The sequence below is a fragment of the Pseudomonas sp. NPDC078416 genome, from assembly GCF_050268485.1.
GTDB lineage: Bacteria > Pseudomonadota > Gammaproteobacteria > Pseudomonadales > Pseudomonadaceae > Aquipseudomonas.
In genome coordinates this window covers 1-55775 of record NZ_JBNNGV010000026.1, presented here as the reverse complement: position 1 = coordinate 55775, position 55775 = coordinate 1, and the positions used below count along the sequence as shown (strand labels likewise).

The 55775-nt window shown below is 60.5% G+C and carries 50 protein-coding genes and 1 pseudogene (1 of these 51 running past the window's edge); 26 read left to right on the top strand and 25 right to left on the bottom strand.

Annotation, left to right across the window (positions count from 1 at the left end; genetic code table 11):
- Positions 1 to 240, bottom strand: partial view of a methyltransferase gene (locus tag ACQKEN_RS19925; protein ID WP_427688142.1) — the beginning only. It extends 759 nt beyond the left edge of the window; 240 of the gene's 999 nt are visible here — the first part of the coding sequence; the start codon lies at positions 238 to 240; its stop codon lies off the left edge, out of view.
- Positions 241 to 337: 97 nt separating this feature from the next.
- Positions 338 to 1303, bottom strand: a complete 966-nt coding sequence (locus ACQKEN_RS19920) for a 2-hydroxyacid dehydrogenase (protein WP_427688140.1) — start codon at positions 1301 to 1303, stop codon at positions 338 to 340.
- Between the two features lie 88 nt (positions 1304 to 1391).
- Between ACQKEN_RS19920 and ACQKEN_RS19915 the strand changes: the two genes are divergently transcribed.
- The 6 genes from ACQKEN_RS19915 to ACQKEN_RS19890 all read left to right on the top strand — a co-directional run bounded on the left by ACQKEN_RS19915 (position 1392) and on the right by ACQKEN_RS19890 (position 11854).
- On the top strand, positions 1392 to 2021 hold the full coding sequence (locus ACQKEN_RS19915; RefSeq protein WP_133771940.1) for a LysE family translocator: 630 nt from the start codon (positions 1392 to 1394) through the stop codon (positions 2019 to 2021).
- Positions 2022 to 2907: 886 nt separating this feature from the next.
- Positions 2908 to 4584: a fatty acid--CoA ligase gene (locus ACQKEN_RS19910; RefSeq protein ID WP_427688137.1), complete on the top strand. Its 1677-nt coding sequence runs from the start codon at positions 2908 to 2910 to the stop codon at positions 4582 to 4584.
- A 365-nt stretch (positions 4585 to 4949) separates the two neighbouring features.
- The gene (locus ACQKEN_RS19905) at positions 4950 to 6872 is read left to right on the top strand and encodes a DUF1302 domain-containing protein (protein ID WP_427688135.1); all 1923 of its coding nucleotides are present in this window, start codon (positions 4950 to 4952) and stop codon (positions 6870 to 6872) included.
- A gap of 14 nt (positions 6873 to 6886) precedes the next feature.
- Complete coding sequence (locus ACQKEN_RS19900) at positions 6887 to 8251, top strand: DUF1329 domain-containing protein (RefSeq protein WP_192174913.1); 1365 nt, start codon at positions 6887 to 6889, stop codon at positions 8249 to 8251.
- A 378-nt stretch (positions 8252 to 8629) separates the two neighbouring features.
- Complete coding sequence (locus ACQKEN_RS19895; RefSeq protein WP_427688133.1) at positions 8630 to 11392, top strand: LuxR C-terminal-related transcriptional regulator; 2763 nt, start codon at positions 8630 to 8632, stop codon at positions 11390 to 11392.
- 171 nt (positions 11393 to 11563) lie between these two features.
- The gene (locus ACQKEN_RS19890) at positions 11564 to 11854 is read left to right on the top strand and encodes a helix-turn-helix domain-containing protein (protein ID WP_427688131.1); all 291 of its coding nucleotides are present in this window, start codon (positions 11564 to 11566) and stop codon (positions 11852 to 11854) included.
- 33 nt (positions 11855 to 11887) lie between these two features.
- Here ACQKEN_RS19890 and ACQKEN_RS19885 read toward each other — a convergent pair whose 3' ends face one another.
- Positions 11888 to 13087 (bottom strand): HD-GYP domain-containing protein, encoded by a 1200-nt coding sequence (locus tag ACQKEN_RS19885; protein ID WP_427688129.1) that lies wholly within the window; start codon positions 13085 to 13087, stop codon positions 11888 to 11890.
- Between the two features lie 424 nt (positions 13088 to 13511).
- Between ACQKEN_RS19885 and ACQKEN_RS19880 the strand changes: the two genes are divergently transcribed.
- The gene (locus ACQKEN_RS19880) at positions 13512 to 14213 is read left to right on the top strand and encodes an OmpA family protein (RefSeq protein ID WP_427688127.1); all 702 of its coding nucleotides are present in this window, start codon (positions 13512 to 13514) and stop codon (positions 14211 to 14213) included.
- 184 nt (positions 14214 to 14397) lie between these two features.
- Here the strand turns inward: ACQKEN_RS19880 and ACQKEN_RS19875 are convergent, their stop codons facing one another.
- The 3 genes and pseudogenes from ACQKEN_RS19875 to ACQKEN_RS19865 form a co-directional block, all read right to left on the bottom strand.
- Entirely contained in the window at positions 14398 to 15303 is a 906-nt protein-coding gene (locus tag ACQKEN_RS19875; RefSeq protein ID WP_427688126.1) for an acyltransferase, read from the bottom strand.
- Positions 15304 to 15383: 80 nt separating this feature from the next.
- Positions 15384 to 17477 carry a phosphate acetyltransferase gene (gene pta / locus ACQKEN_RS19870; protein ID WP_427688125.1) on the bottom strand — a complete coding sequence of 698 codons (2094 nt, stop codon included), beginning with the start codon at positions 17475 to 17477 and terminating at the stop codon, positions 15384 to 15386.
- 94 nt (positions 17478 to 17571) lie between these two features.
- Positions 17572 to 17933: pseudogene (locus tag ACQKEN_RS19865) on the bottom strand (DUF3565 domain-containing protein).
- Here ACQKEN_RS19865 and ACQKEN_RS19860 point away from each other — a divergent pair.
- The 3 genes from ACQKEN_RS19860 to ACQKEN_RS19850 all read left to right on the top strand — a co-directional run bounded on the left by ACQKEN_RS19860 (position 17902) and on the right by ACQKEN_RS19850 (position 20211).
- Positions 17902 to 18387, top strand: coding sequence for an FKBP-type peptidyl-prolyl cis-trans isomerase (locus tag ACQKEN_RS19860; protein WP_074884740.1), 486 nt, complete (start codon positions 17902 to 17904; stop codon positions 18385 to 18387). The pseudogene ACQKEN_RS19865 and the gene ACQKEN_RS19860 sit on opposite strands and share 32 nt — an antisense overlap.
- A 114-nt stretch (positions 18388 to 18501) precedes the next feature.
- Positions 18502 to 18984 carry a glutathione peroxidase gene (locus ACQKEN_RS19855; protein ID WP_192171873.1) on the top strand — a complete coding sequence of 161 codons (483 nt, stop codon included), beginning with the start codon at positions 18502 to 18504 and terminating at the stop codon, positions 18982 to 18984.
- A gap of 123 nt (positions 18985 to 19107) precedes the next feature.
- The gene (locus ACQKEN_RS19850) at positions 19108 to 20211 is read left to right on the top strand and encodes an NADH:flavin oxidoreductase (RefSeq protein ID WP_427688122.1); all 1104 of its coding nucleotides are present in this window, start codon (positions 19108 to 19110) and stop codon (positions 20209 to 20211) included.
- A 195-nt stretch (positions 20212 to 20406) separates the two neighbouring features.
- On the opposite strand, the gene ACQKEN_RS19845 is transcribed toward ACQKEN_RS19850, so the two are convergent.
- Together ACQKEN_RS19845 and ACQKEN_RS19840 are read right to left on the bottom strand one after the other, a co-directional pair.
- The gene (locus ACQKEN_RS19845) at positions 20407 to 21573 is read right to left on the bottom strand and encodes a glycosyltransferase family 4 protein (protein WP_427688164.1); all 1167 of its coding nucleotides are present in this window, start codon (positions 21571 to 21573) and stop codon (positions 20407 to 20409) included.
- Positions 21574 to 21740: 167 nt separating this feature from the next.
- Positions 21741 to 22046, bottom strand: coding sequence for a hypothetical protein (locus ACQKEN_RS19840; protein ID WP_427688121.1), 306 nt, complete (start codon positions 22044 to 22046; stop codon positions 21741 to 21743).
- A 205-nt stretch (positions 22047 to 22251) separates the two neighbouring features.
- Here ACQKEN_RS19840 and ACQKEN_RS19835 point away from each other — a divergent pair, with 205 nt between their 5' ends.
- A complete protein-coding gene (locus ACQKEN_RS19835) occupies positions 22252 to 22884 on the top strand; it encodes a hypothetical protein (protein ID WP_427688119.1) in 633 nt (210 codons plus the stop codon).
- Positions 22885 to 22959: 75 nt separating this feature from the next.
- Here the strand turns inward: ACQKEN_RS19835 and cysZ are convergent, their stop codons facing one another.
- Complete coding sequence (cysZ, locus tag ACQKEN_RS19830) at positions 22960 to 23715, bottom strand: sulfate transporter CysZ (RefSeq protein ID WP_427688117.1); 756 nt, start codon at positions 23713 to 23715, stop codon at positions 22960 to 22962.
- 386 nt (positions 23716 to 24101) lie between these two features.
- Here cysZ and trxB point away from each other — a divergent pair, with 386 nt between their 5' ends.
- Positions 24102 to 25064, top strand: a complete 963-nt coding sequence (gene trxB / locus ACQKEN_RS19825) for a thioredoxin-disulfide reductase (protein WP_427688116.1) — start codon at positions 24102 to 24104, stop codon at positions 25062 to 25064.
- An 85-nt stretch (positions 25065 to 25149) separates the two neighbouring features.
- On the opposite strand, the gene ACQKEN_RS19820 is transcribed toward trxB, so the two are convergent.
- The 7 genes from ACQKEN_RS19820 to ACQKEN_RS19790 all read right to left on the bottom strand — a co-directional run bounded on the left by ACQKEN_RS19820 (position 25150) and on the right by ACQKEN_RS19790 (position 29130).
- On the bottom strand, positions 25150 to 25491 hold the full coding sequence (locus tag ACQKEN_RS19820; RefSeq protein WP_427688114.1) for a HopJ type III effector protein: 342 nt from the start codon (positions 25489 to 25491) through the stop codon (positions 25150 to 25152).
- On the bottom strand, positions 25484 to 25780 hold the full coding sequence (locus tag ACQKEN_RS19815; protein ID WP_192171866.1) for a DUF1244 domain-containing protein: 297 nt from the start codon (positions 25778 to 25780) through the stop codon (positions 25484 to 25486). Before ACQKEN_RS19815 ends, ACQKEN_RS19820 begins: the two co-directional genes overlap by 8 nt.
- Positions 25781 to 25869: 89 nt before the next feature.
- Positions 25870 to 26241 carry a dihydroneopterin triphosphate 2'-epimerase gene (folX, locus tag ACQKEN_RS19810; protein WP_427688112.1) on the bottom strand — a complete coding sequence of 124 codons (372 nt, stop codon included), beginning with the start codon at positions 26239 to 26241 and terminating at the stop codon, positions 25870 to 25872.
- Positions 26242 to 26244: 3 nt separating this feature from the next.
- Entirely contained in the window at positions 26245 to 26805 is a 561-nt protein-coding gene (gene folE / locus ACQKEN_RS19805) for a GTP cyclohydrolase I FolE (RefSeq protein ID WP_427688110.1), read from the bottom strand.
- Positions 26806 to 26825: 20 nt separating this feature from the next.
- Positions 26826 to 27536 (bottom strand): dihydromonapterin reductase, encoded by a 711-nt coding sequence (gene folM, locus ACQKEN_RS19800; protein ID WP_427688108.1) that lies wholly within the window; start codon positions 27534 to 27536, stop codon positions 26826 to 26828.
- 230 nt (positions 27537 to 27766) lie between these two features.
- Positions 27767 to 28336, bottom strand: coding sequence for an antibiotic biosynthesis monooxygenase (locus ACQKEN_RS19795; RefSeq protein ID WP_427688106.1), 570 nt, complete (start codon positions 28334 to 28336; stop codon positions 27767 to 27769).
- Between the two features lie 188 nt (positions 28337 to 28524).
- Complete coding sequence (locus ACQKEN_RS19790; protein WP_427688104.1) at positions 28525 to 29130, bottom strand: hypothetical protein; 606 nt, start codon at positions 29128 to 29130, stop codon at positions 28525 to 28527.
- Between the two features lie 372 nt (positions 29131 to 29502).
- Here ACQKEN_RS19790 and ACQKEN_RS19785 point away from each other — a divergent pair, with 372 nt between their 5' ends.
- From ACQKEN_RS19785 to ACQKEN_RS19770, 4 genes are all read left to right on the top strand, one after another.
- Complete coding sequence (locus tag ACQKEN_RS19785; RefSeq protein ID WP_427688102.1) at positions 29503 to 29958, top strand: flavodoxin; 456 nt, start codon at positions 29503 to 29505, stop codon at positions 29956 to 29958.
- Positions 29959 to 30174: 216 nt separating this feature from the next.
- Positions 30175 to 31083, top strand: coding sequence for an SDR family oxidoreductase (locus ACQKEN_RS19780; protein ID WP_427688100.1), 909 nt, complete (start codon positions 30175 to 30177; stop codon positions 31081 to 31083).
- Between the two features lie 187 nt (positions 31084 to 31270).
- Positions 31271 to 31795 (top strand): hypothetical protein, encoded by a 525-nt coding sequence (locus ACQKEN_RS19775; RefSeq protein ID WP_427688098.1) that lies wholly within the window; start codon positions 31271 to 31273, stop codon positions 31793 to 31795.
- Between the two features lie 449 nt (positions 31796 to 32244).
- Positions 32245 to 35691: a dermonecrotic toxin domain-containing protein gene (locus ACQKEN_RS19770; protein WP_427688096.1), complete on the top strand. Its 3447-nt coding sequence runs from the start codon at positions 32245 to 32247 to the stop codon at positions 35689 to 35691.
- 3 nt (positions 35692 to 35694) lie between these two features.
- On the opposite strand, the gene ACQKEN_RS19765 is transcribed toward ACQKEN_RS19770, so the two are convergent.
- The gene (locus tag ACQKEN_RS19765) at positions 35695 to 36498 is read right to left on the bottom strand and encodes a SirB1 family protein (protein ID WP_427688092.1); all 804 of its coding nucleotides are present in this window, start codon (positions 36496 to 36498) and stop codon (positions 35695 to 35697) included.
- A 196-nt stretch (positions 36499 to 36694) separates the two neighbouring features.
- On the opposite strand from ACQKEN_RS19765, the gene ACQKEN_RS19760 reads away from it, so the two are divergent.
- A complete protein-coding gene (locus tag ACQKEN_RS19760; protein WP_427688090.1) occupies positions 36695 to 37717 on the top strand; it encodes a Glu/Leu/Phe/Val dehydrogenase dimerization domain-containing protein in 1023 nt (340 codons plus the stop codon).
- Positions 37718 to 37773: 56 nt separating this feature from the next.
- On the opposite strand, the gene ACQKEN_RS19755 is transcribed toward ACQKEN_RS19760, so the two are convergent.
- Positions 37774 to 38040 (bottom strand): YebG family protein, encoded by a 267-nt coding sequence (locus ACQKEN_RS19755; protein ID WP_065991884.1) that lies wholly within the window; start codon positions 38038 to 38040, stop codon positions 37774 to 37776.
- A 421-nt stretch (positions 38041 to 38461) separates the two neighbouring features.
- Here ACQKEN_RS19755 and ACQKEN_RS19750 point away from each other — a divergent pair, with 421 nt between their 5' ends.
- A complete protein-coding gene (locus tag ACQKEN_RS19750) occupies positions 38462 to 38908 on the top strand; it encodes a phosphate-starvation-inducible protein PsiE (RefSeq protein WP_427688089.1) in 447 nt (148 codons plus the stop codon).
- Positions 38909 to 39067: 159 nt separating this feature from the next.
- Here the strand turns inward: ACQKEN_RS19750 and ACQKEN_RS19745 are convergent, their stop codons facing one another.
- The 4 genes from ACQKEN_RS19745 to ACQKEN_RS19730 all read right to left on the bottom strand — a co-directional run bounded on the left by ACQKEN_RS19745 (position 39068) and on the right by ACQKEN_RS19730 (position 41495).
- A complete protein-coding gene (locus ACQKEN_RS19745) occupies positions 39068 to 39382 on the bottom strand; it encodes a hypothetical protein (RefSeq protein ID WP_427688087.1) in 315 nt (104 codons plus the stop codon).
- Between the two features lie 242 nt (positions 39383 to 39624).
- Positions 39625 to 39969, bottom strand: coding sequence for a YXWGXW repeat-containing protein (locus tag ACQKEN_RS19740; RefSeq protein ID WP_427688085.1), 345 nt, complete (start codon positions 39967 to 39969; stop codon positions 39625 to 39627).
- Positions 39970 to 40203: 234 nt separating this feature from the next.
- Positions 40204 to 40533, bottom strand: a complete 330-nt coding sequence (locus ACQKEN_RS19735) for a DUF3509 domain-containing protein (RefSeq protein ID WP_427688083.1) — start codon at positions 40531 to 40533, stop codon at positions 40204 to 40206.
- Between the two features lie 539 nt (positions 40534 to 41072).
- A complete protein-coding gene (locus ACQKEN_RS19730; RefSeq protein WP_065991892.1) occupies positions 41073 to 41495 on the bottom strand; it encodes an HPF/RaiA family ribosome-associated protein in 423 nt (140 codons plus the stop codon).
- Positions 41496 to 41788: 293 nt separating this feature from the next.
- Here ACQKEN_RS19730 and ACQKEN_RS19725 point away from each other — a divergent pair, with 293 nt between their 5' ends.
- The 3 genes from ACQKEN_RS19725 to ACQKEN_RS19715 are packed head-to-tail and all read left to right on the top strand — an operon-like array spanning position 41789 to position 45805.
- Positions 41789 to 42394, top strand: coding sequence for an RNA polymerase sigma factor (locus ACQKEN_RS19725; RefSeq protein WP_427688081.1), 606 nt, complete (start codon positions 41789 to 41791; stop codon positions 42392 to 42394).
- Positions 42391 to 43374: a FecR family protein gene (locus tag ACQKEN_RS19720; RefSeq protein ID WP_427688079.1), complete on the top strand. Its 984-nt coding sequence runs from the start codon at positions 42391 to 42393 to the stop codon at positions 43372 to 43374. Before ACQKEN_RS19725 ends, ACQKEN_RS19720 begins: the two co-directional genes overlap by 4 nt.
- Before the next feature lie 19 nt (positions 43375 to 43393).
- Entirely contained in the window at positions 43394 to 45805 is a 2412-nt protein-coding gene (locus ACQKEN_RS19715; protein ID WP_427688078.1) for a TonB-dependent siderophore receptor, read from the top strand.
- Positions 45806 to 45990: 185 nt separating this feature from the next.
- Here ACQKEN_RS19715 and ACQKEN_RS19710 read toward each other — a convergent pair whose 3' ends face one another.
- On the bottom strand, positions 45991 to 46863 hold the full coding sequence (locus ACQKEN_RS19710) for a helix-turn-helix domain-containing protein (RefSeq protein WP_427688076.1): 873 nt from the start codon (positions 46861 to 46863) through the stop codon (positions 45991 to 45993).
- 133 nt (positions 46864 to 46996) lie between these two features.
- Here ACQKEN_RS19710 and ACQKEN_RS19705 point away from each other — a divergent pair, with 133 nt between their 5' ends.
- Complete coding sequence (locus tag ACQKEN_RS19705; RefSeq protein WP_427688075.1) at positions 46997 to 47896, top strand: DMT family transporter; 900 nt, start codon at positions 46997 to 46999, stop codon at positions 47894 to 47896.
- 518 nt (positions 47897 to 48414) lie between these two features.
- On the opposite strand, the gene ACQKEN_RS19700 is transcribed toward ACQKEN_RS19705, so the two are convergent.
- Together ACQKEN_RS19700 and ACQKEN_RS19695 are read right to left on the bottom strand one after the other, a co-directional pair.
- Positions 48415 to 49389 (bottom strand): 2-hydroxyacid dehydrogenase, encoded by a 975-nt coding sequence (locus ACQKEN_RS19700; RefSeq protein ID WP_427688073.1) that lies wholly within the window; start codon positions 49387 to 49389, stop codon positions 48415 to 48417.
- A 105-nt stretch (positions 49390 to 49494) separates the two neighbouring features.
- Entirely contained in the window at positions 49495 to 50442 is a 948-nt protein-coding gene (locus tag ACQKEN_RS19695) for a LysR family transcriptional regulator (protein ID WP_265388367.1), read from the bottom strand.
- A gap of 181 nt (positions 50443 to 50623) precedes the next feature.
- Between ACQKEN_RS19695 and ACQKEN_RS19690 the strand changes: the two genes are divergently transcribed.
- From ACQKEN_RS19690 to ACQKEN_RS19675, 4 genes are all read left to right on the top strand, one after another.
- Positions 50624 to 52132, top strand: a complete 1509-nt coding sequence (locus ACQKEN_RS19690; protein ID WP_427688071.1) for an efflux transporter outer membrane subunit — start codon at positions 50624 to 50626, stop codon at positions 52130 to 52132.
- A 160-nt stretch (positions 52133 to 52292) separates the two neighbouring features.
- On the top strand, positions 52293 to 54491 hold the full coding sequence (locus tag ACQKEN_RS19685) for an FUSC family protein (protein ID WP_427688069.1): 2199 nt from the start codon (positions 52293 to 52295) through the stop codon (positions 54489 to 54491).
- Positions 54481 to 54681 (top strand): DUF1656 domain-containing protein, encoded by a 201-nt coding sequence (locus ACQKEN_RS19680; protein ID WP_065991906.1) that lies wholly within the window; start codon positions 54481 to 54483, stop codon positions 54679 to 54681. The genes ACQKEN_RS19685 and ACQKEN_RS19680 overlap by 11 nt, the downstream gene beginning before the upstream one ends.
- A 15-nt stretch (positions 54682 to 54696) precedes the next feature.
- Complete coding sequence (locus ACQKEN_RS19675; RefSeq protein ID WP_427688066.1) at positions 54697 to 55569, top strand: efflux RND transporter periplasmic adaptor subunit; 873 nt, start codon at positions 54697 to 54699, stop codon at positions 55567 to 55569.
- Positions 55570 to 55775: the final 206 nt, after the last annotated feature.

Genomic DNA, 55775 nt, shown 5'->3' with positions numbered 1-55775 from the left:
GTCGCGGGCCTTTGGCAAAAACAGCACCGCCGCTTCAAAGGGTTCGGCCGGTGCTTCGGTGCCGAAGTGCACGCGCTCGGGAAACCGCGTACCGAGGGTGTCGAAGTCGCCAGCGTGCCAGCTCCAGCCGCGCGCATTGGGCAGCGTGCTCAGCAAGTCGTCGGCAGGGAGACCGGTCAGCAGCAAGGAACCCTGAAACAAATCGGCCTGCCGGAGTAACACTTCACTGCGCGGGTCCATCATCGGCTCCTCGAAAAAAGGGGCGAAGTTTAACAGGCTTGCCACGCCGCGCACTCGCACTGTGCGGCGGAGTGGCGAGCCTGCGAAAAGCGACGTGTCAGCTGACGACCCGGACCGGCTTGCCTTCATAAAACGCCAAAGCGTTTTCGTTGATCTGGCCGACGATGCGCTGCCGCGCTTCCTGGCTGCCCCATGCGCTGTGGGGCGTGATGATCAATCGCGGAATATCGCCCGACAGCAGCGGATTGCCGTTGACCGGTGGCTCAACCGTCAGCACGTCGGTGGCCGCGCCGCCGAGATGACCGTTGCGCAGGGCATCGGCCAGTGCCTGCTCGTTGATCAAGCCGCCCCGCGCGGTGTTGACGATGAAGGCTTTGGGTTTGAGCAAGCTCAACTCGTGCGCGCCAATCATGTCCCGAGTGTGCTCGTTGAGCGGGCAGTGCAGGGTGAGGGCGTCGACCTGAGGCAGCAGCTCATTCAGTGGCACGCGATCAGGGCGGGCAGGACGACCGGGAATCTGACCCGACAGCACGCGCATGCCGAAGGCTTCGGCCAGCTTCGCGACCGCGCCGCCCAGCTCGCCATGGCCCAGCAGCCCCAGCGTCTTGCCTTCCAGCTCGACAATGGGGAAGTCCAGCAAGCAGAACTGCTTCGATTTTTGCCACTGGCCTTGGTGGATCGCTTGTTGGTAGTCAGGCAAGCGGGTGGCCATCGCCAGCAGCAACATCAGCGTGTGCTGGGCCACGGAAGGGGTGCCGTAGCCCTGACAATTGCTGACCACCACGCCATGTTTGCGCGCTGCGTCGAGGTCGACATTGTTGACGCCGGTGGCCGTCACCAGTACCAGTTTTAGATTCGGGCACGCGGCGAACGTGGCGGCATCGATCATGATCTTGTTGGAAATCGCCACTTCGGCGTCCTTCAGACGCTCGGCCACCTGTTCGGCTGTGGTGCTCGAATGCAGCACCAGTTCGCTGAAGGTTTCACGCCACGGCGCGAGGTCGAGATCCCCCAGATCCAGAGAGGTGTGATCCAGAAAAACTGCTCGGCGTTGACTGGGCATCAGCTGTACCTTTTGCTCGGTGGGTGGGAAGGGTAATGTGACGAGCCTACCAGAGCCTGCCGCTCGCCATAACGCCTGGAGAACTTCTATGTACTGGCCCGAATTTTTAACCGTTGCGCTGATTCACCTGCTGGCCGTCGCCAGCCCCGGTCCGGATTTCGCTGTCGTGGTGCGCGAAAGTGTGACCCACGGGCGCAAGGCCGGCACCTATACGGCCATGGGCGTGGGGACCGCGATTTTCCTGCACGTCGGCTATTCGCTGCTGGGGATCGGCTTGATCGTTTCGCAGTCCATTGTCCTGTTCAATGCCTTGAAATGGGCGGCAGCGGCTTACCTGATTTACATCGGCATCAAAGCACTGCGCGCCAAACCTGCCAGCGCATCGGATGCGCCCGTGGACATCGCCAAGGGCGAGCGCACCGCGCGGGGCGCCTTTACGGCCGGGTTCGTCACCAACGGGCTGAACCCTAAGGCGACGCTGTTTTTCCTGTCGCTGTTCACCGTCGTGATCAACCCGCACACGCCGATGCTGGTTCAGGCCGGCTACGGGGTTTACCTGGCATTCGCGACCGGCGCGTGGTTTTGCCTGGTCGCACGCCTGTTCAGCCAGCCTCGGATTCGCGCGGGCTTTGCGCGAATGGGCCATTGGTTTGATCGGGCGATGGGTGGCGTGCTGGTGGCGCTGGGTTTGAAGCTGGCGTTGACGGAGATGCATTGATTGGGCGTTACAGAATGCAAATCGAGGTGGGCGGCGGCGTGATCAGAAGCGCCAGATCGCGAGCAAGCTCACTCCTACAGTTTGTTCACCGTCCGAGGAATTCGCCCGGGGCCATGTACCGCGGATCGCCGTACCCACATTCCGCGCCAGACGACGCCCAATGTAGGAGTGAGCTTGCTCGCGACCGGCTGCGCAGCAGTCGTCAAACAGGACGCCTCGGTTATACCTGACACACCGCATGCACCGGTCTGTTGTCGCTACGCGCCCGATCGCGGGCAAGCGCGCTCCTACACTTTTCGCAGCGTCCGAGGAATTCGCCCCGGACCACGAACCGCGTATCGCCGTGCGCACATTCGGCGCCAGACGACGATCAATGTAGGAGCGCGCTTGCCCGCGATCGGCTGCGCAGCAGTCGTCAAACAGGACGCCTCGGTTATACCTGACACACCGCATGCACCGGTCTGCTGCCGCTGCGCGCCAGATCGCGGGCAAGCGCGCTCCTACACTTTTCGCAGCGTCCGAGGAATTCGCCCGGCGCCATGTATCGCGTATCGCCGTGCGCACATTCGGCGCCAGACGACGATCAATGTAGGAGCGCGCTTGCCCGCGATCGGCTGCGCAGCAGTCGTCAAACAGGACGCCTCGGTTATACCTGACACACCGCATGCACCGGTTTGCTGCCGCTGCGCGCCAGATCGCGAGCAAGCTCACTTCTACAGTTTCGATCCGCGTTAGCTCCGACCCTCTGATTTTTGCGTTAGTAGATGGTGCAGGGGCTGCACCGTTTCCGACGCACGATTCATCCCTTCGGCTGATCCGATCGACGCGCCAAGCCCCTACAGTGCATATTTTCAAGCCCGCACCTGCACCGTGAAAAGGGATTCCTATGCTGCACACCCGCGTGATTCCGCCCGCCGAAGGGGCGTACCAGTACCCTCTGTTGATCAAGCGACTGCTGCTGTCCGGCGTACGCTACGAGAAAACCCGTGAAATCGTTTACCGGGACCATTCGCGCTATTCGTATCAAATGCTCAACGAGCGCATCTGCCGGCTGGCCGGTGCGCTGACGGCGGCGGGGGTGAAGGCGGGTGACACCGTCGCGGTGATGGACTGGGACAGCCATCGTTACCTGGAATGCATGTTCGCCATCCCGATGATTGGTGCGGTGATCCACACCATCAACGTCCGGCTTTCGCCCGAGCAGATCCTGTTCACCATGAACCACGCCGAAGACAAGGTCGTGCTGGTCAACAGTGAGTTTGTACCCCTCTACAACGCCATGGCCGGGCAACTGACGACGGTTGAAAAAACACTGTTACTGACCGACACCGATGGCGCTACCGCCGACCTGCCCAACCTCGTCGGTGAGTACGAAGCGTTGTTGGCGGCGGCGAGCCCGCACTATCAGTTCGAGGATTTCGACGAGAACTCGGTGGCGACCACGTTCTACACCACCGGCACGACGGGCAACCCAAAGGGGGTGTATTTCACCCATCGCCAGCTCGTGCTGCACACCATGGCCGTCGCGACGATCATGGGCAGCGTCGAAGGCATTCTGGGCGGCGACAAGGTTTACATGCCGATCACGCCGATGTTCCACGTTCATGCGTGGGGCGTGCCGTATGCCGCAACTATGCTGGGTGCGAAACAGGTGTATCCCGGTCGTTACGACCCCGAGTTGCTGGTAGAGCTCTGGCAAAAAGAGAAGGTCACGTTTTCCCACTGCGTGCCCACCATCATGCAAATGGTCCTCAACGCCAAAGCCGCCCAGAACATGGATTTCACCGGCTGGCACATCATCATCGGCGGCAGCTCGCTCAATCGTTCGCTGTACGAGGCAGCCAAGGCCAAGGGCATTCAGCTGTCGGCGGCCTACGGCATGTCCGAGACCGGGCCGTTGGTGTCGGTGGCGCACTTGAACGACGACCTGATGGCCGCCAGTGAGGACGAACGCACTGCTTACCGAATCAAGGCCGGCGCGCCGGGCGTGCTGGTTGAGGCGGCGATTGTCGATGGCGAGGGCAATTTCCTGCCTTCCGACGGCGAGACCCAGGGTGAACTGGTGCTGCGCGCACCGTGGCTGAGTGAAGGGTATTACCGCGAGCCGGAGAAGGGCGCTGAACTGTGGGCCGGCGGCTGGCTGCACACCGGCGACGTGGCGACGCTGGACAGCATGGGCGGGATCGACATTCGTGACCGCATCAAGGACGTCATCAAGACCGGCGGCGAATGGGTGTCTTCGCTGCAACTGGAGGATCTCTGCAGTCGTCATCCCGGTGTCCGTGAAGTGGCTGTCGTCGGCATCGCTGATCCGCAGTGGGGCGAGCGCCCGTTTGCGCTGCTGGTCGCCCGCGAAGGTCACGTTCTCGATGCAAAGACGCTGAAGGAACATCTCAAGCCGTTTGTGGAGCAGGGGCACATTAACAAGTGGGCTATCCCCAGCCAGATTGCCCTTGTTACCGAAATTCCCAAGACCAGTGTCGGCAAGCTGGACAAGAAGCAGATCCGCCAGAACATCCTCGAATGGCAGGGCAGTAACAGCGCTTTCCTCTCCACGCTCTGACGGTTTTCTTCGCGGCTGTTTTCATCGGTTAATAACCCTGAGAATGTGCCGCGAAGGCTCTACTCCGGCGTCTTCCTTGCCAATTCTCTTTTTTCAGCCATGCTCCCCCTGCGTTGTGATTTGCCACTCTGGAGTCGGCGTGCCAGAGGCGTTGGCGCTGTAAATCACACTTTAGAGGGATCAAGCAGCAGCACCTGCTGGCTATAGTCGGCAGTAGGTAGGTACCGGAGTAAAGGCGCACTGATCGTTTCGCAGTTGTTTGGCTGCCCGATCGGCGTTGACACCCAGGCACTGCGGCCCGTCCGCCTGAGTCGTTTCCGGAAGCACCCACTGCCATAAAAATAAAAGCACATGGAGTAGCGTCGATGACATCAGCAAACCAGTTCTGGCGCCGGGCTAAATTGCCCCTGGCCGTCAGCCTCGCTTCCACGCTCGCCGGCCCTGCATTCGGCGTCAGTTTCAATATCGGAGAAATCGAAGGCAACTTCGACTCGTCGCTCTCTGTGGGGGCAAGCTGGTCCACCCAGAATGCCAACAAGAACCTGATCGGCTCCAACAACGGCGGTCACGGTCTTTCGCAAACCTCCGACGACGGTCACTTGAACTTCAAGAGCGGTGAAACGTTTTCGAAGATATTCAAGGGCATCCACGATCTTGAACTGAAGTACGGCGACACCGGTGTGTTCCTGCGGGGCAAATACTGGTACGACTTCGAGCTCAAGGACGAAAGCCGCGACTTCAAGGACATCAGCGATTCCGGCCGCAAGGAAGGCGCCAAATCCTCAGGTTTCGAGCTGCTCGACGCATTCGTCTATCACAACTATTCCATTGCCGATGAGCCGGGTTCGGTGCGTCTGGGCAAGCAAGTGGTCAGTTGGGGTGAAAGCACCTTCATCCAGGGTGGCATCAACAGCATCAACCCGGTCGACGTGTCTGCATTCCGTCGTCCTGGCTCGGAAATCAAGGAAGGCCTGATTCCGGTCAACATGTTCTACCTGTCGCAAAGCCTGACCGAGAACCTGTCGGCAGAAGGCTTTTACCAGCTGGAATGGGACCAGACCGTTGTCGACAACTGCGGCACCTTCTTCTCGCAACCGGACGTGATCGCGGACGGCTGCAACAGCAACCTCGCCGTACTGCGTACCCGAAACAGCCTCAATGCGGCTCTGCCTGCCGCATTGCGCGGCCCCGTCCAGAACACGCTCGCTGCGCGCGGTGTGAGCTTCGGCAATCCTGACGAGGGTGCCGTGGTTGCCCGCGGCCCTGATCGCGATGCCCGGGACAGTGGCCAGTATGGCTTGGCCATGCACTACAACTTCGAGCCGCTGGACACCGAGTTCGGCGCCTATTACATGAACTACCATAGCCGTCTGCCGATCTTCAGCGGCAAGGGCGGACCCGCCAGCGCCTACAGCGCAGCGGGTCTGGTGGGCGGTCTGGCGGCCAATGGCGTTCCCCGGGGCGTTGCGGCGGCACTCGCGCCCACACTGTTGCCCGTCGTGGTCGCCGGCAACTCCAGCTACTACGTTGAATACCCGGAAGACATCCACCTGTTCGGCCTGAGCTTCTCCACCACCCTGCCTACTGGTACGGCGTGGAGCGGTGAGATCAGCTATCGCCCGAACGCACCGGTGCAGTTGAACACCACTGACATTCTGTATTCCGGCCTGTCGCCGCTGAACTCGAACGTGTCGCTGCTGCAGGGCGCGCCCGGCCAGGACCAGAAAGGCTATCGCCGCAAGGAAATCAGCCAGGCGCAGACCACCTTCACTCACTTCTTCGACCAAGTGATGGGCGCCGAACGTCTGACCGTAGTGGGTGAGGTGGGCTGGACCCACGTCGGCGGTCTGGAAAGCACATCGAAACTGCGTTATGGCCGCGACCCGAGCTACGGCCCAGGTCCGCTGCCGGGTGGTCAGTGCCAGACCCTCAACGCCAGCACCCTGGGCACTGCGGCTCAGAATAACCTCAGCCGCTACTGCGAAAACGATGGCTTCACTACCACCGATTCGTGGGGTTACCGCGCCCGCGCCATCTGGGATTACAACAACGTCTTCGCCGGTGTGAACCTGCGTCCGAGCGTGGCCTGGTCCCACGACGTCGACGGCTACTCGCCGGGCCCTGGCGGCAACTTCGAGGAAGGTCGCAAAGCCGTGAGTCTGGGCCTCGACGCCGAGTACCAGAACACCTACACCGCCAACCTTTCCTACACCAACTTCTTCGACGGCAAGTACACCACCGTGGACGACCGCGACTTCGTAGCGCTCAGCTTCGGCATGAACTTCTAAGGACAATGATGAAAATGAAAATCACGAAGGGTCTGTTGCAGGTGGGCGTGTTGGGGCTGTCGTTGTTGGCGACCAGCGTGATGGCTGCGGTGTCCGACGCCGAGGCCGCCAAGCTGGGCACCACGCTGACGCCGATGGGCGCGGAAAAAGCCGGCAACGCTGCCAATACCATTCCGGCCTGGAGTCCGATGCCGACCAATGCCGGCGCCGTGGACGACAAAGGTTTCCTGGCCAACCCGTACGCCAACGAAAAAGCGCAGTTCACCATCACGGCGCAGAACGTGGATCAGTACAAGGACAAACTCGCCCCGGGTCAGTACGCGATGTTCAAGCGTTACCCGGACACCTACAAGATGCCGGTTTACCCGTCCCACCGTGGCGCGACCGTGCCCGCTGACGTGTTCGCCGCCATCAAGAAAAACGCCACCAACACCAAGCTGGTGGGCGGCGGCAACGGTCTGGAGAATTTCGAAACCGCGGTGCCGTTCCCGATTCCGAAAGACGGCCTGGAGGTGATCTGGAACCACATCACCCGTTATCGCGGCGGCAGCGTCTCGCGCCTGGTCACCCAAGCCACGCCACAAACCAACGGCTCGTTCAACCCGGTGTATTTCCACGACGAGTTCGTCTTCCGCGACAAAATGAAGGATTTCGATCCGAAGAACCCGGGCAACATCCTGTTCTACTTCAAGCAGGAAGTGACGGCGCCGGCCCGTCTGGCGGGTTCCGTGCTGCTGGTCCATGAAACCCTCGATCAGGTCAAAGAGCCGCGTGCGGCGTGGGTCTACAACGCCGGGCAGCGTCGCGTACGCCGTGCCCCGCAAGTGTCTTATGACGGACCGGGCACCGCCGCCGACGGCCTGCGTACCTCCGACAACCTCGACATGTTCAACGGCGCGCCCGACCGCTACGACTGGAAACTGATCGGCAAACAGGAGATGTACATCGCGTCCGACAGTTACAAGCTCGACGATCCGAAGTTGAAATACACCGACATCATCAAGGCCGGCCACATCAATCAGGACTTGGCGCGCTATGAACTGCGTCGCGTCTGGCACGTGACCGCCACGCTGAAAGAAGGCCAGCGTCACATCTACGCCAAACGTGACTTCTTCATCGACGAAGACACCTGGCAGGCTGCGGTCATCGATCACTACGACGGTCGCGGCCAGCTGTGGCGCGTGGCCGAAGCCCACGCCGAAAACTACTACGACAAACAAGTGCCGTGGTATGCCCTCGAAGCCCTGTACGACCTGCAATCAGGCCGCTACCTGGCGCTGGGCATGAAGAACGAAGAGAAAAAAGCCTATGACTTCGGCTTTACTGCCACCGTCAGCGACTTCCAGCCCAACGCGCTACGCCAGGAAGGTGTGCGCTAACGGCTGACCGAACAAGCGGGGAGCGTGCAACGTTGATCACAGCTGCAGCGCACTGAAGTCCTCCGCTGCTTCACCCTATGGCTGAACCCCATAGAGCAGAAAGGAAACACCCCGACGGTTCGGGGTGTTTTTTTTTGCCTGCGCTTGCGCTGGCAGGTTCCCGCCGTCAGGCGACCTGCGCAGCGGTCCTTTGCTATGCGCCGCGTCCTTCACAGGGCGGTGAACGTACCATCCCAGACATATAAACCAACATTCGCCCTGTTGATCGGATACGTTTTATTACAGTCTTTCGTCTAACAATGTTCAAAAGGTTCCATATAGCCGCTAGTCTCCCGACATCTGAACGCCGAACAACAAGCACTCCAACAAGAGCCGGCCATGACTGATCTGTCGCGTTTGCAAGGATTCGCAAATCACGCCGTCACTGCGTTGGAAGGTCGTTTCTTCCGTCCGCCCCTGCCTGAAGGTTATGTATCGAGACCTCGATTGTGCGAGCGGCTGGGTGCGGGTCTTTCCGGGCGTCTCTTGCTGATCAGCGCGCCGGCCGGTTTCGGCAAAAGCTCACTGGCGGTGGAGTTCTGCGAAAGCCTGCCCGATCAGTGGCAGAACCTCTGGCTGGGTCTGAGCCAACGGGACAGCGACCCGGGCCGGTTTCTCGAACGTCTTCTCTGCGGTCTCCAGCAATTCTTCCCTCTGCTCGGCGGCCAGGCGCTCGGCCTTCTGAAGATGCGTCAGCGCCACCAGCCCTTTGCCTTCGAAGAGTGGCTGGACAGTTTGCTGGACGAACTGGCGATGCACCTGATGTTGAGCAAGCCGTTGTTGCTGGTGCTCGACGACTATCACCTGGTACAGGGGCCGGTGCTGGATCGCTGCCTGCAATTTCTCCTCAATCACCTGCCTGCGGGCATGAACATCATGGTCACCAGCCGCCAGAGGCCGAACTGGCACCTCGCGCGGCTGCGGCTGTCCCGTCAATTGCTGGAATTGTCCGAGCAGGATCTGCGCCTGACCGACGACGAGTCTCTGGCGGTGCTGGATACGCAGCGCAATTGCTTGAGCGATGAAGCACTGCACGCCTTGCTGCAGCGCAGTGAGGGTTGGGTGGCCGGCCTGCGATTCTGGCTGCTGGCGGCCAACGAGGCGGGCAGTAACGCGCTGACCCAGGGCCTCAACGGCGGGGAAGGGCTGATCCGTGATTACCTTCTTGAAGAGGTCATCGATTGCCTGCCGGCCGACGTTCAGGCTTTTCTCTATGAAACCGCCTGTCTGGAGCGTTTCAGCGGTGCCCTGTGCAACGCCGCGCGCGACAGTCACGACAGCGACGAAATGCTCGGTTACCTGCAAGCGCATCAGGTGTTTCTCGTCCCGCTGGACGAGCACGGCCGCTGGTTTCGCTATCACCATTTGTTCTCGGATCTGCTGCGCGCGCGCGCCGGGCCCAGTGTCACGCCGCAACAAAGGCGCGTGCATCTGAATGCCTGCCGCTGGTTCAGCGACCAGGGCCTGCTCGACGAAGCCATTGAACAGGCGTTGCGTGCGGGGCATCTGGATGTGGCGGCCAATCTGGTGCAGAACCTGTCCGAAGAACAACTGCTCGCCGAGCAAAACGTCGGCATGCTGCTGCGCTGGAAAATGGACTTGCCTGACAGCCTGTTGGTCAGCACGCCGCGTTTGATCGTGCTGTATGCCTGGGCTCTGGGCCTGGCGTGTCAGCTGGACGCGGCCGAGGAGTTGGGCAATCACCTCAGTCGGTTTCTGCCGGCGCCTTCCGCGACCGCGCAAAATTCGATGCTGGCGCAGTGGCTGGCGCTGAGCGGGATCATCGCCCGAGGCCGCGGCGACAGTGAAACAGCCCGGCGTTATTGCAGCGAAGCGCTGGTCAGTCTGCCCCTCAAGCGTTATGGCCAGCGTTTGCTGTGCCTGTCGACCCTGGCGAATCTGGCCATCGCCGATGGAGACTTATGGCGCGCCCGGGCGCTGAACCGTGACGCCCTGGAGTTGGCGCAGCGGGTGGCCAATCCGTTGTTTGAGGCGCTGGCGCACTACGACCGCGCCCGCACGTTGCAGGCCCGTGGCGAGACCCTTCGCTCGATGGAGGAAGTGCGCCAGGGCTTGCGGCGTTTGAAGGGTCTGTCTTCCCAAAAGCTGTACGCCGTGCGCGCGCGGCTGACGTTGTACGAAGGTTATCTGCTGGTGCAGGTCCTTCAACCGGAGGCAGGCCGCGAGCGCTTGAATGCCGGGCTGGCCGAGGCGCGGGCCTGCCGTGACATCAGCGTGCTGATCGGCCACTGCGTGATTGCCGGAATGGAGGGGCGCGAAGGGCGCTACGCCGAAGCGTTCGCCGAGCTCGCCGAGGCCGAGCGGCTGATGCACATCTGGGACGTGCCACCGGTTTATTACCTGGCAATGATCACCCTCGCCAAATGCGAGCTGTGGCTGGCACAGGGTCGTATCGACCTGGCCGACGCCTGGCTGCTGCGACTGGGACAGACCTATGGCGGCCACCAACCCGCGGCCGCCCCCGAGTGCTCACCGCAATTGCCTCAGCAGATCGAAACGCTACGGGCGGTGCTCGACCACATTCAGGGTCGCACCGATGAGGCGATGACGCGGCTGAGCGGTCTGGTTGAGTATGCCCAGCGCATTGGCGCAGGACTGCTCGGCCTCAATGCACTGAGTCAGCACATTTTGTTGTTGCTGGACACATCACGTCAGTCTGAAGCCGATGAGCTGTTTCAACAGAGCCTTCTGCTCGCTACCGGGGGGGCGGTTCTACCGTTTCAGCGCCTGATCCGTCGTCATCCCGACTGGCTGCGCAAGCAACTGCATGACCGACCCTCATGCCGGCTGGTCGATTACCTGCTTCAGCAACTCCCTGAAGCTGCGCCCGGCCAGGGACTGCCTTGCCTGCGCGTCACCAGTGAGCCGCCCGTCTGCAACGGCGGCGACCACCTCAGCGCCCGCGAACTCAGTGTGCTGCAGCTGATCGCCCAAGGTTGCTCCAATCAGGAAATCAGCGAGCGATTGTTCATTTCCCTGCACACCGTCAAAACCCACGCCAGCCACATCAACGGCAAACTCGGTGTCGAACGACGTACCCAAGCGGTGGCCCGGGCGCAAGAGCTGGGATTGTTAGGTTGATCGGTCGGCACTTAAATGCCGATTTTTGTCCATAAGCCTCCTTTTTAGGCATTTAACTGCCTTTTCCGCATCAGCCCTAAGGTTTAGGCATTAAAATGCCGAGCAGCACGTCATGCAACTGACCCTCCAACTCTACCTGTCGGGACGATGGCACGACGCAATGGGCCTGCCATGAACGACGAAATACGCCAGCGCGGCATCATCCTCGACGAGCTTCGGGATCAGTTGTTGGAGGGCACCGTTTCGATGGGCGCTGCCGTCAAACGGCTGCGGACCGAGATCACGGGATTGCGCCAGGAGCAGTTCGCGAGCATGTGCAAAATCTCGCTGCGCACACTGCGCCAGATCGAGCAGGACGAGGGTAATCCGACGGTGCAGACCCTCGACGCCGTGCTCAGGCCCTTTGGTATGCAGGTCGGCTTTATTCCGTTGCGACGCCGGCCGGCGGCGACCAGTCTCTAAAGCGTAATCGCGCCGATCAGCGCGGCACCAGACTCAAGCCGCGGGCTGACCGGCCCACATGCTCGCCACATCCAGGAGGCCCCAGTCTTCAGCCAGTTCGAACTTGAGGATGCCGTCTCGTACCGAGGAGCAGGCGAGATCGATGACTTGCGGCTCGAAGGGCATGCGGGTCCGGGTGGAGAGAAAGACTTTCACTTTCGGGTGCAGCAGGGATTTTTCATCCTGCTCGACCACCACGCCCAGGCGCTCGCTTTTCAGGCGAACCAACGCGCCTACGGGATAGATACCGACGGTCTTTACGAAGTGCTGGAACACCTTCGCATCGAAGTGGCCTTTCCAGGACGCCATTTCGCGAACTGAATGCGCAGCGTCCCAACCTTTCTTGTAGGGCCGGTCTGACGTCACGGCGTCATACACGTCACAGATCGCGCCCATTTTCGCCAGCAGGGTGATCTCGTCGCCCTTCAGTCCGTGGGGATAACCGCTACCGTCGACCTTTTCGTGATGATGCAGGCACACGTCCATCACCAGTTGGGTCACCCGCTCGCAGCTCTGGAGGATTTCCAGACCGGCCTGAGGATGATGTTTCATAGTCTCGTATTCTTCGTAGGTGAGGCGATCGGGCTTATTGAGAATGGCCGAGTCGATCATCATTTTGCCGACGTCATGCATGAGTCCGGCGACGCCGGCTTCACGCACCTGGTCTTCATCCAGATCCATCTGCCGCGCGAGCGCAACCATCAAGGCGCACACCGCCACCGAATGCATGTAAGTGTACTCATCGGTCGTCTTCAGGCGCGACAGGCTGATGAGCGCGTGGGGATGGCGCATCACGGACGTGGAAATTTCTTCAACCAGCAGATCGACGTCTTCGGTGTTCATCGCACGGCCCATCCGGGCATCACTGAACATGGTCATCACTGCCGCTTTCGCACGGCCACAAATCAGGCGCGCGCGGGCCAGTTCCAGCTCAAGGCTGCACGGCGCAGTCTCGGCAGTGTCGGGACACTCGGGGGAGGTCTGATCGGCTGGCGAGCTATCGACAGGGCTTTTGCCAAGACGAGTGTCAATCCAGACCTCACGGGTCGATGCCTGAATGCGCCGCAACACCGCGTCGTCGCTGAGTTCGCGCTCGACGTGGGCAGTCCAGAAGGGATCGTTGATCCGTGGGCGGCAGAACTCGTGGATGTACATGCCCAGCGTGAGGTCGGAAACGGGGATTTTTCTTAGCATAGAGTCAGCTCTTGCGCGTGAATACAGCGCTGCCTTGCCTGAAAGTGAGAGCGATCTTCGTCGTCTGCTTCATCACTGCGCTTTCCTGTACTTGCGCATTGCCAGTATAGGAAGGCGCTGGGGAAATGAAACTCCCTTAAATGTTGTGGGAATTACCCTCCTGATAGGGAAATATCCAACCTAGTCAGGAAGTTGCATGGATTATCTGCCGTGTATGACGAATCTCGCAGCGAATAAATGCGATGAACAGCATGTGCAAAACGCACATAAATATTTGCTTTTCTTGTTAAAGAAATGCTGCCTCTGGCCGTCCATTGGCGGTTCAGCCCGCGTTAAGGAATTTTTGACGGGGAGCGTGCTCTAATCGCCCAAATCATCGGCCTTTATGTTTGGCCGTAGAAAAGCAAAACAGGAGCTCTCCTTGATGTTGACCTTTCGCCGTTTGATCATCGCTGCCACCGCACTGACTGTGCTTTCCGGCTGCGCGACGCAGAATCCGTACGACAATCAGGGACAGGCGCAGAACTCGGGCGGCGTGAGCAAGACCGCCAAGTACGGCGGCCTGGGTGCATTGGCCGGTGCCGTTGCCGGTGCTGCCATCGACCACAACAACCGTGGCAAAGGTGCGCTGATCGGCGCTGCCGTGGTGGGTGCGGCCTCGGCCGGTTACGGTTACTACGCCGACAAGCAGGAAGCCGCTCTGCGCGCGAGCATGGCCAACACCGGCGTTGAAGTTCAGCGCGAGGGCGACAACATCAAACTGGTGATGCCGGGCAACATCACGTTCGCCACCGACTCGTCGGCCATTGCCAGCAGCTTCTACGCGCCGCTGAACAACCTGGCCGGTTCGCTGAAGCAGTACAACCAGAACATGATTGAAATCGTTGGCTACACGGACAGCACTGGCAGCCGCCAGCACAACATGGACCTGTCGCAGCAGCGCGCCCAAAGCGTCGCGACCTACCTGACCTCTCAGGGTGTTGATGCATCTCACCTGTCGGTGCGCGGTGCCGGTCCTGATTCGCCGATCGCCAGCAACGCCGACGTCAACGGTCGCGCCCAGAACCGCCGCGTTGAGGTCAACCTCAAGCCGATTCCTGGCCAGCAATACCAACAGCAGCAGTAATCCTTTGACGTGAAACCAAAAACCCCGGCCAGTGAGCCGGGGTTTTTATTTGCCGAGCAGATTTCTCCCATCCCTTGTAGGAGTGAGCTTGCTCGCGATAGCGGAGTGTCTGGCAACTGATAAGCGCCTGACAGAGTGCCATCGCGAGCAAGCTCACTCCTACAGCAGCGTATCACTGCAGCCTTCAGGATCTGGCGGGGTAGCGCTCATGCATCTGCGCGAGCAGCGCGTCCTTGTCTTCCCACAACTGGTTGATCCACTGCTGAAACTCCAGGCGGTAGGCATCGTCCTGGTCGTAGCTTTTGCCAATGAACTGCGGCGGGATCTGCACTTCTTCAAAATGTGCGACCACTTCGCGAACATTCCCGCAGAGCAAATCCCAATACCCTGGCCGACCGACCGGATAGTGAATGGTCACGTTGACGATGGATTCCAGCTGCTCGCCCATGGCGTCCAGCACAAAGGCGATGCCGCCTGCCTTCGGTTTCAACAGATAACGGAACGGCGAGTTCTGCTGTGCGTGCTTGGCTTCGGTGAAGCGTGTGCCTTCGACGAAGTTGAAAATGCCCACCGGATTGTTGCGAAACTTCGCACAGGTGCGGCGGGTAGTGGCCAGGTCCTTACCCTTTTTTTCCGGGTGCTTGGCCAGATAGGCCTTGCTGTAGCGCTTCATGAACGGAAAGCCCAGCGCCCACCAGGCGAGGCCAATCACCGGCACCCAGATCAGCTCCTGCTTGAGGAAGAACTTGAGCGGTCGGATGCGCCGGTTCAGCACGTACTGCAACACCATGATGTCGACCCAGCTCTGGTGATTGCTTGTCACCAGGTACGAGTGCTGATAGTCCAGGCTTTCCAGCCCGCTCAAATGCCAGCGGGTGTGGCCGAGCAAGTCCATCCAGGCGTTGTTGTTGCTGATCCACGCTTCGTGGATGTGGCTCATCAGCCAGTCGGTCACCTTTTGCGCGGCCGGGAAGGGCAGGCACAGCTTGAAGATGGCAACGACGAACAGCGGCGTGCAGCAGAGAATCGTGTTGAGCGCCAACAGCAACGAGGCGATGACGCCGCGCAAAGGGGCGGGCAGGAAATCCATGTGAATCGAACTCCGGGGTCAGTCAGCCGCCGGTGGGTTCCGGCGGGGTTATTGTGGGCGAGCGATATTGCAGCGCAATGTTATTGCGGCAAGGTGGCCGCCTGAATGGCTGTCAACGCAATGGTATAGACGATGTCGTCGACCTGAGCGCCGCGCGGCAGATCATTGACCGGCTTGCGCAGGCCTTGCAGCATCGGGCCGAGGCTCACGCAGTCCGCACTGCGCTGTACCGCCTTATAGGTCGTGTTGCCGGTGTTCAGATCCGGAAACACGAACACATTGGCGCGACCTGCCACCGGGCTGTCCGGCGCCAGTTGCCGGGCGACGTGTTCATTGGCGGCGGCATCGTATTGCAAAGGCCCGTCGATCAACAGCCCGCGCTGGGTCTCACGCGCCAGTTGCGTGGCTTCGCGCACTTTTTCCACTTCTTCACCGCTGGCCGAATTGCCGCTTGAGTAACTGATCATCGCTACCCGCGGTGACAAGCCAAACGCCACGGCCGAATCCGCGCTCTGCACGGCGATCTCCGCCAGCTCGGTGGCGGTCGGGTGCGGGTTCATGATGCAGTCGCCGTACACCAGCACCTGCTCCGGAAACAGCATGAAAAACACCGATGAAACGAGGGTGCAGCCCGGCGCCGTCTTGATCAGCTGCAGTGCTGGCCGAATGGTGTTGGCGGTCGAATGGATCACCCCTGACACCAGCCCGTCCACTTCGTCGAGGGCCAGCATCATGGTGCCAATCACCACAGGGTCTTCCAGCTGCTGCTCGGCCATTGGCGCGTTCAGGTTTTTGCTGCGGCGCAGATCAACCATCGGCGCTACGTAGCGCTCGCGGATCAGGTCCGGGTCGAGAATCTCCAGGCCCGGCGGCAGTTCGATGCCGTGGGCTCGCGCCACGGCGTTCACTTCCTCGGGCTTGGCCAGCAGCACGCACCGGGCAATGCCGCGGGCCTGACAAATGGCGGCCGCTTGTACGGTTAACGGCTCGGCACCTTCGGGCAACACGATGCGTTTGTTTGCCGCCTGTGCGCGCTGGATCAGCTGATAACGAAATACTGCGGGCGACAGGCGCATCTCACGGGGCGTGCCGCAGCGCTGGTGCAGCCAGTTGGCATCCAGATGGCTGGCGACGAAATCGGTGATGATCTCCGCGCGTTCGCGGTCATCGATGGGGATTTCCTTGTTCAGCTGATTGAGCTGCGTCGCGGTGTCGTACGAACCGGTGCTCACCGACAGCACTGGCAACCCGGCCTGCAGCGCGCCTCGACACAGGTCCATGATGCGCGGGTCGGGCAGGGTGTCGCTGGTCAGCAGCAGCCCGGCCAACGGCACGCCGTTGAGCGTCGCCAGGCTCACGGCCAGGATGATGTCATCGCGATCCCCCGGCGTAACGACCAGCACGCCCGGCTTGAGCAACTGCAGGGTATTGAGCACCGTGCGGGCGCAAATGATGATCTTCGACATGCGCCGCTGTTCGTAGTCGCCAGCGTTGATCACTTGCGCACCGAGCAGATCGGCGACGTCGCGGGTGCGCGGGGCGTTCAGGTCGGCTTGAAACGGGATGCAGCCGAGCAAACGGAAATCACCGCTGCGCAACAGCGGCGAGTGTTCCTTGAGCCGCGCCGAGAAGGCTTCCATGCTCTCGTCGGTGCGCACTTTGTTGAGAATCACGCCGAGCACTTTCGGGTCTTTCGGGCCGCCGAACATTTGCGCCTGCAGCTCGACGCGGCCGGAAAGCTCGGTCAGCACTTCGTTTTCCGGGGCCGATACGAGAATGACTTCCGCATCCAGCGCCTTGGCCATGTGCAGGTTGACCCGCGCGGCATAGCTGGCGCTGCGTGTCGGGACCATGCCTTCGACGATCAGCACGTCGCGGCCAATCGAGGCCTCTTGATACAGGTTGATGATTTCTTCCAGCAGCTCGTCGAGCTGGCCTTCGCCGAGCATGCGTTCGACATGGGCCAACCCCAAAGGCTTGGGTGGCTTGAGGCCGTGGGTGCGGGCGATCAGTTCAGTCGAGCGTTCAGGGCCCATATCCCCGGGATGAGGCTGAGCGATCGGCTTGAAAAAACCGACCTTGAGCCCGGCGCGCTCCAGGGTGCGCACCAGCCCCAGGCTGATGGACGTCAGGCCCACACCAAAATCTGTGGGCGCGATAAAGAAAGTCTGCATGCGGGCTTCTCGAAAATGAGCAGTGCAAGGGTCATGGCGTTATGAATTCAGCCATCGGACCGGATAAACCAGGACGCTGTTCAGTCGCAGCGTCTCAACGGGGCCCAAGGTTATCGTTATCTGACCCCGACGCGCACCAGCCGCAGTGAAAGGACTGGCCGATTGTTGCTTGGCGCTGCGCCGGATCGAGCACCCAGGCGCGGGATTGCCAGGGCGGGTCGTGGCGCAAATGCTGGGTGTGACCGCAAGACAGCTCAACCACCCAGTGACCGTCCCGGTCCTGAACAAAGGCGGTAATGATTGAGTAGGGGGAGGGGGCTTTCGGGGATTCCAATCGGGGCCGTCCGTCTGAGTTGCGTTCGCTTTCGCGCGAGTGCTTGGTTAGACTTGGCCGCTCATATCTATTTGCAAAAGGTCTCGCCCCATGCCGATCGCCGCCAACAAGGCTGTCTCCATCGACTATACCCTGACCAATGACGCTGGTGAGGTCATCGACAGTTCTGCCGGCGGCGCGCCGCTGGTTTACCTGCAAGGCGCAGGCAATATCATCCCGGGTCTGGAAAAGGCGCTGGATGGCAAGGAAGTCGGCGACGAACTGAAAGTGGCCATCGAGCCTGAAGATGCGTACGGCGAATACTCTGCCGAACTGGTCAGCACCCTCAACCGCAGCATGTTCGAAGGCGTCGACGAGCTGGAAGTCGGCATGCAGTTCCACGCCTCTGCGCCGGACGGCCAGATGCAGATCGTCACCATCCGCGATCTGGACGGCGACGACGTCACTGTCGACGGTAACCACCCGCTGGCCGGTCAACGCTTGAACTTCGATGTGAAGATCGTTGCCATCCGTGATGCCAGCGAAGAAGAAATGGCCCACGGTCACGTGCATGGCGAAGGTGGTCATCACCACTGATTGTCCTGCTAAGCTGAGTGAGCTGGCCAGGCGTCCTCGCGGTCTTGTGAAAACATTTGTTTTTACGGTCTGACAGGGCGCCTTTTTCGGCCAAGGGTTTCTAGGGGAGTTGTCATGAGTGTATTTCACGAGCTGAAGTTGAAGGCTCTGGATGGCCAGGAGCTACCCCTCGCCCCGCTCAAGGGCAAAGTGGTTCTGGTGGTCAACGTCGCGTCAAAGTGTGGCCTGACGCCGCAATATGCTGCGCTGGAAACCCTGTATCAGAAGTACAAAGACCAGGGCTTCAGTGTCCTCGGGTTGCCGTGTAACCAGTTCGCCGGTCAGGAGCCTGGTAGTCAGGAAGAGATTCAAGCGTTCTGCTCGTTGAACTACGGCGTGACCTTTCCGCTGGGCGACAAGCTCGAAGTCAACGGACCGCACCGGCATCGGCTGTACCAGATGCTCGCGGGCGAAGGCGCAGAATTTCCCGGAGATATCACCTGGAACTTCGAGAAGTTTCTCGTCGGCAAGGATGGACGGGTGCTGGCACGCTTCTCACCCAGCACGCTTCCGGATGATGCCAAAGTGGTAAGTGCGATCGAGAAGGCACTGCCCTAGTATTCGCTTTGCTGTGCGTCTTCTGAGCCCTAATCACTCCAGTCAATAGTGCTTCGTATCCCTCGTGCTTCGGCTCATTCTGTATGACCTTCATCATATTTCCAGAATGCCGAGGACGCCTGAATGCCTGCTCAAGCCTTGTTCAAACCCTTCCACATGGGCAGCCTCGTGTTGCCGACGCGCATCGTCATGGCGCCGATGACTCGCTCGTTTTCACCCGGCGGCGTACCCAATTCCAACGTCATCGAGTACTACCGTCGTCGTGCGTCTGCGGGCGTTGGCTTGATCATCACTGAAGGCACCACGGTCGGGCACAAGGCCTCCAATGGCTACCCCAACGTGCCGCAGTTCTTCGGCGACGCGGCGCTGGACGGATGGCGCAAAGTGGTAGAAGCGGTTCACCAAGAAGGCGGCAAGATCGTGCCGCAGCTCTGGCACGTGGGCGCTGTGCGCCGCCTGGGCACCGAGCCGGATGGCACCGTGCCCGCCTATGGCCCGACCGAGAAGCTCAAGGATGGAAACGTTGTCGTTCATGGCATGAGTCAGCAAGACATCGACGAGGTCATTGCGGCGTTCGCCCAGGCGGCAAAGGACGCCAAGGCCATTGGCATGGACGGTGTCGAGATCCATGGCGCCCATGGCTATCTGGTCGATCAGTTTTTCTGGGAAGGCACCAATCAGCGTACCGACGAATACGGCGGCGACCTTGCACACCGTTCCCGCTTTGCCATCGAGCTCATTCAGGCCGTACGAGCGGCAGTAGGTCCGGACTACCCGATCATCTTTCGTTATTCGCAGTGGAAGCAGCAGGATTACAGCGCACGGCTGGTGCAAACGGTGGATGAACTCGACGCATTCCTCAAGCCGCTGTCCGACGCGGGCGTCGACATTTTCCACTGCTCGACGCGGCGTTTCTGGGAGCCCGAATTCGAGGGCTCCGACCTGAACCTGGCCGGCTGGACGCGCAAGCTCACCGGTAAACCGACCATCACGGTGGGCAGCGTCGGACTTGACGGCGAGTTTTTGCAGTTCATGGTCAACACCGACAAAGTCGCCCAGCCCGCGAGCCTGGAAAACCTGCTCAAGCGCCTGGGCGACGAGGAATTCGATCTGGTCGCTGTCGGCCGCGCCCTACTGGTCGACCCGGACTGGGCGATGAAAGTGAAGGAAGGTCGCGAGCACGACATTTTGCCGTTCAGCCGTGAAGCCCTGACTCGGCTGGATTGAAGATCCGGTCGCTGAGCCTGCGCGGTCTTCATGAGTAAAAGATTCCACAGGCTTAGCACCTTTTGTAGGAGTGAGCTTGCTCGCGAAGAGGCAGGTACATCCGCCGCACATTCAGCGGTTTAATACTGTCTTCGTGAGCACGCTCACTCCTACCTATATGGCTTTTGGAGGCGGTGTGAGGTTCTTCCGGGACGACTACACGCCCAGAACAACCCCATCCCGCGTCTCGCTCGCAGCGCGCAGGTAAGTCTCGAATGAGTCGATAATCCCGGCCCATCCCTGACGACTCGCGTGCTGGCGGGCATTTAGCCTGACGCGGCGCAACGTCTCATCATCCTCCAGCATCCACCGCGCGGCATCGATGAAGCCTTCCTCATCCCCCGGCATCGCGACCGCGCCATTGTGGCCGTGGCGAATATGTTGGGCTGCCGCCGCTTCGTCATAGGCGACCACCCCCAGCCCTGATGCCAATGCCTCCAGCACCACGTTGCCGAAGGTTTCAGTCAGGCTCGGGAACAGAAACAGATCACTCGACGCATAGTGCGCCGCCAGCGCATCCCCGCGCTGGGTGCCGCAGAAGATGGCGTCCGGGAGCTGACGCTGCAGCGTCGGCCTGACCGGTCCATCGCCAACAATCACCAGCCGCAGGTTCTTCTCGGGATAGGTGCTGACCAGACCATCAAAGGTGGTCTTCAGCAGGCCCAGGTTTTTCTCCGCGGCCAGCCGTCCGACATGCAGAACCGCCGTATCGCCCGGTTCAAGCCCCCAGCTTTCACGCAGCGCACTCGAACGCTTCGACGGGTGAAACAACTGGCAGTCGACACCACGCGACAGCAATTCCAATCGCTCGAAGCCTCGGCGTTCGAGTTCGGTTTTCTGCGTGAAACTGGGCACGAGCGTGGCGTTGGAGCGGTTATGAAACCAGCGCAGATACGTCGTCAGTAGGCGCGTGATGAAGCTCAGCCCGTACTGGCGCGTGTAGTGTTGAAAGTTGGTGTGAAACCCGCTGACGATGGCAATCCCCAGCCGCCGCGCGGCACGCAGCGCCGACAGCCCCAATGGTCCTTCGGTGGCGATATACAAAACGTCCGGGCGATCGCGCTGCCAGCGGCGAAGCAGTTTGTGCATCGACGACTGCCCCCACTGCAATCCGGGATACCCCGGAATCGGCCAGCCACGGCACAGCATCAAATCTTCCCCGGCCGCGCGCAATTCATCGTCGCTCTGCCGCGGCCGAATCACCTCAACCCGATGCCCCCGCAGGCGCAGCCCGTCGCACAGACGGCTGAGCGTATTGGCCACGCCGTTTATTTCCGGGGCATACGTTTCGGTGATCAGGGTAATACGCAGGGATTTACTCATGACATCAGTTTCTGAGCGGGTCGTTGCGCTTGTGTGGCGGTTGAGTGATGGATTTGTGACGGCAAATCGCTGGCCGGGATTTGGTATTGGCCTCGTCCGATCCTGACCGGTTTTAACGGCATCCGCCCCGATCAGGTTCGAGTATGACTGCGCAGACGAAGGGCGCATCAACCGCCAACGGTGAAGGGCACGAGCCTTGACTCGCCAATGCGCTCGAAGGCAGCGGGCTCTGGCACGTAGTGGGTCTGCACCGGATTCAGGCTGGTCAGTTGCAGGTGCGAACGGGGTTCTGCGGGCCGGGCGAGGTTCGCGGATTCAGCCTTGAGGGTGGGTGAAACAAACGCCTGATTCGCCTGCGCCAGTGCTTGCATGAACGCGGGGGCGTGGGGTTCCGGCTTCTTCTGTCGATCCATCACAAAGGACGCAGGACTGACGGTGGTTTTAATCAGGGTGTTCAGTGGGGTTGAATCCATGGGCATATAACTCCTGCTGATGAATACGCCGGGCGAGTGAACGCGGCGGCAAATACTCGCCCGGAGTGGGCATGTCCATGGTTAAACAGGAAGGCTGTGGGAAGTGGCGAATACCGTCGTAGGAATCGTCCTGATTTTCCCGAGGTTGATTAAAAGAGTGTTTCCGCCTTTAGCATGCGTCGCCTCAACTTCTGGAGGAAACGCTGTGTCCGAACAATTTAATACGCCACCTGCTGCCGATTTGACGGCTTTGCCTACGAGCGGCCCGCCGTTTTATACGGTATCGCTGGTCAAGTTGACGGTGATGATGTTTATCACGTGCGGGTTGTACGGGCTCTACTGGTATTACAAAAACTGGTCGCGGTATAAGGCGTATTCGGCGAAACCGATCTGGCCGGTCCCCCGCGCCATTTTCGGACTGATTTATGTGCCGTCTATGTTTGGCAAGGTTGACGCTTTGCTGAAGGAGAAAGGGCAGCGGGGGATGCCTTACTGGGGCACGCTTGCGGCAGGTATGATTCTTCTGGCACTCGCCCCGTCACTTGTCGTGTTCGTCCACAACATCGCAACAAGTTCGAAAGGCGTCGCTTCGGCAGGCCTTGGGCTTATCCCGTTAGGGATATCCGTGATTTCGACGTTTGCACAGTTCCTGATCATGCTCAGAGTGCAGTCGTTCATTAACCAGCTGAACCGCGACGCCGAGGGAAGCTGCAAGTGTGGTTCTACCTTCGGTGAAGGTGTATGGGCGATGCTGGGCTTAATGTGCTGGGTAGTTGTGGTAGTTATCGTTGTCATGATTGAAGCTATCAGAATGTATTTCTCCAGCCGTGGCCTTTAGCCAGAGGAGCGAGTGGCAACACTGGTAGAGCCTGCACTCACACAAAAAGGCCTCAATCGAGGCCTTTTCTCTGTATCAGCGAATCCGCTCTGCCAGCGTCTCCGCCCCGCGCTCCCTCACCCAGAACAACGTTGCCCCCGCCACCGCCGCCGGCATCATCAGGATGTTGACCACCGGTATCAGCAGCACCAGATACACGATCCCGCCGAAACTCATGCTCTGCCACCGCTTGGCGCGCAGCCAGGCGAGCATGTCTTGCCAGCTCATTTTGTGGTTGTCGGCGGGGTAGTCGATGTACTGGATAGCCATCATCCACACGCCAAACATCAGCCACAGCGGCGCGGCAACGAGGTTCACCACGGGGATCCACGAAAGGATGAACAGGCCGATGGCGCGAGGCAGGAAGTAGCCCAGTTTGCGCATTTCCCGGCTCAGGGTGCGCGGGACCATTTCCAGCAGCTCGCCCCAGCTGAACGCGGGAAAATCATCCGTCCCGCGCAGCACCACTTCGACTTTCTCTGAAAGAAAGCCGTTGAACGGCGCGGCGATGGTGTTGGCGATCATGGTGAAGGTGAAGAACACCATCAGCGCGACAAGCACCACGAACAGTGGCCACAGGATGTAATTGAGAAAGCTGAGCCAGTCGGGAAGGGTCGGCATGAAGGAGTCGACCCACAGCCTGAACTCGTGGCCGGCGAAGTAGATCATGGCGCTGAAAAGAACCAGATTGATGGCCAGCGGCAACAGGACGAACAGGCGCAGGCCAGGGCTCAGGACCAGTTTCAGGCCTTCGCGCAGGTATTGCGGGCCAGACAGGACGGGTGCAGGCATGTGTGCCTCCAGGCAGTGATATCGCGCCGACCTTACCGGCTTTGCGGCGGGGGCGGAAGCGCCGCCGCAGATGCGACATTCGCTGAAACAATCGTGCAGCGGTAAAGTCTATGCATGACTGCAATGTCCAAAGCACAGCGTGCACATAGGGCCGGCCTATGAGCTGGATTGTGAAACGATATTTCCTTAATCTTCTCCGCCCCGATAAGCTTGCGGCCAATGTTTGCCGTTGCTGTGCCCCGAGTGGCAGCTTCATGTTTTCAGGATCGGCGGGCGCCTCCCGTATGGCGCAGGCCCCGTCAGTCCCAATCCTCTCAACCGGTACGCCGGTTCAGATCCAGTGACTCCGACCACGCGTAACGATGGCCGGTCAATAGGAGTGTGTCATGTCTGATGTACGTCATTCGCGAGTGATTATTCTCGGCTCCGGCCCTGCCGGTTACAGCGCTGCAGTCTATGCCGCGCGCGCCAACCTCAAGCCGTTGCTGATCACCGGGATGCAGGCGGGTGGTCAATTGACCACCACCACCGAAGTCGACAACTGGCCGGGCGACCCCCATGGCCTGACCGGCCCGGCATTGATGGAGCGTATGCGTGAACACGCCGAGCGTTTCGAGACCGAGATCGTTTTCGATCACATCAATGCAGTGGATCTGGCGGGCAAGCCGTTCAGCCTGAAAGGCGACAACGCCACTTACACCTGTGACGCGCTGATCATCGCCACCGGCGCCAGCGCCCGTTATCTGGGTCTGCCGTCTGAAGAAGCGTTCATGGGCAAGGGCGTTTCGGCCTGCGCGACCTGCGACGGTTTCTTCTATCGCAACAAGCCGGTCGCCGTGGTCGGCGGCGGCAACACGGCCGTCGAGGAAGCCCTGTATCTGGCCAACATCGCCAGCAAGGTCACGCTGGTTCACCGTCGCGATATCTTCCGCGCCGAGAAGATCCTCATCGACAAGCTGCATGCACGTGTGGCTGAGGGCAAGATCGAGCTCAAACTCAACGCCACCCTGGACGAAGTCCTGGGCGACAACATGGGCGTGACCGGTGCGCGTTTGAAGAACAACGACGGCAGCTATGCTGAAGTGACCGTCGACGGCGTGTTCATCGCCATCGGCCACACGCCGAACACCAGTCTGTTTGACGGACAGCTGGCGTTGAAAGACGGCTACATGGTCGTCCAAGGCGGTCGCGAAGGTAATGCGACGGCCACCAGTGTTGACGGTGTTTTCGCTGCCGGCGACGTGGCGGATCATGTCTACCGTCAGGCGATTACCTCGGCGGGTGCAGGCTGCATGGCTGCACTGGACGTCGAGCGCTACCTGGACGGCCTGGCGAACGTTTCGTTCTGACCTGATCTCCAGCTGAAAAAAAACCGGCTCATCGAGCCGGTTTTTTTTGGTCTGGCAAACGTGCCTTTCAGCGTCAAACGCGCAATCAGGCCTTGGGCTTGAGCGGCTCGGCCGAGAACTTCACGCCGGCCAGACCGTTGGCCATCAGCGCCCGAATGTTGCCGTGGTCCGAACCTTCCGGCGTATCGAGCACAGAGCGGTAGTGCTCGCCAAAAGCCAGCAGCGCTTCTTCATCGCTCAGCCCTTCCAGCAACGCCAGGCCGAGGGTCTTGCACGAACCTTCATTCTGGCCAGCAGCGTTTTCCACAGGACCGTTGCTGAACGCCTGAGGTTGATAATCGTAATGCGCGGCGATGAAGGCCAGCGTATCGGCGAACAGATGATTGCCGCTGGCGAGGCTGGCGCGCAGGGCGTTCAGGTCAGTCATGCTTCGGTTCCTTGGCGAACGCGGCTTGCTGCTCGGCGCTGGCTTCTTTCTGGTACGTGGATTTCCACTCGCTGTACGGCATGCCGTAAACCACTTCGCGGGCGTCATCCAGGGTGATGTCGATGTGCTTCTCGTCGGCCTCGGCCTTGTACCACTTGGACAGGCAGTTGCGACAGAAACCGGCGAGGTTCATCAGGTCGATGTTCTGCACGTCCTTGCGGCTGTCCAGGTGCGCAACCAGACGGCGGAAAGCGGCGGCTTCGAGTTCAAGACGTTGTTGCTCGGTCATGGTGTGCTCTGTCGGAAGTAAAGATGAGCGGATGATAAGAGCGGCAGGCAGGCCGGGCAAGCGTGCGCCTGCAACGGCAAGCGCAGGAATCAGCGCGCTGCCGCCAGGGTGATCGACACCGACTCGGCGAAACGCAACGCGTGGGGCTTGTCCACTTCGACTTCGGCGTATTGCACCGCCTCATGGGTCATCACCAGGTCGAGCACTTCCTGCGTCAGGCGCTCGAGGAGGGCAAAGCGGTTGCTTTCCACATGCTGGATGATGGCCTTGGTGATGGTCCGGTAGTTCAGCGCGTGATCAATGTCGTTGTCGCGCACCGCTGCCTGCGCCGCGTACAGGATGGTCAGGTTGATCAGCACGTCCTGCTTGTTGAGGATTTCGTCCTCGTTAATGCCGATAAACGTGCGCAGGCACAGGTCTTTGACCCTGATGCGTGCGGTGCCGGGTTCGAGTCTTGCCATGGACTACTTGCTCCGTCCGATCAGTTGCAGAAATTCCATGCGGGTCGTGGTCGACTCGCGGAAGGCGCCAAGCATCACCGAGGTGTTCATGGTCGAGTTCTGCTTTTCAACGCCGCGCATCATCATGCACATGTGTTGAGCCTCGATCACCACGGCCACGCCTGCGGCGTTGGTCACGTCCCGAATCGCATCGGCGATCTGTCGCGTCAGGTTTTCCTGAATCTGCAGGCGCCGTGCGTACATGTCGACAATGCGCGCGATTTTCGACAGGCCGAGGACTTTCCCGGTGGGGATATACGCGACGTGGGCCTTGCCGATGAAGGGCAGCAGGTGATGCTCGCACAGCGAATACAGCTCGATGTCCTTGACGATGACCATCTCGTCGCTCGCGGAGGCAAACAGCGCGCCGTTGACGATCTCGTCCAGCGTCTGCGCGTAGCCATGACACAGGTATTGCATCGCCTTGGCCGCGCGCTTGGGCGTGTCGAGGAGGCCTTCGCGTTCAGGATCTTCACCCAGGCCGACGAGGATTTCACGGTAATGCTGTGGCAGTGACAGGGTCATCAATGGTTCCTCGGGGCGGCTTACTTGACGTGCCGTCCGCCGTTTACGGTCAGAGTGGTGCCGGTGACGTAAGGGTTATCCAGCAGATAGCGCACGCTCTGGTAAATCACCTCGGCGCCGGGTTCGATCCCCAGTGCCGATTTCTCCAGTGTGCGTGCGCGGTATGCCGCGTCGTCGTCGGGTTTAAACATCAGCATTGCCGGAGCGATGCCGTTGACCTTGATATGGGGCGCAAACCTGGCAGCGAAGGACAGGGTCAGGTTTTCCAGCCCTGCCTTGCTGGCGCTGTAAGCGATGTGCTTGCTGCTGCCCTTGCGGGTGACATCGTCGCTGATGTGAATAATGTCGGCCGTCTCCGAGCGTCGCAACAAGTCGGCGCAGTGCAGATTGATGAGGTAGGGCGCCAGCATGTGCACGCTGAACATCTGCATGAACACGTCGGCTTCTTCTCCCGGCGTCTCGGCCAGCCAGTCTGAAGCGTTATGCACAATGGCCCTGAGGCTGTCAGTCTGCACTTTGAGTCGGGCGATGAAATCCAGCACGCTCGTCTCCGACGAAAAATCAGCCTGAAGCACCACGGCGCCCAGCGCCCTTAAATGCTCCACGCCCGGCCGCTCGCTGCGGTAGGTGATGATTACCGGCTGGCCTTGCGCCAACAGACGCTCGGCGCAATACAGGCCGACACGCTGGCTGGCACCAGTGATCAATACAGGGGCGGGAGAGCAGGCCATGGTCGTCACGCATTCATCAACGGGGAGGGAGGTCGGGCGAATCGGTGCTGAATGGCGAACAGTGGATGCTCGCATTGCGCCATCGGAAACGACCGTCGGGCAAAGTTACCCCAACGGCCGATACTTGTACAAGCACGGAAAGATGTACATGTTTTTTGGATGGGTGCCGCGCTGCGACACGATGCTGTAATTCGGCTCGGGCGCGCCGCAAGAGCGTCAGTTGCGGTCAGCTAGCGCGTAGACGCCGGCTCTGTCCCGCTGACCTGAGCTGGGGTGTTGCTGTGCAGCCACCCCGCCAGCAAATGGGTCGACAGGGGAATGAACCAGAACACCATCAGCGGTGTGAGGATCAAGGTGCTGATCATGATGCGCGGGAACAGTTCCAGCTGACCGAGCAGCGGGCCCAGCACGAAGTTGAAAATCAGCGACACCGGAAAGAACGCCAGCCAGATGGCAACGGCTTGCTTCCAGCGCGGCGGGCGCTGACCGACGGCGCCGAACCAGCCGTCGATGCCGCTGACGCGGTGCACTGAATTTTTGGCGAACAGACCACTGCCGCGCACCAGCCAGGAGCGTCGGGAGGCAGAATGCTCCCAGGCGTGCATGGTGGCTTCATCGGCGAAGCGGAAAATAATCTGGAATTCGTCATCCCCGGGCGGCGGAGCGAGCACGCCTGACCCTAGATAGCCGGGGAAGTCTGTAGCGAGTTGTTCGCCTTCATGCAGCCAGGCAATCAGTTCCTGATAGCGGCCATGGGCGACGCGACGGGCAACCATCAGCGTGACGGGTGAGGTAGACATTGTGTATCTCCGATAAACAAGTGAGGTTCCCGGGTAGGGAAATCACATGACGCAGCGCCGGGGTGGTGGCGATGCGTCAGCTTCACTGGAAAAAGCAAGCAAGGATTATTCCTGAAACCTGCGAGAAAGCCAGCGGTGTTTGTCGGACGGAAGAAGAGTTGGGCTAAGGATCGCCTGATCAGACAATCCTAGAGGTGCATCGAGGGGTGAATCTTGCGGTGTTCCTGAAGAATGTACTGACGCAGGCGTTCAGTGTCTTCTTTGTTGTTCTGACTCAACCGATAAGCCGCAAGGCCATGATGGTTCAGGCGTTCGAAGGTGCCACGCAAAGCGATTGGCGCATAGCCCTGAGGTGTGAACCACGCGGCGAATGACTTCGGCGGCTTGGTTTGCTTGCGCATCTCAAGCAGGATGCCCTTGAACGAGATTTCATGAACCCAAAGTGCGGTCAGCGAGCCCTTTTCGGTCTCCAGCGGCACCGGCTCAGGCAGGGTCAGACGCCATGGGCGAATGCGCGGGCCTTCCTCGAAGATGCTCGGCGCCCCCAGCTCCAGGTGCAGCGCGTGAAATTCGTCTTCGACCAGATGCAGCGGGAAGGTCATTTGCTGATTATCGAACTGGGCCTGAATCGTGACTTGCTCATGGGCCGCCAGACGAGTCAGCAGATCCTGAATCTGCACGCCGCCGTTAACCACCAGGCTGCTGGATTTGTCGCGCAAATTCAGCGTGGGGTTGTGCTGCATGTTCTGGATGAACTCCAGTTCATCCGGCGTGAGAATGTTGTCGCGCTGCATGGTCGAGCTCGATTAACCGGTTATTGAAAGAGCAGACAGATGGTTCGCTTGTTCGTTGCGACCGTTCGTCAGTTGCAAGATGTTACCCCTTCAGGATTCCATTCTCCAGCCGAGCTTGCGTCCGTTCGGCATTTAACTCGACCTCTGCACGCCGGGCGGACAGCTGACCGTCATGGCATTTGAGCGCCGATCTGAAAGTAGTACAGGCAACGGTGATGGGACAGGAAATTTCGGCCATCGTTGAAAGTCATTTTCATCAACGAGCGCGCTCGACGCTTGGCTTCTTCTGCGGCAGCGCGAGGTCAGGAGCCAAGACATCGCGGCTGGCTGAGGCATAATGCCGCACGATTTTACCCGTCACAGGATGAACCCATGAAAGTCGCGATTATTGCGGGCTCGGTATATGGCTCGGCTGAAGAGGTCGCCCGCCACGCCCAACAGATCATCAAGGATGCAGGGCACGAGGTGCTATTCAATCCACGCGCCACCCTTGCCGATTTACAGGCCTTTGCACCCCAGGCCCTGCTGGCCGTGAGCTCGACCACCGGGATGGGCGAGCTGCCGGACAACATTCAACCGCTTTATCATCAGATCCGTGACGTACTGCCTGCTGCGTGGCGCGGGCTGCCTGGCGGCGTGATTGCGTTGGGCGACGCGAGTTACGGCGATACGTTTTGTGCAGGCGGCGAGTTGATGCGCGAGCTGTTCGGCGAGCTGGGGATTCGTGAGGTGCAGGAGATGCTGCGTCTGGACGCCAGCGAAACCGTGACCCCGGAAAGCGATGCCGAGCCGTGGTTGGCGGAGTTCATCGGCCAGCTGAATAGCTGAATAGCTGGGTGGCACGCCCAAGCCCCGTTTCTGCCGAAACATAACAGAGCCATCCCCCGGCGTTATCGACCACCATTCAGCGTGCCCCGTGTTGATTGTGACCCGACTCCGAGTCGTTGACACTCCATGACCATTACGCCCGCTTCTGCTTGCGCTGTCCCCTGTTGAGTTCGGGGCTGTGAATGTAGAGCCGGCTTCATCATTGGGGAGATTGAGATGAGCGAGTCCGTACGTTTTGAAGGCAAAGTGGTGGTCGTCACCGGTGCGGGCGGCGGATTGGGGCGAGCCCACGCGCTGTTGTTCGCGCAACACGGCGCGCAGGTGATCGTCAACGATCTCGGCGGTTCGGCCCATGGCGAAGGTGCCAATGCCTCGGCCGCGGATCGGGTGGTCGCGGAAATCCGTGAGGCGGGCGGCGAGGCGGTCGCCAATCATGACTCGGTCACCGACGGCGACAAGATCGTCCAGAACGCTCTCGATGCATTCGGCCGCGTCGACGTTGTGGTCAACAACGCCGGCATTCTGCGCGACAAAAGCTTTGCCAAAATGGAAGACGCCGACTGGGATCTGGTTTACCGCGTCCATGTCGAAGGCGCCTACAAAGTTACCCGCGCGGCCTGGCCCCATCTGCGTGACCAGAACTACGGCCGCATCATCTTTACCTCCTCCACTTCCGGCATCTACGGCAACTTCGGTCAGGCCAACTACGGGATGGCCAAGCTCGGCCTGTATGGTTTGACGCGCACGCTCGCGGTTGAAGGGCGCAAAAACAACATTCTCGTCAACGCCATCGCCCCCACCGGCGGCACTCGCATGACTGAAGGCCTGATCCCCGCCAGCGTTTTTGATCTGCTCAAGCCTGAACTGGTCAGCCCACTCGTGGTGTACCTGGGCAGCGAGCAGTGTCAGGACAGCGCCGGCCTGTATGAAGTGGGCGGCGGCTGGATCGGCAAAGTCCGCTGGGAGCGCAGCCTGGGTGCCGGCTTCAACCCACATGCAGGCTTTTCACCTGAAGACGTCGCGGCGCAGTGGCAGACGATCAGTGACTTCGGCGATGCAGTACATCCGGCTGACAACGTCGAAGCGCTCAAGGAAATGATGGCCAATTTGCAGAAATTTGCCTGATCGGTCGTTGATCAATAAGCGGCCGGTTCGGGTGGTCGAACCGGCCGTTTTTGTAGGAGGCTTACTTGCAGCGATGTAGGAACGGTCTCTGAATGCGGCAATGATTCCGTCTTCAGTTTTTCAGCCTCAACCCCGCCCCGCATCGCCCGACACGTCCTGAGAATAAACCGGTTTTTCAGGAGGTTTTATGATTGGCAATTTGAGCAAGGTGCAAGAGCGGCTGAGTGTATATGTCGCCGGCCCCTACAAGCGGTTTGAGACCCTATCCGGACTGAGTGCCGAAGAGCAGGCGGTTAAACAGAAAGTCCGACAGTACTGGGCAGATGAAAACATCTCTAACATCAAAAAATTACAGGGGCTGAATATTGACCTTGCGGGCTTCGACCCTACCAGGACCACGAACCGGCAATTGAGGGAAATAGGCGCAGTCTTGGCGGAACGCGGGATCATTGATGAAGGGCTGGTTGATGCGATGTCCAGCATGAATATCGAATTTGATGCGGATGGAAAAGAAATAAACCAGGACGCAGAGGTAAACGCTTACGCTTTTTTTGATAAAGAATTGGGCGTACTCCATGACCGCATGAGCCGGGAAAACGACGTGGCCCAAGATGCGCTGGTGGAATTACGGACGGTCATTTCTGTGGTGATGGCGCTTGCTGAATACGCAAACACGCCACGGGAGAGATCACGGGTGAACATCCGCGCCTGAGCCGTTGCGGGGCAGACCCATTGCGGCCACGCAAAAAAAAGCCGCTGCACACGCAGCGGCCAAATAAGACGTTGAATCCAGGAGCTTCAAAACACAACGTCGGTGACGAGGGGCAAGCACATACAGTCCGTTTAAAAACAGCGTCTTCCATGGCCCGGGGGGCTGTACTCAGATGGCGCGCAGGTTAAGGGGTTTGCTGTCACTGAAACAGCGCGCTTTATGACATGCAGTTTTACAGCCGCAGCAACAGTAGGATGACTCCACAGGTGGCAGTCAAATGTGCCCTTTTCCCGCATAACCCGTCGACGCAGACTCCCTCGTGGCATCAATAGTTATCCCATCGGGCAGGGGGGCAGCACTTTAAATAACAGCTCTTTTGGACCGCTCACGTATTTCACACCTTGGCTGGATGCCCTGGTGGCGAGGGCGGTCATCATGGAGCTGTAAAGATGACTGATCATATTTTCAACAATGACATCCATACGAAGCCGGGTTCGCTGCTCGATCACGCCAGTAACGAGGCCGAGCTGTCAGCGCTGATCGTTTCGCAACTGCGTCAGGTTCCCACTGTGCGCGACGCTGCCAGGCAGATGCTGGCCGAGCAACTTCGCCAACTCAGGCCATTTCCTAATCCTGACGCGCTCTTCATTCACAGGGAGGATGCCGGGGGAGCCGATCCCGCCCCGCTCTGTCTGACCGATGTCCTGCTACACGCTTTCATGGGAGACAGGGTTTACCTGGACGACCCACAGGCCGTTCTCTCTACGCGTAAGGACTCCTCCCATGTGGCCTATACGTTGCCGGGGTTTGGCGCAGATGCCTTCAGGACAATGTGCGAGGACCTGATCGCACAATTGCCCGGTTATTTGAAGTTCAGTCTCAATGCGTATTGGGAAGTGGATGAGCCGACGTTCAAATCCATTCCTGGTGAAAGTGCCGTTAGCGGCACACGTGAGGAAATCTTCGGGACGCTGCAGTCCTGGATTTACGGGCACGCCATTCGATTGGCCGTGGGCCGCGGCGAGCTGGATGCTCAAGACGAAACACGTCTATCGCGCGTTGTCGGGGACACCGAGGCCAAGGGCTGCTATGGCCTGTCGTTGCGCACCTCGCAAGGCACACTGCTGCCCCTTGCAGGGGTCTATGCAGCGACTGCGGACGATGTCGATGCCATGCCGCTGACTGACGATGGCAGCCATGCAGGCGTCTACCTCTTCACCCCGGCGGCTGGCGTGGAAAAGTTCGCCACAGTCAGTGCAATGAGCGCCGCGCTGATGCACCGTCTGGAGCAGGATGCCACTCGGTATCTGCTGGCAGGGTGCCTGTCCCTCGAAGATCAGACGTCGCTGGACAGCACCCCGGCAGGCGCGCTGCAAGTGGAATACTCGTTGCTCAAGGAAAAACCCGCGAGCCACTGGATGACTCGCTTGCGTGAAAAACAGCTGAGTGATCTCGATCATCTGCTCGCCCACGCGCCGTCGATGGAGGCCGAGTGCGATGCCGAGGCACGGCTGCAAATGTTCGATGACGCCATCCGCCTTGACGATCTGGAGGAGGCGCTGAACGTCCGCTACCTCGACCTGCTGGCGTTTATCCAGGAGCGACGTCTTCCTGATGGGATCAGGTTCGCTGCCCCTGAAGACCGCCATCGCTACGACACGCTCGTCGCCGAGCAGACGCGATGTGAAGGGCTGATGCAGGCACAAATGGCGGGGATCGAGTCGCCCGAAATCTTCGCTCGCAACGAAATCGCTGCTTATTTGATGAAGCATCTGGGCTTTACCGTCGATCCGGCGAAAGTGACGATTAATCTGCCAGACGAAATGCCGTTCGCCAGCGGGCCGCTCAACGCGGTGTACACCCATACATTGTTGGGGTTTGCCCTCGATGGGCTGCCGGAGCTCGACCTGCAACTTCGCCCCAGCGTCGAGGTTGATGCCGTGTATTCACACCAGAGACTGGACTTCGACTTCATCAGCCGCTTGCTGAAAGACCTTGATCTGAAACAGCGCTTCGAACACGAACTGGAGCGCCGTTATCGCGAGCAGACCACGCGGGATGCCATGGCGGCGCTGCGTGCCAGCACCATTGCCTTGAGTGCGTGGGCGGCAAAGCTCCAGGGGCATCTTTCCGATCGTGGTCTGGCGTTGATCGAGCGAGCGCAGTCGAACCTCGGCAGCACACGCGCCTTGAGTGTCGGTGGCCTGTATCTGAAAGGCGGCGACCGCAGACTGGAAGATGTGGTGGTCATCAGGGAGGGCGACGGTGATGACGCGTTTTATGTGCTCTACGCCCCGGGACATCCGAGTGGGCGCGATATGTTCGATTTCGACAGCTGGCGCAAGTTGTCGTTTGAAATCGGCGGCTGGACGGCCAGCGCCCGCGGGGCCCAGTACCTGCTGGATCAGACCGTGGTCAACGCCGATCAGCACGTGGTGCCCTACATTGAAAGCCTTCGGCTGAAGCCTTCAGCCTGGAATGTTGACAGTGTGCTGTTCGTGAACGTCGAGGCCTCCTCTTTCACTGAGGCGGTGTCGAGCTTGAGTCACTACAAGATCGAGCAGATGCTGACCCGTAATCGAATCGTGTCCAGCACCCGTGCGCCATACATCACCCGGCAGGATCGGATGGCGGCGGTGGTGTTGGGGCATCGGATCTCGGCGCTGCAGAAAGCCTATGACAGTTTCGGTGTCATTCCATGGCGCGCCGCTGCCCGTCAGGAGTGCGAGCGCTTGATCGACAAGCACCTGAAGGACTCGGGAGTACCGGGAAGCATCGACCCGGACACCGTGTTTTTCGATCTGGACGGCAGCTCGGTCAACGGGGAACCGGATTTTGGGCGTTACACAACGCTGCGCTGTCTGACCGACCTGTTCATGGTGGGTTACTCGGAAGAAGACTACGCCTTCGGCCCTGATGCGGCGGTGTATTCCTCCATTGGTCAGGATGTGTCCGCGCTGTCGGGTGCGTTCGTGGATGAGATGATCCGCGGGTCCGATTACGCCGATGAGTACATCAGCGAGTTGCGCCGGCATACCCAAGGGCTGACCAACTCCCCGCCACCCAGGCTTCGCGGTCTGTTCGCGCGCAAGACACATTATGAGCTGCGCCGTGACGCGCTGACCGAATACATTGCAGGCCGGCTGACTCCCGATCAATACATGTGGATTGTCAGAATGGCCGCAAGCCTGGACAGCAGCATTGTCGGTAACACTGCCCAAACGCCCGGGACTCTCCATCTCCTGATGATGGAGCACAAGACCTTCGACGGCCTCTACGTCTTCAGACCGGACAAAGACAGTGCTCGGCTGGGAGCATGGGTTTACACCCCCGGTGCGCCGGACGGCCATCTGTTCCGTCAGGAAGAAGACGTTGTGCGCTCCGTCGCGCGGCCAGGCATGAGTCGTTATTACTATGATCGGGTCCCTTACAGAGCCCAGCGCATCATTGGCACGCTCATGCAAAAGCTTGAGATGTCGCCGGTGGTAGATGGCGAGCTGTATGCCGTTGGCTATTCAACTCCGATCAGAAGCCTGGAAGGGTTGCACGGTATCGCCGTGCAGCACTTGATCGTGGATATCGATGCTCAAACCGAGAGTGTTGCCGAACGGCGCCTGCTCAACACGTATACCTTCATACGTAAATACGGCGGCTATCTGGCTGACCTTAACCCCATGACTAAACTGGTGTGGACGGCCCTGCACGCTTCGGTGGACCTGTATCGCGGCGTCCAGGCTTATCAGGATGGCGACCGGGCGCGCGCGCGGGGCTATTTCGCCAAAGCAGCCTTCGGCGCATTCAAGGCGGGCAGGCAGGCACGATCGATCCGCAAGGCCGAGAAGTTGAAACAACTGGAAAAGGCGAAAAACAGCGCTGGCTCCCTGGCTCGTTCCTGATGTTCAGTGCAGCGCGCCCATGCCGGGCAGTTGAATCAGACGCTGAGTGAGCCGCACCCGCTGAACAGGGTCATCACTCAACATCAATGCATGCTCCAGGTCGAACCGTTCGGCCTGCGGGCATTCCAGATGCTGATACAGGCTGGCACGAGCGAGGTAATCGCTGGTGTTGGCCTGGCCCAATTCCATCACCCGGGTCGCGTCTTTGAGTGCGGCGATCAAATCGTCGTTTAGCTGATGCAGATACCGCAGGTTTCTCGACAACCGCTGCAACATTGCCGCTGGCGTCGCGGTTTTCATGTGCTCGGCGCGCAGCGGCATGTCTGCGCCGAACTGTCGCAGCAACAATTCCCGGCAGTCTTTCGGATAGAGCCTGCGCCCGCCGCAAGGGTCCAGCGTATGGTCGGCACCGGGCACACGCAGCAGAAAGTGCCCGGGGAAGTTAACGCCCTCGAGGGGGATTTCCAGACGCCGTGCGATCTCCAGCGCAATGAGCGCCAGCCCCAGCGGCTGGCCGCGACGACGTTCAAGGACCTTGTGAATCAACGCAACTTGGGGTTTGGGCTGGGCAGCATCGTCTTGCTGAAATCCCGACGTCGCCAGTTGCCGCAGCAATGGCTGGGCAAGCTCTGCGGCCGGCAACAACGGAAGCGACGCGCTGACGCTGCGTTCCAGAGCGGTGAGCTGGTCGCGGATGACCTGGAAATCAACCTGGCCGTCGTGCTCGGTGGCGATCCATGAAGCAGCTTCGAAGGTAGACGGCGGGGTCCGTTCTAGACAGGCAAGGCATTGCTGGCGCGGATTCATCGACTTCTCCGGCAGGATAAGACGGCTGAGAAGAATTAACGGATGACTCTGTTTTATCCCTGGCCGCTGTCTTCGTCCAGCGTTGATTCATTGCGTGCGGCCAACGGCAGTCCGTCGTCCGGATCCGCCCGGGGCCGGCCTTCTTTTTTTCAATCAGCGCCTATACTCGCCAGTACGAAAAAGGGGAGCAGTGCCCATGTTCGCTCTCATGCAAAGCTCACGCGTGCAATCACTGCACATGATGGTTGAGCCGCGCACCGGCCTGAAGGCGGTGATCGCGATCCATAGCAGCCAGAAAGGTCCGGCGATGGGAGGCTGTCGCTACCTCTCCTATCCAAACGAAGAGAGCGCCATAGAGGACGCCATTCAGCTGGCACGGAACATGAGCTACAAAGCCGTGCTTGCAGGGTTGTCACTGGGCGGTGGAACGGCAGTGATCATGCAGCCCGCCCACGTGCCTGATCGGGCTGCCTTGTTCGAGGCGTTCGGGCGATTTGTGCAGTCCCTGGACGGCCGTTACGTCACGGCCATGGACAGCGGCACGTCGCGAGAGGACATGGACTGCATTGCCCAATTCACCCCGCACGTCACCAGCACCACGGCGGTCGGCGACCCGTCTGCGCACACTGCGCTGGGTTTGTACGCCGGGATTCGTACCACGGCCATGGCAAGGCTGGGCAGTGACAATCTCGAAGGTTTGCGTGTGGCGATTCAGGGGTTGGGGCATGTGGGCTACGCGCTCGCGGAACAGCTGCATGCAGCGGGCGCCGAGTTGTTGGTGGCAGATCTGGACAGCGGCAAGGTGCAGCTCGCCATGGAGCAATTTGGCGCCAAGCCGGTTGCCAGCGAAGCGCTTCTCAGCACGCCTTGCGACATCCTTGCGCCGTGCGGGCTGGGCGGCGTACTCAACAGCCACAGTGTGACCAAGTTGCGTTGCGCCGCTGTCGCGGGTGGCGCCAACAACCAGCTGAGCTGCGCTGCGATCGCCGACCAACTCGAAGCACGCGGCATTCTGTATGCGCCGGATTACGTGATCAATTCCGGCGGCCTGATTTATGTCGCGCTGCATCATCAGGGGCAAAGCCCGGGCACCATCACCGCGCATCTGTCTCAGATCGGCACGCGGCTGACCGAGGTGTTCGCCCATGCGCAAGCTGAAAAACGCTCACCCGCGAGGGTTGCAGATGAGCTGGCAGAGCGGCTGCTGGACATGGACTGAAGCGCTTTGGTGGCAAGCCGGCCTGCAACTGGCTTAAGCCGAAGTCGCGGGCCTGACTACTCTGCCTGCTCCGCTGCGGGTGCCAGCTCGTTGAGGGCAAGGGCATTGCTTTTGAACGCGGCAGCGAAGACGGCGCGGTTTTTCGCCATGAAAATACTGGCGTCTTCTGCGTGTTTTTCGGAGAGCCCGGCGACGTTCTTCATCAACACATCGGTGAGCAGTTCTGCCAGTTCCAGCATCTGATCATGGGCATCGGCGAGTTTGCGGTCCACGAACGTAGTCTCCAAATCACGGGTACTGCGGTAAAGGGTTTCAACAGCCATTGTTGGCCTCGTCGTCATTTCCAGAGTTGTAAGGGATCAGCCCGGCGCTCAATGCTTCGGCCGACGGATGATGCAAAGACAGCGTGCTCCGTCTTTTTTACTGTGTATTTATACAGTTCGCAGCATAGGTGAATCGCCACAGCTTGGGTAGGGGGTGCCCGACCACTTTTTTTGCCAGTCGCGGCCTTGCGACATCTGGTCACGTTCTCAACCTTAGCCGATGGCCCTATTAATGCTTGCCTTCGGACACCTCGCGCACGAGCAAAACGTCATGCGCGCGGAGCATCATCCGGTCCGGGTCACCCAAGTAAGTGCATCGTGAACATCAACGCGGCCATAACCCTGCGTCGACAGATCCACCGCTGCGCTGAAGCGCAGCGCTCGTTATGAACAATTTTGGTTTGGTCAGGGGAGGTAAGGGATGGCGGGTGTGAAATGGGCAGATCGAATGCGGGCGAAGCTTCATGGCGGCGCTAACAGCCTGGGCAACTTGGCTGTTGAAGCGTTTCATTATCTGGCGCTGTTCGGCATCGGCGCGGTCACCGCATACGCCGCGATCAAGGCCTTCATCGGCATGCTCGGGCAGGAGTACATCGCCGTAGATGACATTTTGCTGCTGTTCATCTACCTCGAACTGGGCGCGATGGTCGGGATTTATTTCAAGACCAACCACATGCCCCTGCGGTTCTTGCTGTACATCGGGGTGACCGCTTTGATTCGCTTGCTGATCAGCGACGTGTCACATCACAAAGCGCCTGATCTGGGGATTATCTACGTCTGTGGCGGCGTGCTGTTGCTCGCGTTCTCGATTCTGGTCGTGAGGTATTCCTCGTCGAGGTATCCGTCGGTGCAGGAGAAAGTGGAGTAGGGATGGGATGAGTCCTTATTGTTTAGGACTCATCTACCGTTTGCCCGGCATAGGTCTTGGCTTTTGGTGTTTATACGTTTAGCGGCCAACGCCGAGGACTGGGGACAGGGGCGTGGCGACGGCGTTTCCCATCCATACGCATTACCAGACGGGCTGGGATTACTTCCTGGCCTTTTTTATGATTTCTTCAATCATCTTGAGCGTATCCGAGCCGCGACCTTCGATAAGTTCGACATAAAAATTGCTGTAAGCTTCAGAAAGATCTCGATATTTTCGGAGGTTTGATTCAGCCATAATTCGATGGCCTGGTATGTCTCGTGCTTCGACCTGGGTATTAATCTCACCTCGCTCGGCGGCCGATATTAAAGGCTCCATATGCTCATACAAAGCGAGTGCTGCCGGTTCTTTTTCTTTATACCGTTCCAATTGTTTCCGCAGTTCTATGGCGGCTTGTCTTAACGCTTGAATATCCATAATCAGTCCTGATTGCCGATTTCGCTTTGCTGCAGACTTTAGCTGACCGCCGTCATCTGCCTGGTCGCAATTGTCGTGATATTGCCCAAATGCTGTGGTTGGTGCGACTCTGCTTAGGAAAGCCTCAGCGCGCCCTGGAGACCATTGCTTGCAACCAATGAACTGCTTTCGATGACCTATCCACCAGCAAATCCATAAAAAATGCCCCGTCTCAGCGGGGCATTTTTGCGTGTGGCAGGTCGTCAGTTTACCCAGACGCCCACATGGTAATGCCAGCCATCGCCTCGACTTTCCCAGTACGGATGTTGATAGCGATAGCCCGGCCTTACCGCTTCCCAGTGGCCGTGCTCGGCGACGTAGCGGTTGCCGTTCCAGCGCCAGTAGCCGCGGGACCAGATGTAGCCCGGACGCGGCGCCGGTTCTTCTTCGACGACGCGCACGGGCGGCGCTTGGGGGGCGACGACTTCGACGTATTCGGCCCGCGGCGCGGGTCGGTCTACGACTCGCCGCTCGTGCACCACTCTTTCTTCCACGCACCCGGTCGCCAGGGCCAGCGCGCCAATCAGCGCTATGTATCGTAGAGACATATCGTCACCTCAGACTTGTCCAGACTCTGCTGCTCGCCGTTTTGTTGTGTAACGGGGCAGCCGGCTTGCTACAGGTTTGTTGTAACAGGTGCTTTCTGTCTGAGGGCTGAATCGGCGGGACTTACAGGGAAGTAGGCGATCGTCGGCGGGTGGCAGGACGCATCGAGATTGATGTAACGAAGTGCTGCGCTGGCGAGGCAATGGATATCACCTCACTCCATGCGCATCAGAAAGTCAGATGCCGGCAGTCAACTGCGGACGGCTGAGGACGTTGGTTCGGGTGGGCGGCGGCGAGAGTTGCTTGAGGTCGCCGTCGGTCATGGCCGCAAGGATCTTGATGGCGCTGTGACCCTGTTCGATGGCGATGCCGAACTGGATGCTTTCGATCAAACGACGCAGCCGCTTGGGCGAGTTGCGTTGCTCGGCACTGAGCAGGCGTTTGGCGACCACACCTGACTCATTCGACAGCGTCAGCATGATGGTCCCGTCGAGGCCCTGGATACTCAGGTTGACCCGGTAGTCGGGATGGAAAGCGTCGGTGATCAGTTGAAAAGGGTTATCCATGGCCTGTTACCTGTTAACGATCTGCATAAATTGACTGGGGGTGAATCCCTTTAGTTCTCGAAGCCGATCAACGGTTAATGATTCCTGCCCTGGCCGCGCTCGCTGAAGTCGCGGTGATATCCATCGTGGTCCGTTGAAACGTCGTCTCATTGAGCGAGTCACTGCGCGCCGAGCCAATAAACTCGCGGCGTGCAGGTGAGGTGTAAGCTCGACGATACAAAGCTTGCAGGGTTTGGGCCATAAGGGACGAAAGGTGTAAATGCTCCCAATAGGCGGACCGCGGGGCTCTGAATCGCCAACCAGGTCACGGTTTCGGCGCCCATCTTGTACTGGCCAACTGCTTGGATAATTCCCACTTGGCACCATTTGCGCGCCCCCTGCATTCTTTGTGTGCGAAAGGTTGGCGGGTAAACTTGCCGCGTGTTTAGCGCAGCTCACAAGGCGAGCGTTCGGCGCTTATCGAACGCGCAAAAAGAAGGGGCGGGCCCGTTTCCAGGCCCGCCCCTCATTCAGCAGTTCAGTGTCTCAAGGCTGCTGCATCAGCCGTGCAATGCTTCATCCTTCTCGAGAAATTCTTCTTCGAGCAGCGCATCAGCGCTGACGGGCTCGTCGTCCAGATCGCTTTCAATCACCGGAGCCGCGCCGCGTTTGTTGCCGCGCAGCTTTCCGAAAAGATGTTCCAGGGCGTGGTCCAGTTTGACCGCTGCACCATCCACTGCCTGATCGATCGAATCGGCCTTGTGGGTCACGGAAATGGGTTGGTGTCCTTTTGGCCGGGCTTCCATCTGGCAACGGATGTCGTGCGGGCCGGGCTTGTCGCCGTTTTCGTCGTTGATGTGGACTTCAACGCGGGTGAGATCCTCTTCGTATCGTTCGAGCGTAGTTTCAACCGTGGTTCGTACCCACTCCTCCAGACGGACGCTGTTTTCGATGTGGTTATCGCTATTGACCTGGATTTGCATAGTTCTTCCCTTACTTTGGCTTGCTCGGGAGAGTCTGGACGAGGTGTTTTTCGTCTGCCCTCATTCACAGTGTTGGCGCCGATCCACGAACAATTCAACCCCTTGGAACCGAGAATATATTTCGCCAATGCGGGAACTCGACCGGCAAGTCCATTTTTACTGGGCTGCGCCTTTTCACTGACTCATTTCAGGCACTGCAGATTTGTTGCGAGATTCGTCGGACATCTTTTGCGCATGAGAATATTTATCATTAATATCGCGCCTTGCATCCTTCCCAACCTCGTGCTTGAACCATGATCGATCCGCCTCCGTCCTTGAACTCATCGTGTCAGGACCTCGACCCCGAGGCGCCGAAGGCTGCACGCGCGCGTTTTCTGGAGGTATTTCTGTCCCAGCGTCCGCAAATGGAGGCGCTGGTCAGCCGAAAAGTGGGTTGCCGGGCGACGGCGGCCGACCTGGTGCAGGACCTGTTTCTCAGGTTCTGGCGGCGCCCGCTGGTGCAGGTCGAGGAGCTCAACACGTACCTGCTGCGCTGCGCCGGCAATATCGCCATTGACCATCTGCGCAATGAAAGCACCCGCGCCCGGCTCAGCGAGGATCTGCTCCCTGATGCGTATCGGCCCGAGACTGACGAACCCCAAGCGGCGCTGGAGGCGAGCAATGATCTGCGCCACATCGAAACGGCATTGCGCGGATTGCCGGAAAAAACCCGGCAGATCTTTCTGCTCAACCGTATCCACGGGCGCAAATACGCCGAAATCGCCAAGGCCATGGCGCTTTCGCAGAGTGCCGTGGAGAAACACATGATGCGCGCCCTGCAAGCCTGCAAGGCGAGCGTCAATCAGGACGTTGCTCGGGATTTGCCCTTGGGCGGGAAAACCGGGGGCGTGCGTCGATGAACCCAGTTCCCCATCCAAATGCCGATCCTCACACCCTGGCCCTGAGCTGGCTCAGTGTGTTGCACAACCAGCCGACGGTCGCCGATCAGGCGCGTTTCAGCCGTTGGCTGCACGCCGATCCTGCCCATGCCGAGGCCTACGCTCAGGCCCAGGTGCTGTGGGAACTCAGTGAAGAGCCTGCCGCCACATTGGCCGGCGAGGACGCCGCTGCGCTCGACGCCTTGCTGCGGAAAATGGACGCGCCCACGCCCCAAAGGCTGCCGCGCTGGGGAGCGGCGCTGGCGATGGCGGCGTGTCTGGTGCTGATGGTGAGCGCCGGGCTTGGCTGGAATCCGCAGCGCTGGGCGGATGATCTGGGCGCCGATTATGTGTCCGCACCGGGGCAGATCCGGACCGTGACCCTGGCCGACGGGTCGCAGGTGACGATGGACGCTGACAGCGCCATCGCCGTGCATTTCGACGCGGGTGAGCGGCACGTCGAGTTGCGCCGTGGCGCCGCATTCTTTCAAGTCAGTCATACCGGCGAGGCGTTTGTGGTCGATGGCGGACGCGGGGAAACCCGGGTGCTGGGCACGCAGTTCGAGGTGCGCCTGCAAGCTGCCGGCGCGCAGGTCACGGTACTCTCCGGGCGTGTTGGGGTGAAGGCCGCCGCCGATGCGCCGCCGCAGATCCTGACGGCTGGTCAGCGTATGAGTTATGACCGCGAGCGCACAGGTGATCCGCAGCCTGTCGACAGCGAAAGCCAGTTGGCCTGGCGGCAGGGCTGGCTCAATTACGCCCGCACACCCCTCGCTGATGTCATCAACGACCTCAACCGTTATTACCCGGGCCGGATCATTTTGCTTAACGATCAGTTGGCAGCGAAGCCCGTCAGCGGCAGCTTTCCCAGCCGCGATGCGCTGGCTGTGCTGGCGGCGTTGAAATCCGTCGTGGGTTTTGAGCAGTACGAAGCGCTCGGGCGGGTGATTGTGATCCGCTGATCAACAGCGAGTGGTTGGCGTGTGTCGCATTCAAACGGGGTTGAACGATGTGAGAAGGTGGTGTGGCGTTTCGGTGGTGGCGGTTTGGAGCGCATGCGCCCAGGCAGCCGTGCCTGCCTACGACTTTTCGATCCCGGCCAGACCGCTGCCCCAGGCGCTGAGGGATTTCAGTCGGGTGACAGGGCTTGGCGTGATTTACACCCAGGATGCGCCCTACGCGGTCGATGCCCCGGCGTTGGTCGGCTCGTTCAGCGCGGAACAGGCGTTACGCATTCTGCTGGGAACGTCTGGGCTCACGTTCCGCCGTGTCACTGACGACACCTTTACGCTGCAATCCCGGCCCGCTGAGGGCGCGGTCTCCCTTGGCGCGACGCAGATCGATTCCACCCGCAGTGCCGTTTATAGCTATCAGCCGCCCGCCGTGACATCGGTGATGCGCAGCGCAACCCCGCCGCTGGAAAACCCGCAGGCGGTTAGCGTTGTGCCGGCCCAGGTGTTAAGCGATCAGGCGCCGCGCAACCTCGACGATGCGCTGGCCAACGTGAGCGGCCTGACCCAGGGCAACACCCTCGGCAGCACCCAGGACACGCTGATGAAGCGCGGTTTTGGCGACAATCGCGACGGTTCGATCATGCGCGATGGCATGCCGGTGGTGCAGGGCCGCAACCTGAATGCGACGGCCGAGCGCGTTGAAGTCCTCAAGGGGCCGGCGTCACTGCTGTATGGCATTCAGGACCCGGGTGGGGTGATCAACGTGGTCAGCAAGCGCCCGCAGTTGCAGTCGGTCAATGCCCTCACGGCCCGGGGTTCAAGCTACGGCTCAGGCAAGAACGGCAGCGGCGCAACAGTCGATAGCACCGGTGCCATTGATGGCGCTGAAGGGGCGTCCACCGGATTGGCGTATCGCTTGATCGTTGACCACGAAGACGAAGATTACTGGCGCAATTACGGCGTGCACCGTGAATCGTTGGTGGCGCCGTCCCTTGCCTGGTATGGCGATGACACCGAAGTGCTGGCGTCCTACGAGCACCGGGAATTTCTCTCGCCGTTTGATCGCGGCACGGCAATCGACCCGCGCACCAACCGTCCGTTGAACATTCCCGCGACCCGCCGTCTGGACGAGCCGTTCAACAACATGGAAGGGCGCTCGGATCTGTATCGATTCGAGCTCGACCACAGGTTCAACGACACCTGGCAAGGCCACCTCGGCTACAGCTATAACCGCGAGACCTATGACGCCAGCCAAGTGCGGGTGACCGCCGTCGCCCCGGCAACCGGCACGCTGACCCGCTCCATCGACGGGACCGGCAACGCCCTGAGCACCGATCGCTTCACCACGCTCACGTTGAGCGGCGACACCTTGCTGGCCGGCTTGCGGCACGAACTGCTGATCGGCGTCGACGACGAGTACCGCAAGGTCGCGCGGGGTGAGCTGATCCGCCAGAAAAGCCAGAGCACGTTCAGCTATGTGAATCCGGTGTATGGCCAGGACGCGGAGGGCACTCTGGTCAGTGCGGCGGACAGCCATCAGCTCGATATTCTGCGCAGCGACTCGGTGTTTGCTCAGGACTCCGTGCACCTCACCGATCGCTGGATTTTCGTCGCGGGTGCGCGCTATCAAGTGTTCGACCAGCAGGCCGGCAAAGGCGAGCCGTTCATGAGCAATACGGATTTGAACGGGCAGAAGTGGATTCCGCGAGCGGGCCTCGTTTACCGCTACAGCGATGAGCTGTCGGTGTATAGCAGTTACACCGAGGCGTTCAAGCCCAACTCCAGCATCGCCGCGTTGGCGGGCGGCACCGTGCTGGATTCGGCGACGCTGCCCGAAGAATCGAAAGCCTGGGAGCTGGGCGCCAAGTGGGAGGCTTCCGATGGCATCAGTGCGACGCTGGCGCTGTTCGACATCCGAAAGCGCAACGTGCTGGTGGCGAATTTCGACTCGCTGACGGCAGACACGGTTTACACCACGGCGGGCCAAGTGCGCTCGCGGGGCCTGGAGCTGGACGTCAGCGGGCAGGTGTCAGAGCGCTGGAGCCTGATTGGCGGCTACGCCTTCACCGACGCCTGGGTGGTTGAGGACCCGACCTTGAAGGGCAACCGCTTGCAGAACGTGCCCCGGCACAGCGGCTCGGTCTCGGCGGTGTACGACTTTGGCGCGGTGTTGGGCGCCAGCCGGCTGCGGGCGGGAGCAGGCGCCCATTACGTCGGCGAACGTGCGGGCAATCCCGACAACGACTTTGACTTGCCCGGCTACACCGTCGCCGATGCCTTCGCGACCTACGAAACCCGTCTGAATGGGCAGAAAGTGAAGTTTCAGCTGAACGTGAAAAACCTGTTTGATCGCACCTATTACAGCTCCGCGGTGAGCCGTTATTTCGTGTCGCTGGGGGATTCGCGGCAGGTGGTCATGGCGACGACGCTGGAGTTTTAAGCCGTTACATTGCCGACCCGGTTCTGCCGGTAGACGCTTGCCCCCTGTAGGAGTGAGCTTGCTCGCGAAGGCTTTGTTTCAGCCCGTGAAAAATGATCGGGTGTACGGGCCTCTTCGCGAGCAAGCTCACTCCTACAGTTTCATATGGGGTTGACCCGTTGGTGTTGGTGGCTCTTGAAACGCATTTACTGAAACGCAGCCCGGTACTCGCCCGCCGTCGCGCCCACTGACTGTTTGAACCGGTTACTGAAATGGCTGGCACTCGCGAAGCCGCATTCCAGGGCAATCTCGCCGAACGGCTTGCGCGTCGACCGCAGCAGTTCCCGGGCGCAGTTTAGGCGTCGGGCGAGCAGGTATTGATGGGGCGGCAGGCCGAAGCTTTCGCGGAACATCCGTGCGAAATGGTATTCCGACAGCGCGCACATGCCCGCCAACTGCCCGAGGCTCAAGGGATCGGCCAGATTCAGCTCGATAAACTCCACCAACTGACGGCGCAAGTGCGGCGCCAGTCCGCCTTTCAACCGCAGCCCTTCGCGCAGTCCTACCTGGCGCAGGACCATGTGATCGAGCAACTCATGGGCCAGGCTGCTGGTGAGCATGCGGTCGCCGGGTTCGCTCCAGTCCATGCGGATCAGGCGATGAAAACGCTCGGCCTGCAGCGGATCGTCCAGAAACGTGTGCTCCTGCAATGCCAGCTGGCGCGGCTCGCGGTCCAGCAGCGTGACGCAGTTGAGGGCGAACTGTTCGGGACTGATGTACAGATGCGCCAGACGGATTTCTCCGTTCACCACCCAGGAAGACTGGTGGCCGGCGGGCAGCGTGCAAATCTTGTCCGGGGCGCCTTTCTTGTCCGGCTGATCGCGGCGGAACGTCCCGGTGCCGCCGTCGATGTAGCACGACAACGTGTGGTGGGTCGGCGCGTGGTAGTTCTGCGCGTCATGACGGTTGTTCCACAACGCCGCCATCACCCCGTCACCCAAGGGCGCGCACTTCTCCAGCTGCGCGTGGGGCGAGCTGTTCAGGGATTGAAAAACCTGGATGGTTTCGAGTGACGACATGGGGACTCCTCTACGCCTCGCATCCTACTCCGAGCGCTGCCGCCTGCCAGCGGGGTGACGATCAAATGCGCAAGTTTCTGCAAGTGAGCGCAGACCCGCGCCGCCAGACTGAGGCTTCACTGGGGAGCCCGACATGAACATCACGTTGTATCTGCTGACCGTTTTGATCTGGGGCACGACCTGGATTGCCTTGAAACTGCAACTGGGCGAAGTCGCCATTCCGGTGTCGATCGTCTACCGCTTCGGCCTCGCGGCGCTGATCATCTTCGCCCTGTTGCTGGCGACCGGGAAACTGCAGAAGGTCAATCGGCGCGGGCAGCTCATCTGTCTGGCGCAAGGGCTGTGCCTGTTCTGCGTCAACTTCATGTGCTTCTACACCGCCAGCCAGTGGATTCCGACCGGTCTGGTGGCGGTGGTGTTTTCCACCGCGACACTGTGGAACGCGCTGAATGCGCGGATCTTTTTCAAACAGAAAGTCGCGCGCAACGTGGTGATGGGCGGAACGCTGGGGCTGATAGGACTGGCGTGCCTGTTCTGGCCGGAGTTGGCCGGGCACAGCGCCAGTCGCGAGACCTTGATCGGCTTGGCCTTGACCCTGCTCGGCACGCTGTGTTTCTCGGCGGGGAATATGCTGTCCAGCCTGCAACAGAAGGCCGGCCTGCGCCCGCTGACCACCAATGCCTACGGCATGCTGTATGGCGCGACGATGCTCTGTGTGTATTGCCTGCTGAGCGGCACGCCGTTCGGGTTTGAATGGAACGCGCGGTACATCGGCTCGTTGCTGTACCTGGTAATCCCGGGTTCGGTGATTGGCTTTACTGCCTATCTCACCTTGGTCGGCCCCATGGGCCCGGAGCGCGCGGCGTATTGCACAGTGCTGTTTCCGGTGGTGGCGTTGAATGTGTCGGCGTTTGCCGAAGGCTACCAATGGACCGCCCCCGCGCTGATGGGGCTGGTGTTGGTGATGGCCGGGAACGTGCTGGTATTCAGGAAGCCGAGGGTGATTGTGCCGGTGGGTGCGAAACTGGCGTGAGAGGCTGACTGGCGCGGAGCGGCGGGAGCGGCATTCCCACGGGGACGGTGGGAACATCACATCGGTGATCAGAACACCTGTGGGAGCCGGCTTGCTGGCGAATGCGGCAGGTCAGACGCTGCAGGGGTGAATGGTCTGACGTGTTCGCCAGCAAGCCGGCTCCTACGGGTGATCGTTCCCGCGCTCTGCGTGGGAATGCAGCCTGTGACGCTCCGCGTCATTCCCGCTCAAATGGCGCGGAGCGCCGGGAACGGCATTCCACGGGGACGGTGGGAACATCACATCGGTGATCAGAACACCTGTGGGAGCCGGCTTGCTGGCGAATGCGGCAGGTCAGACGCTGCAGGGGTGAATGGTCTGACGTGTTCGCCAGCAAGCCGGCTCCTACGGGTGATCGTTCCCGCGCTCTGCGTGGGAATGCAGCCTGTGACGCTCCGCGTCATTCCCGCTCAAATGGCGCGGAGCGGCGGGAGCGGCATTCCCACGGGGACCGTGGGAACGATCATCAAAAGGGCGGCTCAGCCCTTCCACACCTGCGCATTCACCAGATCCTGCGGCTTCTCGCCCAGCAGCGCGGCGCGCAGGTTGGCGTAGGCGCGGTCGGCCATGGCCTGACGGGTTTCGTCCGTCGCCGAACCGATGTGGGGCAGCGTCACTGCGTTGCTCAGGGCGAACAGCGGCGATTCGGACAGCGGCTCTTTCTCGTAGACATCCAGACCGGCGCCGCGAATCGTGCCGTCCTGCAGCGCCTTGATCAGCGCCAGTTCGTCGACGATCGGACCGCGGGCGATGTTCACCAGAATCGCACTCTTCTTCATCAGTGACAGCTCGCGGGTGCTAATCAGGTGCGTTGTCTTTTCGCTGAGCGGCACCACCAGACAAACGAAATCCGACTCCGCCAGCAGCTGATCCAGCGTACGGAATTGCGCGCCCAGTTCCTGCTCGAGGGCGGTCTTGCGGCTGTTGCCGCTGTACAGAATCGGCATGTTGAAACCCAGACGACCACGCCGCGCGACCGCTGCGCCGATGTTGCCCATGCCCACGATGCCCAGCGTCTTGCCGTAGACATCAGTGCCGAAATGCGGCGCCTCAATGCTGCGTTTCCAGTGGCCGGCCTTGGTGTAGGCGTCCAGTTCGGCGACGCGGCGGGCGCTGCTCATGATCAGCGAGAAGCCCAGGTCGGCGGTGCTTTCCGTCAGCACGTCAGGGGTGTTGGTCAGCATGATGCCGCGTTCGGTGAGGTAGCCGACGTCGTAGTTGTCGTAACCGACCGAAATGCTCGATACCACCTCCAGCTGCTTCGCATTCTCCAGTTGCTCGCGCCCCAGCTTGCGGCCGGCGCCGATCATGCCGTGGCTGTGGGGCAGGGCTTCGTTGAACTGCGCGTTCAGATCACCCTTTTTCGGGTCGGGGATGATCACGTTGAAGTCTTGCTGCAGGCGCTCGGCCATTTCCGGGGACACGCGGCTGAAGGCAAGGACGGTCTTTTTCATCGGATAGCTTCTCTCGGCAGGTCAGAAGGGCAATACGTAGCACGCTAACATTCTTGCCGAGGGATTGGCGAGGCAGAGGGATACGTCGCCCGTTGCGGCAGAGCGTTAAACCGTCGCCGGCAAGACATGGGTCTGAAGGTCCGCTTCATGGGCCGCCATGATTTCCGGCAGTGACCCGCGCAGGTACTCGACCCAGGTTTTGATCTTCGCATCCAGGTACTGGCGCGAAGGGTAGATCGCGTACAGGTTCAGCTCGTGGGACCGGTACTGGGGCAATACCCGCACCAGCGAGCCGTTACGCAATCCTTCGATGGCCGAGTAGATCGGCAGAATCCCGATGCCCATGCCGCTGCTGATCGCCGCCTGCATGGCGTCGGCCGAATTCACCAGAAACGGCGAGTTGCCGATGGTCACGGTTTCCTGGCCTTCGGGGCCGTCGAACGCCCACTTTTCCAGCGGGAACACCGGGCTGACCAGGCGCAGGCAGGCATGATTGAGCAAATCAGCCGGCCGGTGCGCCATGCCGAACGCCTTGATGTAGGCGGGCGAGGCGCAAACGATGCTGTAGGTGATACCCAGTCGCTGGGAGACGAAGCCCGAATCCGGCAGCTCGCTGGCGAGCACGATGGACACGTCATAACCCTCTTCGAGCAGGTCCGGGACGCGGTTGGTCATGGTCAGGTCGAACGACACGTCCGGGTGATTGCGCCGGTAACGGGCAATCGCGTCGATGACGTAATGCTGGCCTACGCCGGTCATCGAATGGACTTTCAGTTGCCCGGCCGGGCGCGCATGGGCGTCGCTGGCTTCGGCTTCCGCTTCTTCCACATAGCCGAGGATCTGTTCGCAGCGCAGCAGGTAACGCTTGCCCGCTTCAGTCAGGGCGATGCGTCGCGTGGTGCGGTTGAGGAGTCGGGTCTGCAGGTGGGCTTCGAGGTTGGAGACAGCGCGCGAAACGTTTGCGGTGGTGGTGTCCAGTTGAGCGGCGGCAGCGGTGAAGCTGCCCGCTTGCGCCACGCAAGTGAAGGCGCGCATGTTTTGCAGAGTGTCCATTGGCCGTTCTCAGGTGAGATAGCAAATTGTGACATGAAGTAACTGATCCATGTCAGCCATACCAAAGGATTATCTCCGGTTGCGTAACAAAGATTCGCAGAAGTCCCGGCTTATCGTCGGGCTAGACGCCCCCTAGAATCGCCGCATCATCGATTCCCCCTCCATTCAGGTAATTGCAGCAGTGCCGCGTCGTCTCGTCAGAGGGCTCAAGCCCCTCAGTGTGTGGGCTTTAACGTTACTCATCAGCGGCTGCATCGGAACTGGCGGAATTGCCCCACAAGGCACAGCGATGTCCCCCGACGCGCTGGCCACCGACGACGCCATCAAGGCGGCCGACAAAGACGCCCACTGGCCGGCCGGTCAGTGGTGGCGCGCCTATGGCGACGAACAACTCAATCGCTGGATCGAACTGGCAGCCCTCGGCAGCCCCAGCCTGGCGATTGCTGCTGCGCGGGTGCGTCAGGCCAAGGCCATGGCGGGTATTGCGGAGTCGGCGCAATCCCTGCACATCTCCGGCGACAGCACCTTGAAACGGCACAACTGGCCGACGGATCAGTTCTACGGCCCGGGTGAGCTGTCGAACACCAGCACGTGGGACAACAACGCCTCGCTGGGCCTGAGTTATTCCCTTGATCTGTGGGGCCAGGAAAGCAACCACTCCGAACAGGCGCTGGACATGGCGCACATGAGTGCGGCCCAGGAGCGTCAGGCGCAGCTGGAATTGCAGGACAACATCGTCCGCGCGTACATCCAGTTGTCGCTCAACTACGCCCAGCGTGACATTGCCGAAGCGACCCTCGCCCAACAGAAGCAGATCGTTGATCTGGCCCAGCGTCGCCTGAAAGGCGGCATCGGCACCCATTTCGAAGTCAGCCAGGCAGAAACCCCGCTGCCTGAAACCCATCGTCAAATTGACGCGCTGGACGAGGCGATTGCCCTGAGCCGCAATCAGATCGCGGCGCTGGCGGGCAAAGGCCCGGGCGAGGGCGCGAGTCTGCAGCGCCCGACGCTGTCGCTGAACGCCGCATTGAAGTTGCCGTCGGCGTTGCCGGCCGAGTTGCTGGGGCAGCGTCCGGATGTGGTCGCCAGTCGCTGGCGGGTGGCGGCGCAGGCGCGGGGCATCGATGTGGCCCATGCCGGCTTTTATCCCAACGTCGATCTGATGGGCAGCCTTGGTTACATGGCTACCGGCGGCGGCATGCTGGAATTCCTCGCCGGCAAGAAATTCAACTACAGCGTCGGCCCGGCGATCACCTTGCCGATCTTCGACGGCGGGCGTTTGCGTTCGGAGCTGGGCGTGGCGTCAGCGGGCTATGACGAAGCTGTCGCCCAGTACAACCAGACCCTGGTGATGGCGCTGAAGAGCATTTCCGATCAATTGATTCGCCGCGAGTCGATGGACAAGCAACAGCAGTTCGCCGATCAATCCGTGGCCGCCGCACAGAAAACCTACGACATCGCGATGGTTGCCTATCAGCGCGGCCTGACCGATTACCTCAATGTGCTTAACGCACAGACGCTGTTGTTCCATCAGCAGCAGGTGCAGCAACACGTCCAGGCCGAACGCCTGACGGTGCATGCGGAGTTGGTGGTGGCCCTGGGCGGCGGGTTGATGGCGGGCCATGACTCCCCCGCACCGGAAAAAACCGCTGTGCCGAAAACGCCGGTGTCGTTGGCGGTGTTCGATTAATGAAACTCTCCGGTTGTAGGAGCGTGGCTTGTCCCGCGATCGACCGGGAACCGGTCGCCAAATTTGCCCACTCGATTTGGCCAGACTCACCACATGTACCGATCTTGCTGCCGGTTCCCGGCAGTTCGCGGGACAAGCCACGCTCCTACAGGACTTGGCGATGAACTTGGGTTTCAACTGGCTCAAATCCCTCGAATGGCGTCGTGGCCTCAACGACTGGGGGCGCAGCGATGGCGTGACGTGGATCTACATCGGCAAGGTTCTGATCGCGGCATTCCTGACCTACTGGGTCGCCATGCGCCTGGAACTGCCGCAGCCGCGCACGGCCATGATCACCGTGTTCATCGTCATGCAGCCCCAGAGCGGCCAGGTATTCGCCAAGAGTTTCTACCGTTTGCTGGGCACCCTCGCCGGCTCGGTGGTGATGGTCACCCTGATGGCACTCTTCGCGCAGAACAGCGAGCTGTTCCTCGGCAGTCTGGCGATCTGGGTCGGCTTCTGCTGCGCCGGCGCCGCGCGCTATCGCAACTTCCGCGCCTATGGTTTCGTGCTCGCCGGTTACACCGCCGCGATGACCGGACTGCCCGCCCTAGCGCACCCGGACACCTCGTTCATGGCGGCCATGTGGCGGGTGCTGGAAATCTCCCTCGGCATCGTCTGCTCGACATTGGTCAGCGCCGCAATTCTGCCGCAAAGCGCCGGCGCCGCGATGCGCAACACCCTCTATCAGCGCTTCGGCACCTTCGCCCAGTTCGTCATCACCGGCTTGCGCGGTGAAAGCGATCCGGCGTCGTTCGAAGCCAGCAACGTGCGTTTCATCGCCGATGCCGTGGGGCTCGAAGGCCTGCGCGCCGTCACCGTGTTCGAAGACCCGCACATGCGCCGCCGCAACGGCCGGCTGAATCGCCTGAACAGCGAATTCATGACCATCACCACGCGTTTCAACGCCTTGCATCAATTGCTGGAACGCCTGCGTCGGCGTGGTGTGACGCCCGCAGTGCGAGCCATCGAGCCCGGCCTGAATGCGCTGACGGGGGTGCTGGAGCCGTTCGCCGGGCGCGCGCTGACCAACGCCGACGCTGCGCTGCTGGCCAATCGGTTGAGCGTGTACAAGGCCGACCTGCCCGAGCACGTGCGCAGCCTGCGTGCCGAGTTCGTCAAGACCGAACCCAGCGACGATGACCTGCTTGATTTCCACACCGCTTACGAATTGCTGTATCGCTTCGTCGACGACCTGCACGACTATGCCCAGACCCATGCCTCCCTGGCCGATCACCGCCATGCGCGGGAGAAGTGGGTCGAGCCGTTCGTGTCCACCACCAGTTGGCTGTCTTCGTTGGCATCCGGCGTGCGCGCGACCTTTATTCTTGCGGTGATGTCGGTTTACTGGGTGGCGACGGCCTGGCCGAGCGGCGCGTCGATGACCCTGGTGTCTGCCGCCACCGTGGCGCTTTCCGCGACGACACCGAACCCGAGGCGCATGTCCTTTCAGATGGCCTGCGGGACTTTTCTGGGCGCGGTTTTGGGGTTTTTCATCACCTTTTTCGTGCTGCCGCGCATCGATGGTTTCCCCCTGTTGTGCATGGTGCTGGCGCCGGTGTTCGTGCTCGGCACCTTCCTGACCACGCGGCCGCAGTGGGTGGGATATGGGCTGGGGCTGCTGATTTTCTTCAGCATTGGTTCGGCGCCGGACAACCTCACGGTCTACAACCCGTATGCGTTCATCAATGACTACATCGCCATGGTCCTCGGCATGCTGCTGTGCGCGGCGGCGGGGGCAATCATTCTGCCGCCGAACAGTCGCTGGTTGTGGCAGCGGCTGGAAGGCAATCTGCGTCAGCAAGTCAGTTTTGCCATCAGCGCGCCGCTGCGCGGGATTCGCTCCAGCTTCGAAAGCCGCACCCGCGATCTGATGCATCAGGCCTATGGCCTGGCCGCCGGCAAACCCGAAGTGCAACGCAACCTGCTGCGCTGGATGTTCGTGGTGCTGGAGATCGGCCACGCGATCATCGAGTTGCGCCGCGAGCAGGACATTCTGCCGGTACACCCGAGCTATGCCGAGTCGCAGCCCTGGCGGCAGGCGATTCGCGCCATGGGCCGCTCGCTGATTCGTCTGTTCATCCAGCCTGATCGCCACAACCTGGCGCGCAGCCTGTCGGCCGTTGATCACGCCATCGTGTGCGTGCAGAACACCGACGAGCCCTTCGCGCCGCACTTCGACACTTCGGCGTTGCGCCGGGTGAAAAGCTACCTGCACTTTATTCGTACCTGCTTGCTGGACCCGCAATCGCCGCTGGCAGACGCCGCGTCGGAGCAGGCGCCTGCCGCCTCGCCGCAAGGACCACTCAATGCCTCGTGAACTCGCCTTCCACGGCGTTTACATGCCGACCGTGACCGTCATGTTTCTGGTCGCCATGGTGCTTTCCTGGGCGCTGGACCGCTTCATGTCCGGGCTCGATCTGTACCGTTTTTTCTGGCATCCGGCGCTGCTGCGTCTGAGCCTGTTCAGCTGCATTTTCGGCGCCATGGCGCTTACTGTTTACCGTTGAGGCACGTGGGTTGAGATGAAAAAGCTCTTCAGTCTGATCGCGACTTTGTTGATTCTGGCGCTGGCCATCTGGATCGGCCGGCTGCTGTGGATTCATTATATGGACACGCCGTGGACCCGCGACGGCCGGGTGCGCGCTGACGTGATCAACGTCGCCGCCGATGTCAGCGGCGTGGTGATTGATGTGCCGGTGAAGGACAACCAGCCGGTGAAAAAAGGCGACCTGTTGATGCAGATCGACCCTGAGCATTATCAGCTGGCGGTGAAGCAGGCCGAGGCGATGGTGGCGTCGCGCAAAGCGACGTGGGAGATGCGCAAGGTCAACGCCAATCGGCGCAAGGACATGGATGCCCTGGTGATCTCCGCCGAAAGCCGCGAAGACGCCGGGAATGTCGCTACCTCTGCCCAGGCGGATTATCAACTGGCGGTCGCCCAGCTCGACGCCGCGCAACTGAACCTGCAGCGCACCAAAGTGCTGGCGGCAGTGGATGGTTATGTTACCAACCTCAACGTGCACCGCGGCGACTACGCGCGCATCGGCGATGCGAAGATGGCCGTCGTCGACAGGAATTCGTTCTGGGTGTACGGCTTCTTCGAAGAGACCAAGCTGCCCCACGTCAGAATCGGCGATCCGGCGGACATGCAGTTGATGAGCGGGGAAGTGATGAAGGGCCACGTCGAGAGCATCGCCCGCGCCATCTACGACCGCGATAACCCTGAGAGCCGCGAACTGATCGCCGACGTTAACCCGACCTTCAACTGGGTGCGTCTGGCCCAGCGCGTACCCGTGCGTATTCACCTGGATCACGTGCCGGAAGGGGTCGTGCTGGCGGCGGGGATCACCTGCACGGTGATTGTGAATCCCGAAACGCAAGATTCAACGCGATAGCACGTTGAGCTGCGCGGTACGCCAGATGTGTCGCCCCGGAGGATGTAGGAGCGTGGCTTGTCCCGCGATCTGTTGCGCAGCGACGGTGAATGGCTGAACGCGATACGTCGGCTCGACACAGAACCTGTAGGAGCGCGCTTGCCCGCGAAGAGGCCGGTGCGTCCGACGCATCTCTGTCGTCCATGCTGACGCCTTCGCGGGCAAGC

What these genes read in the sequence shown, in the direction of transcription:
- ACQKEN_RS19730 (WP_065991892.1), bottom strand. Translation starts at nt 41,495, where the DNA reads ATGCAAATCCAGGTCAATAGCGATAACCACATCGAAAACAGCGTCCGT.
- ACQKEN_RS19710 (WP_427688076.1), bottom strand. Translation starts at nt 46,863, where the DNA reads ATGTCGTCACTCGAAACCATCCAGGTTTTTCAATCCCTGAACAGCTCG.
- ACQKEN_RS19850 (WP_427688122.1), top strand. Translation starts at nt 19,108, where the DNA reads ATGCCTGCTCAAGCCTTGTTCAAACCCTTCCACATGGGCAGCCTCGTG.
- pta (WP_427688125.1), bottom strand. Translation starts at nt 17,477, where the DNA reads ATGCAGACTTTCTTTATCGCGCCCACAGATTTTGGTGTGGGCCTGACG.
- ACQKEN_RS19745 (WP_427688087.1), bottom strand. Translation starts at nt 39,382, where the DNA reads ATGGATATTCAAGCGTTAAGACAAGCCGCCATAGAACTGCGGAAACAA.
- ACQKEN_RS19905 (WP_427688135.1), top strand. Translation starts at nt 4,950, where the DNA reads ATGACATCAGCAAACCAGTTCTGGCGCCGGGCTAAATTGCCCCTGGCC.
- folE (WP_427688110.1), bottom strand. Translation starts at nt 26,805, where the DNA reads ATGACCCTGTCACTGCCACAGCATTACCGTGAAATCCTCGTCGGCCTG.
- ACQKEN_RS19910 (WP_427688137.1), top strand. Translation starts at nt 2,908, where the DNA reads ATGCTGCACACCCGCGTGATTCCGCCCGCCGAAGGGGCGTACCAGTAC.
- ACQKEN_RS19790 (WP_427688104.1), bottom strand. Translation starts at nt 29,130, where the DNA reads ATGCAGCGCGACAACATTCTCACGCCGGATGAACTGGAGTTCATCCAG.
- ACQKEN_RS19700 (WP_427688073.1), bottom strand. Translation starts at nt 49,389, where the DNA reads ATGAAAAAGACCGTCCTTGCCTTCAGCCGCGTGTCCCCGGAAATGGCC.
- ACQKEN_RS19785 (WP_427688102.1), top strand. Translation starts at nt 29,503, where the DNA reads ATGAAAGTCGCGATTATTGCGGGCTCGGTATATGGCTCGGCTGAAGAG.
- ACQKEN_RS19685 (WP_427688069.1), top strand. Translation starts at nt 52,293, where the DNA reads ATGAACTTGGGTTTCAACTGGCTCAAATCCCTCGAATGGCGTCGTGGC.
- ACQKEN_RS19820 (WP_427688114.1), bottom strand. Translation starts at nt 25,491, where the DNA reads ATGACTGACCTGAACGCCCTGCGCGCCAGCCTCGCCAGCGGCAATCAT.
- ACQKEN_RS19755 (WP_065991884.1), bottom strand. Translation starts at nt 38,040, where the DNA reads ATGGCTGTTGAAACCCTTTACCGCAGTACCCGTGATTTGGAGACTACG.
- ACQKEN_RS19855 (WP_192171873.1), top strand. Translation starts at nt 18,502, where the DNA reads ATGAGTGTATTTCACGAGCTGAAGTTGAAGGCTCTGGATGGCCAGGAG.
- ACQKEN_RS19915 (WP_133771940.1), top strand. Translation starts at nt 1,392, where the DNA reads ATGTACTGGCCCGAATTTTTAACCGTTGCGCTGATTCACCTGCTGGCC.
- ACQKEN_RS19890 (WP_427688131.1), top strand. Translation starts at nt 11,564, where the DNA reads ATGAACGACGAAATACGCCAGCGCGGCATCATCCTCGACGAGCTTCGG.
- trxB (WP_427688116.1), top strand. Translation starts at nt 24,102, where the DNA reads ATGTCTGATGTACGTCATTCGCGAGTGATTATTCTCGGCTCCGGCCCT.
- ACQKEN_RS19815 (WP_192171866.1), bottom strand. Translation starts at nt 25,780, where the DNA reads ATGACCGAGCAACAACGTCTTGAACTCGAAGCCGCCGCTTTCCGCCGT.
- ACQKEN_RS19695 (WP_265388367.1), bottom strand. Translation starts at nt 50,442, where the DNA reads ATGGACACTCTGCAAAACATGCGCGCCTTCACTTGCGTGGCGCAAGCG.
- cysZ (WP_427688117.1), bottom strand. Translation starts at nt 23,715, where the DNA reads ATGCCTGCACCCGTCCTGTCTGGCCCGCAATACCTGCGCGAAGGCCTG.
- ACQKEN_RS19880 (WP_427688127.1), top strand. Translation starts at nt 13,512, where the DNA reads ATGTTGACCTTTCGCCGTTTGATCATCGCTGCCACCGCACTGACTGTG.
- ACQKEN_RS19860 (WP_074884740.1), top strand. Translation starts at nt 17,902, where the DNA reads ATGCCGATCGCCGCCAACAAGGCTGTCTCCATCGACTATACCCTGACC.
- ACQKEN_RS19720 (WP_427688079.1), top strand. Translation starts at nt 42,391, where the DNA reads ATGAACCCAGTTCCCCATCCAAATGCCGATCCTCACACCCTGGCCCTG.
- ACQKEN_RS19675 (WP_427688066.1), top strand. Translation starts at nt 54,697, where the DNA reads ATGAAAAAGCTCTTCAGTCTGATCGCGACTTTGTTGATTCTGGCGCTG.
- ACQKEN_RS19765 (WP_427688092.1), bottom strand. Translation starts at nt 36,498, where the DNA reads ATGAATCCGCGCCAGCAATGCCTTGCCTGTCTAGAACGGACCCCGCCG.
- ACQKEN_RS19705 (WP_427688075.1), top strand. Translation starts at nt 46,997, where the DNA reads ATGAACATCACGTTGTATCTGCTGACCGTTTTGATCTGGGGCACGACC.
- folX (WP_427688112.1), bottom strand. Translation starts at nt 26,241, where the DNA reads ATGGCAAGACTCGAACCCGGCACCGCACGCATCAGGGTCAAAGACCTG.
- ACQKEN_RS19775 (WP_427688098.1), top strand. Translation starts at nt 31,271, where the DNA reads ATGATTGGCAATTTGAGCAAGGTGCAAGAGCGGCTGAGTGTATATGTC.
- ACQKEN_RS19875 (WP_427688126.1), bottom strand. Translation starts at nt 15,303, where the DNA reads ATGGATTTCCTGCCCGCCCCTTTGCGCGGCGTCATCGCCTCGTTGCTG.
- ACQKEN_RS19920 (WP_427688140.1), bottom strand. Translation starts at nt 1,303, where the DNA reads ATGCCCAGTCAACGCCGAGCAGTTTTTCTGGATCACACCTCTCTGGAT.
- ACQKEN_RS19735 (WP_427688083.1), bottom strand. Translation starts at nt 40,533, where the DNA reads ATGGATAACCCTTTTCAACTGATCACCGACGCTTTCCATCCCGACTAC.
- ACQKEN_RS19885 (WP_427688129.1), bottom strand. Translation starts at nt 13,087, where the DNA reads ATGCTAAGAAAAATCCCCGTTTCCGACCTCACGCTGGGCATGTACATC.
- ACQKEN_RS19780 (WP_427688100.1), top strand. Translation starts at nt 30,175, where the DNA reads ATGAGCGAGTCCGTACGTTTTGAAGGCAAAGTGGTGGTCGTCACCGGT.
- ACQKEN_RS19770 (WP_427688096.1), top strand. Translation starts at nt 32,245, where the DNA reads ATGACTGATCATATTTTCAACAATGACATCCATACGAAGCCGGGTTCG.
- ACQKEN_RS19840 (WP_427688121.1), bottom strand. Translation starts at nt 22,046, where the DNA reads ATGGATTCAACCCCACTGAACACCCTGATTAAAACCACCGTCAGTCCT.
- ACQKEN_RS19900 (WP_192174913.1), top strand. Translation starts at nt 6,887, where the DNA reads ATGAAAATCACGAAGGGTCTGTTGCAGGTGGGCGTGTTGGGGCTGTCG.
- ACQKEN_RS19680 (WP_065991906.1), top strand. Translation starts at nt 54,481, where the DNA reads ATGCCTCGTGAACTCGCCTTCCACGGCGTTTACATGCCGACCGTGACC.
- ACQKEN_RS19760 (WP_427688090.1), top strand. Translation starts at nt 36,695, where the DNA reads ATGTTCGCTCTCATGCAAAGCTCACGCGTGCAATCACTGCACATGATG.
- ACQKEN_RS19725 (WP_427688081.1), top strand. Translation starts at nt 41,789, where the DNA reads ATGATCGATCCGCCTCCGTCCTTGAACTCATCGTGTCAGGACCTCGAC.
- ACQKEN_RS19750 (WP_427688089.1), top strand. Translation starts at nt 38,462, where the DNA reads ATGGCGGGTGTGAAATGGGCAGATCGAATGCGGGCGAAGCTTCATGGC.
- folM (WP_427688108.1), bottom strand. Translation starts at nt 27,536, where the DNA reads ATGGCCTGCTCTCCCGCCCCTGTATTGATCACTGGTGCCAGCCAGCGT.
- ACQKEN_RS19795 (WP_427688106.1), bottom strand. Translation starts at nt 28,336, where the DNA reads ATGTCTACCTCACCCGTCACGCTGATGGTTGCCCGTCGCGTCGCCCAT.
- ACQKEN_RS19845 (WP_427688164.1), bottom strand. Translation starts at nt 21,573, where the DNA reads ATGAGTAAATCCCTGCGTATTACCCTGATCACCGAAACGTATGCCCCG.
- ACQKEN_RS19740 (WP_427688085.1), bottom strand. Translation starts at nt 39,969, where the DNA reads ATGTCTCTACGATACATAGCGCTGATTGGCGCGCTGGCCCTGGCGACC.
- ACQKEN_RS19895 (WP_427688133.1), top strand. Translation starts at nt 8,630, where the DNA reads ATGACTGATCTGTCGCGTTTGCAAGGATTCGCAAATCACGCCGTCACT.